Raw genomic sequence first — 57,671 nt, 5'->3', positions numbered from 1 at the left:
GTGCTGGGTTCGCTGGTCGTCATCGCCGCCAATATCACCGTCGACCTCATCTACATGTGGCTCGACCCACGCATCGAGATCCGCTGATGGCCAGCCTTGCCTCCCCGCGCTTCGAGTTCTTCGGTCGCTTCGCGCGCAATCGCGGCGCGCTGGCCGGCGCCTGCCTGATCCTGGTGGTCGCCCTCATGGCCATCTTTGCTTCGGTCCTCTTTCCCGGCGATCCGCTGCGCATCGTGGGCATGCCGGAACTATGGCCGGGCGAGGATCCCGAGTTTCCACTCGGCACCGACTCGCTCGGGCGCGACATCCTCGCCATGATCGTACATGGCGCCCGGGCGACCCTGCTGATCGGCCTGTTCGCCTCGGCCGTCGCCACCTTCATCGGCGTCGGCGTCGGCGCCACTGCCGGTTACTTCGGCGGCTGGATCGACGAAATCGTCATGCGCCTCGCCGAGCTGTTCCAGACCATTCCCAACCTGATCTTCGTGCTCACCATCGTGGTGATCCTGGGCTCGACGCTCGACAACATCGTCGTCGCCATCGGCGTGGTGACCTGGACGCCGATTGCACGCATGACGCGGGCGGAGTTTCTGGCGCTGCGCGACCGCGAATTCGTACAAGCCTGTCGGTCGATGGGCATGGGCGACTTCAAGATCATCGCCACCGAGATCCTGCCCAACGCCCTGCCGCCGGTCATCGTACTGTCTTCGCTGGTCGTGGCTGGCGCCATCCTGTTCGAATCGGCGGTGTCCTTCCTCGGCCTCGGCGACCCCAACATCGCGAGCTGGGGGCGGCTGGTCGGCGACGGCCGGCTGCTCATCCGCAGCTCCTGGTACATCTGCGCCATTCCCGGCGTGGCCATCATGCTCACCGTGCTCTGCCTCAACCTGGTCGGCGACGGGCTGAACGATGCGCTGAACCCCAAGCTCAGGGATCGCTGAGATGGCATCGCCTCTCGAAGTGCGCGATCTGCGCACCACGCTGTTCACGCGCCGCGGCGAGATGAAGGCCGTCGACGGACTGAGCCTCACCGTCGGCGCCGGCGAAACCGTGGCCCTGGTCGGCGAATCCGGCTGCGGCAAGTCGCTGTCGGCGCTGTCGATCATGCGTCTGCTGCCCGATCCGCCCGCGCGCATCATCGGTGGCGAAGTGCGGCTGAACGGACGCGACATCGTCGCCTTGTCCGAAGACGACATGCTCGATGTCAGGGGCAAGGAGATCGGCATGATCTTCCAGGACCCGATGAGTTCGCTGAACCCGGTCGCCACGATCGAAAAGCAGATCGTCGAGGTGCTGACGGCCCATGCCGACCTCAGCCGCAGGGCGGCGCGGGCGCGGGCTCTCGAACTGCTCGAACTGGTCGGCATGCCCGACGCCGCCCGCCGCCTCGACGCCTATCCACACCAACTCTCCGGCGGCATGTGCCAGCGGGTCGTGATCGCCATGGCGATCGCCTGCAGCCCGTCGGTGTTGATTGCCGACGAACCGACGACGGCGCTCGACGTCACGGTGCAGGCGCAGGTGCTGGCGCTGCTGAAGAAACTGCAGACCGACGCCGGGATGGCGATGATCTTCATCACCCACGATCTCGGCGTGGTAGCGGAGACCGCCGACAGGGTCGTGGTGATGTATGCCGGCCGCAAGGTCGAGGAGGCGAGCGTCGACGATCTCTTCGAGGCCCCCCTGCATCCCTATACGGTCGGACTGATCGGCGCGACGCCGACGCCGGGGGCGGAACGTGCCGAACGCCTGGCCGACATTCCGGGCATGGTGCCCCCGCTCAATGCCCTGCCGCAGGGCTGTGCCTTCGCCCCGCGCTGCAAGCGCGTGATGGAACGATGCCTCGGCGAACGGCCGACGCTGCGCGAAGCCGCGCCCGGCCGGCTGGTCGCCTGCTTCGCCGTCGAAGGAGGCTGAAAGTCATGTCACCTTCAACGTCAACGTCCCCCTCACCCTCGACATCGCTTCTGTCCTTGCGCGACGTCCATGTCCGCTTCAACACCGCCGCCGGCGTCGTACGCGCCGTAAGCGGCGTCAGCCTCGATCTCGCAGTCGGGGAGACCCTGGGGCTGGTGGGCGAGTCGGGCTGCGGCAAGTCCACCCTAGGCAAGGCGATCATGAAGCTCGTTCCCGCAGCGGCCGGAGAAATCCGCGTCGAGGGGATCGATATCGCACCGCTGGCACGCGCCGAGCTCACCGACATGCGCCGCAAGGTGCAGATGATCTTCCAGGACCCCTATGGCTCGCTCAATCCACGGTCGACCGTGGGCCGCTCCGTCGCCCAGCCCATGGTGCTGGCCGGCTGGAAGCCGGACGCCATCGCCGCACGGCTGGAGACGCTGCTCGGCTGGGTCGGCCTGCCGTCGGAAGCCAAGCAGCGTTTCCCGCATGAATTCTCCGGCGGCCAGCGGCAGCGGATCGGAATCGCCCGGGCGCTGGCACTCGGCCCCAAACTGATCATCTGCGACGAGCCGGTCTCCGCCCTCGACGTCTCGGTACGCGCCCAGGTGATCAACCTGCTCGAGGATCTGAAGACCGAGTTCGGTGTCTCCTATCTGTTCATCAGCCATGATCTCAGCGTGGTCGAGCATATCGCCGACCGCGTGGCCGTGATGTATCTCGGCACCCTGGTCGAAATCGGCGGCCGCGATCAAATCTGGCGCACCCCGCAGCATCCCTACACCAAGGCCCTGCTGGCAGCTGCGCCCATTGCCAATCCCAAGATCGCGCGGACGCGCCAGCGCACGGTCTTGCAAGGCGAGCTGCCGAGCCCGCTCAACCCACCGGCCGGCTGCCCGTTTCATTCGCGCTGTCCGATCGCTCAGGATCGCTGCCGGACCGAGCGGCCGGCACTCAGACCTGTGAGCAACGGTGCGCAGGCGGCGTGCCATTTCGTCTGACAGCTCTGTATGATCGGCGCATGAAACGATGCGCCTTGTCGGCTGGCCTTGCCGCGCTCCTGCTCTCGCCCCTCGTGGCGACGGCACAGACCATGGAGTTCGCTTGTCCCGAGCCGGGCACGACGTTCACCTACGACAGCGGCGTCAAAGTCGTGGCGCGGGGCCGCGAGGGCATGACCTGCACCATGGAACGGGTCGGCGGCGCGCCTTTCAAGCTCAGCGCCCTGCTGTTCGACAATCCTTCGCCGGACGGCGCGAACCTGTCTGCCTATATCGAGGCACTCCGCCCGGAACGGCTCTGGCCGCTCGAAGTTGGCAAGAAAGTCGAGGCGCAATACTCGGCGGGCGGCGCCACCTGGAACTATCTGTTCACGGTCGTGCGCTACGAGCGCCGTACCGGTCCGGCCGACAAGATGATCGACACCTTCCTGATCGAGATGACCGAACAGGGCAGCAAAGGGCAACGCTCGGTCTCGCGCTGGTGGATCTCGCCTGCCGACAAATTCGCAATCCGCTATGACTTCAGCGACGGTACCGGCAAAGCCAACCGAGCGGTGGTGACCGAAGTCACACGGTAACAGCGTCGAGCATCTCTACGAGGTTCTCCGGCCAGACCGTCGCCTTCGCCTCCAGAAGGTCCTGCCGCGACCACCAGCGATGCTCGACCATGACCTCGCGCTCGAAGTCGGTCCAGCTTTCCCATGACAGGGCGTCGGCGGCGACCCGAACCACGAAGTATCGCTCGTCCGATATCGCGTGCTCGCCGTCGGGCAACTGCAGGGCGACTTCGCGGCGAGCGATTTCCATTCCCAGATCGTTCCGCCGCAGGCCGGTTTCCTCCATCAGTTCGCGAACGGCGGCCTGCTCCAGGGTTTCGCCCTCCTCGACCCCGCCTCCTGGCGTCGCCCAGAAATCCTGGCCGGCCAGCGGGCCCTTCCTGTGCACGAATCGGAACAGCAGAACGTGCCCGGCCTCGTTCAGGATCAGGAACCGGGCCGACAAACGCCTGCGCATCACGCCTCTCCGATGGCGGCCTAGGTGACCGATGCCGGATCGGTGTTGGCGCCGCAGATCAGCGTCGCGACGCGCTCGCCCGCCGCCGGCCGATAGGCGCCGGATATCAGCGCCGCGAGGCCCGTGGCACCGGCAGGCTCCGCCACGAGGCGCAGGGCTTCCCACAAGGCCCGCTGTGTCGTGCGCACGGCATCGTCGCTCACGAGGACGGACTCGCGCACGAGCTTCTGGGCGATCTCGAAATTGGGCGTGCCGATGCGGCTCGCACCCAGCGCATCGGCCGCGATACCGGAGATGGCGACATCGACCGGTTTGCCGGCCTTCAGTGCCTCGTGCAGCGTGGGCGTGCCTTCCGTTTCGACGGCCACGATCTTGATCCGATCGCCGATCGCCGCCGCGCAACCTGCGATCAAACCGCCGCCGCCGACTGCCACCAGCAAAGTGTCGAACGTCGCCTGTTCGGCAAACTCCAGCGCCACGCTGCCGGCGCCGGCGAAGACTACGGGATCTTCATAGGCCGGCGCGATCAGGGCGCCCGTTTCCGCCGCACGCTTCTCCGATGCGGCCCGAGCTTCGGCATAGACGGCACCGATCTGGTGGACGACCGCGCCATAGCTTTGTAAGCGCGCCACCTTGGCCGGGGCGGCGATGGTGGGCACGAAAATCTCGGCCTTGTGGCCCAGCGCCCGCGCCGCATAGGCCGCCGCGGCACCGTGATTGCCGCCCGACGCCGCGACGATGCCGGCTGCCGGCACCGTCGAGGCGAGCAGCTTGTGGAACGCGCCTCGGCCTTTGAAAGAGCCGCTGACCTGCAAAGCCTCCAGCTTCAGCGCCAGCGGCGCGGCGACGCCGAACGAACCGGACTCCAGTTCAAGAACAGGCGTGCGGCGAACATGCGGCCGGATGAGACCCCAGGCGGCCTCGACCTCTTTGCGGGAAATCATGGGAACCTCAGGGGCGCCGACAGGCCGGTACGTGGCGCAGATAATGGTCGAAGTCCGGCGTGCAAGCGTGCGGGTCCTTCGCCTCTTCGTCGTAGCGGCGCAGCCGCACCGCCTCGGCGTGATGAGGGTTGGCGCGGAAAGCCTCGACTTCGTCCGGCGACATCAGGCCGCCCTGCAGCTTGAGGCTGCGCACCGAATCGGGGGCGAGCTTGCCGAAATAGTCGGACTCGACCGTGCAGAGATAGCGCTTGGCCGTGACGTGCAGGCGGACTGGCTCGCTGACGTCCGGTCCGAATCGCTTGGCCAGCCAATCGGCGCCCAGCGCTTCGTGCACGTCGTCGACGCCGCGCGACGCCGGGTCTTCGCCCAGCTCGTGGATCATGTGGCCGACATCGTGCAACAGCGCGGCCAACACCGTTGCCGGTGGTGCATTGTCGGCTTCGGCAAGTGCCGCCGACTGCAGCGCATGCTGGAGCTGGTTGATCTCGCTCAGGCCGTACCGGCGGGTCGCCCGACCGACGAAGATATCGAGAAGTTCCTGGCGCAGAGGATCGCTCATACGCCTCTCTTATCACGAACCGGGCCGTAGCCGGGAATCAGGGAGAGGGCCTGCTTCAGGGGATCGGCCTGCCAGGCGCGCGTAACAAAATCGCCATGCATGTCGAGGCCACCCGTGGCCACGAACGCCACAGTTCCCGCCGACAGGCTCCGGGGCATGCCGCGCGAGACCCGAATGCGGCGCTTGGCCAGCAACCCCTCAAGGGCAGCATTCTCGGACCGGGTGGATTCCGTATAGGCACTGAGCAGGAAGGCCTGGCGGCGGCGGGCGGCGAACCAGGCGGCGAACTTGTCCTCGTCGCCATAGAGTGCGTCCATCAGCAGCACGCCATGCACGCGATGATTGGCGCCGCCGCGTTCCAGCGCATAGGCGGCCGGCAGGTAGCCGCCGCTATAGGCGACGATCGTCACCGGCGCCGTGTTGAACGCGCGACCGGCCAGGCGCTTGCCGTAGAGCCGCATCAACCGTTCCGCCGCTTCGTCGAGATAGGTCGCGAAGTGCCCGCCGCGCCAGAAATTGCCGGCACTCGAATCGGCCGCATCGACAGCGAGCTGGGGCGCTACCAGCGCGATGTTCTGGCCCGACTCGGCGACCTGTCGCGGTACTCCCTGCCGGGCAATGACATCGCGCTCGAGGGTGGCACCGTTGCCGTGAAGATAGAGGACGATCATCACCGGCCGCGCCGGATCGAAACCTTGCGGCAGGTAGAGCAACGAGCGCCGGTCGCTGTAGACCGTTTCCTCCCAATAGACGTCGCCGCGGCCGGTCGTGTGGCCGCGCCGCTTGCCGTCGCGCGCATCGAGGAAGGGCTTGGTCGACCCCGGCATGAAGCCGCGATAGGGGAAGGCCGAGGCGTTGAAGGCGACGAGCTCGATCTTCGCTTCCTTGAGCGACGGCGTGGGCGATGGCGGCGGCGCTTTGGGTGCAGCCTTGGGAGCGGCCACCTTGGCGGCGGCCGGCTTCACCGCCTGCTTCTTGGCAGGCTTCTTCTTCTGGGCGTGCGCGGCGGTTGGCATCAGCAGTGCCCCCAGTACCAGCAGCGCCCGCCGCTTCACGCCGCGGCGGGCCGCCCGCTTTGGAGCGGCATCAGCACGGAGAAGAACGTCGGCAGCGCAATCAGATAGGCGACCGCCCCCACCAGCACGACAGCCGGCAGGCCGAAACTTGTCGCCACGATCGGCACCAGGGCGGCACCGATCACCGAGAAGCAGCCGTTGATGCCCCAGGCCCACAGGAACATGTGGTCCTTGCCCAGGCGGCCGAGCATCGTCATCGCCGTCGGCATGGGGAAGCCCATGAGGAATGCCGGCGGGAAGATGATCGCAAGGCACAGCACGATGCGCAGCGCATAGGGCAGCGTGCCGATCCAGTCGAGCGCGTAGTCGATCGTGAAGGCATAGACCGCCAGGATCACGAAGATCGCCAGGAAGACCTTCGGCATGAAAGTGCGCGTCCGGTCGAGGAAACGCTCGGCGTAGAAGCTGCCGATGCCGGAGAAGACCAGCATGCCGGTGATCAGCACCGACGCCGACACGGTCGCGTTGGAGAGCGCCAGGATGAAGTGGGAAATCATGCCCACCTCGACGATGATGTAGCCCAGCCCCAGGCAGAGGAAATAGATCATCGTGCCGAACTTGCCGGGATAGCGGCTGAAGATGGTGCGCCAGCCGAAGATCACCGGGAACAGGACCAGGGTGAGCGCAAAGACGGTCGCGATGCCGAGCGTCGCCCACACCAGCAAGTAGCCCCATTCGTCCTGCACTAGCTCGAGCCGGTCGGAGAACTTCAGCAGGTCCGGCACCTTGATATAGGCCGCGAAGTAAGGCTGGTGGTTGGTGAGCATGCGGGTGTCGAAGACGTATTCGTTGGCAACTTTCTGCCAGCCGCCGTCGATCAGGTAGTGCCAGGCCAGCCGGCCGAGCACCGTGGCGGGAATCTTGGGAACCGGCGGTGCGCCGTCGGCCTGTGTTTCCGCGGTGCCCGGAGCAGCCTCTGTCACTCCAGGCGGCGGCTTGTCGTTCGGCTCGCTCTCCGACGGCGCGGTCGGATCGGGCGGCTGGCCGGTGAAGAAGAACTGGTTGCGATAGTCGGCGAGGATCTGCGGCAGCGCGGCCGTATCGACCTTGATGCCGGGATAGTAGATCTCGTCGAAGGACAATGCCTTGGTCTGGGCGTTGAGCTTGGCGATCTCCTCGGGCGTGAAACCGTTGCGCTTGTAGAGCACGGTCGTTGTCGAGAGGTAGGCCGAGACGACGTAGAATTCGTTGGCGATGTCCTTGCCGCCATCGACGTCGCGCGCCGCCGCCACCATCGTGGCGTAGAGCTTCAGCACCGACTTCGGCGGCTCTTCCTTGTTCCACAAAGTGACCGACAGGACGCCGTCGGGCTTCAACGCGCGCATGTAGGCGCTCATTGCCTCGCGCGTGTAGGAGTATTTCTCGACGATCGAGAAGCCACCGGGGCTCGACAGGCCGGCCGAGTCGGCGAGCGACAGATCGACCACGTCGTAGCGATTCTTGGTGTGCGCGACATAGAGCCGGCCGTCATAGTCGATGACGTTGATCTTGGGATTGTTCAGGATGTCGCCGGTGAAGTCGCGCAGATGCTTGTCCTCGCGGAACGCCGACAGCACCGCGGGATTGCCCTCGGCGACCGTCACCTTCTCCGACCCGGACTTCAGCGCCACCGCCGTGGAGATGCCGCCGCCGAACTGGACCACGAACGTCGTGGGGTCCTTCTTCAGCAGGTACGGATAGTACATCGGCAGATACTTGAAATAGGCCGTCTCGTCCGCCGGCAGGTCCTTGATGATGCCGGAGGGACCTTCCGAATCGATGTAGAGGCCGAGATAGGCGTTCGACGGCATCTTGGGCAGGTTGAACGCGGCGTTGTCCGACAGGCCCGGCGCGAAATGCAGGTAGGAGCTCGAATAGACCTCAAGGTAGCCGAACGGCGAGGTCCGCTCGTAGGTGCGCTTGTTGTCGGGGAACTTGCGGACGTAGGAGACGCCCTTGTAGTCCGACACCGCGAGCTTGGGGATGCCGAGCACCTGCGGCGCGACGTAGTGTGCGCCAGCCGCCAGGATCGCCACGCCGACGATGGCGGCGATGCCGCGACGATCGCCCATGGCCACGAACCACAGGATGCCACCGGCCAACCAGAGCAGCAGCGGCGCCATGATGAGATCGCTGGGCCGCCACCAATACATCGCAAGCAGGACGGCGAGGCCGCACAGGCCCGAACCGACAAGATCGGCGAAGTAGACGCGGTTGAAGGTCTTCTGTGCCTTCAGGAAGACCACGCCGAGATAGAGTGCGCCCGCCAGGAACGGCAGGAAGTAGAGCACGAAGTTGGCGAACAGCCGCCACTTCTGCATCGGGTCGGAGATCAGAAAGATGGCGTTGAACGGCACCTGCTGGGCAGCGAGGTTGCACACCACCATCAGCGGACCGAAGGCCAGCAGCGCGCCCTTGATCGCGCCGACCCAGTGGCGCTCGAACCAGCTCTTGCCCACGCACATGACCGCGCTTGTAAGGCCGAAGCCGAACATGGCGAGGCTCACCACCAGTGAACCGAAATGCGCCCAGCTTCCCACCGAGAAGACGCGCATGATGCCGATCTGCAGCGCGATGATGCTGCCGGCGACCAGGCCTACAGACAGATAGAAGGCAAGCGAGGGGCGATGGTCGAGATCGACCGCGACGGTCAAGGGGGCTCTCCGTTGTTGTTGGATCGCTTTGTGCGATCTTCAGAGGGGGCTCGTTGGGGGCCCGAAGTCCATGTCACCCGGTGCAGACCGAAGCGAGGAACCTGTGTCGGTCCCTCGCTCCGTCCGGACGACAATATTGCCTGCTAGCGGTTGTGCGTACCGACGATCTTGTCGCCTTCGAGCTTGGTGAAGGGCACGAAGGGCACGATCTTGCCGCCGTAGATGTCTTCGCGGCTCGTGGTGATCGAACCGTCGGCACCCTGGGTCTTGGTCACCTTGAGCACGCGCTGTGCGCCCGGCGGACCGACCGGGATGACCATCACGCCGCCCGACTTGAGCTGCTTCAACAGCGGCGGCGGCACGTGGTCGATGCCGGTGGTCACGATGATCTTGTCGAACGGCGCAGCCTCTTCCCAGCCGTAGTAGCCGTCGGCGTGCTTGGTCTTGATGTGCTTGAACTCGGTGTAGCCCTTGTCGATCAACTTGTCGTAGAGGGCGCGCGTGCGCTGGGCGAGCGGCGCGATGATTTCAATCGTGTAGGTGTTCTCGGTCAGGTTGGCGAGGTAGGCCGACTGGACGCCCGAGCCGGTGCCGATCTCCAGCACCTTCTCGCCGCGATTCACGTCGATGACGTTGGTCATGCGGCCCTGGATGTGCGGGCCAGACATGGTGACGCCATAGCCGATGTCGAGAAAGTTGTGCTCGTAGGCCCGCTTGTGGATCGCCGGGTTGATCGAGGCGAACTCTTCGCGTGGCGTGAGCAGGAAGGCGCGGCTGGTCTTGGCGTCCCAGATGTCCTTGTTGCGCAGGAGGGCCTGGAAGCGGTCCCAGCGCTGACCGAGAAACACCGGATCTTCTCCGCGGGCCTTGCCCCAGGCGATGAAATTGTCGCGGGTGTCGGTCGGCGGGTTGAGATCCCAGCTATACGGCTTGATCGTTGCGGCAATGGCCGGGGCGGCCAGCACACTGGCGGCGGCAACGGCCACCGAACCGGAGACAAAAGTGCGCCTCTTCAAGATATCCTCCTTGGCACGGACCCCAGGCGTGAGGGGGACGAACCGCCGGAAGAGCCCGGCGAATCGGGGGCAGCCGCACAGCCGACTAGATACGGGAATTGTGGCAGATTTGCCAGCGCGGCCGCACCAGCGAACGGCCAACTCCCTGAAATCACAAGGAAGAATTCGGGAAGGTCAGGCGAGACGCTCCAGTTAACGACGCCGTCATCCACCGTGCCGCGGCCGTCAATCACCACACCGACTCCTTCGGCCACCGACTCACGCGCAATCGCAAAGCCGATGCGGCGACGTCACGTGTACTTTCTGACGTCGTCGATCACCTTGCCGTCGTTCGGCAGGCTGCCCGGCTTGGCGAACTCGACCTTGCCGCCGACCTTGCAGACGGTGCGAATGGTGCCTTCCAGCGCCTTCTCGAGATCGACCGAAGACTGGGCAGTTTCGACCTTGAGCGTCATGGTATCGGCTTGGTTGACCCAGTCGACCACCAGCCGCAGGCGGCCGAGACCGGGATGTTTCCTAGCGATCTCGGCGATCTGCTCGGGGTCGACGAACATGCCGCGCACCTTGGTGCGCTGGTCGGCGCGGCCCATCCAACCCTTGATGCGCATGTTGGTGCGCCCGCAGGGGCTCGTACCCGCCAGCACGGCAGACATGTCGCCAGTGCCGAAGCGGATCAGCGGATAGGCGCGGTTGAACGAGGTCACCACGACCTCGCCGACTTCACCCTCGGGCACGGGATCGCCGGTGCCGGGGCGCACGATCTCCACGATCACGCCTTCGTCGACGACCATCCCTTCGACCGCACCGCCGGGGCCGGCGGACTCGTAGGCGATGGTGCCGAGATCGGCCGTGCCGTAGCTCTGCAGGCAGGTCATGCTCTTGTCCCGGAACATCTGGCGCAGGGACGGCGGCAGCGCCTCGGCGCCGACGAAGGCGTGCTTCAGGGAGGAGATGTCCTTGCCCAGCTCAACTGCCTTCTCGATCAGGATCTTGAGGAACGACGGCGTGCCGACATAGCCGGTGGGCCGGATCGCCGCGATGGCGTCGAGTTGCAGCTCGGTATTGCCGACGCCGCCCGGTACGACGGCGCAGCCTAATGCCCGCGCCGCCGACTCCATCATCATGCCGGCCGGCGTCAGGTGATAGGCGAAGGTGTTGTAGACAATGTCGCCCGGCCGGAAGCCGCAGGCATACATCGCTCGCGCGCCGCGGAAATAGTCGGGCTCGTCGGTGTCGATCTCGAAGATCGGACCAGGTGACATGAAGACATGGCGCACCTTGCTCATGGGCACGGTGATCAGGCCGCCCATCGGCGGGGTCTTCTTCTGCACCTCACCCAGCATCGACTTGCGCAGGACGGGCAGCTTGGCGAGCGCGGCACGAGAGGTCACTGCTTCGGGATCGACGTCCTTCAGCCACTCCGCGAAGAAGGGGGCGTTGGCCTTGGCATGGGCAATCTGCTGCGGCAGGGCCTGCATCAATGCCTTCTCGCGTGCCTCGGGGGTCCTGGTCTCCAACGTGTCGTAGTGCGGCGACATGCGTTTCTCCCGTTGCCATGCTGGCTTGGAGCGAACGGTAGAGCCCCCCTCCCGACCTTGCAACGCCGGGCCCATCGCATAATATCAGAGCTCGAATATTATGGAGCCACCATGTCGTCCGTCCGCATCGCCTACGAGACCTTCCAGAAGACCGCACCGTCGGCCCAGGCCGCCCTGCTCGCCATGGGCAAGGCCGCCGACGAGGCAGGGCTCGACAAGACGATCGTCGAACTCGTGAAACTGCGCGTCTCGCAGATCAACAACTGCGCTTTCTGCCTGCAGATCCATCTCAACGTCTCGCGCCGGCTGGGCCTGCCGCAGGAGAAGCTCGACCTGGTCGCGACCTGGCACGAGGCCGGCATCTTCTCGGAGCGCGAGTGCGCGGCGCTGGCCTGGGCGGAAACCCTGACGCGGCTTTCCGACAAGACAGTATCCGACGGGGCCTACGATGCCGTGCGCCGCCACTTCAGCGAAAGCGAGACCATCTTCCTCAGCACGGCGGTCGCCACCATCAATGCCTGGAACCGGCTGGGTGCCGCTTTCCGCTTCGCCCCGCCGATCCTGAAGGCCTCGGCAGCGACCAAGGCAGCTTAAGTCTTCATCGCCCGCCGCCGAAGCGCGACAACGCCATTTCCCTTGGCATCGGCTATAGTGGACTAGGCGCACGTGTCGTCACGCCAGAACGCAAGAGGGGGAGAATCCATTGTCTACCGATACCGCTGCCGCTATCGCGCACCTCCGTCAGGCCTTCACGGAAAAGCCGGCAGCGGCCCGCAAGCCCAACGCCTTCGCCACGGCGACCTGGACAGGGGGCCTGCGCTGCGAGATTGCCGGCCCGGCAAGCGAGCGTACTGTTACGGACATGCCCCCGGCGCTCGGCGGCCAGGGCGAAGGCGCCAATCCAGGCTGGCTGATGCGTGCGTCGCTGGCGTCGTGCGCGGCAACGGTCATCGCCATGAAGTCGGCGATGCGCGGCATCACCTTGGACACGCTGCAAGTCCGCGTCGATAGCGAGAGCGATTCGCGTGGACTGGTCGGCATCGACGGCGTGTCGATGGCGATGGATAATCTGCGCATAAACGTGCGCATTGCCGCAAAAGGCGTCGACCCGGCGATCCTGCGAGAGCTGGCGACAGCGGCAGCGACCACCTCGCCGGTCAGCGCAACCCTCTGCGCTTCTCCCGCGATCGCGCTGGATGTGACGGTCGAATAACGGTCTCGGCCCTTACCGGCCAAGTAATTGCCGGCAGTAGCCGGAACCGGCGATGGTCGAAACATGTGGACCACCATCGCCGTTCCCCTGGCCTTTGCCGTCGTCGCCATCATTCACCTGCTGCCGATCGCGCCAGTCTTCGCGCCGGAGATGCTGTCGCGCCTCTATAGCGTCGCGCCGACCGACACCACGCTGGTGTTGCTGATGCGCCATCGCGCGCTTCTGCTGGCGCTGGTCGGCATCCTCTGCCTCTGGGCGAGTTGGTCGCCGTCAGTGCGGCCCGCCGCGCTTGTGGCAGCCGCGATCAATGTCGCAGGATTCTTGGGCTTCTACGCCCTCTACGGCATGCCGAGCGGCGCCTTGCGCACCATCGCCCTCGCCGATCTCGTGGCGATCCCGCCGCTCGTCTACGCCGCCTGGAAGACTTTCACGCGCGCCTAAAGCCAGCGCTTGCGGCGACGATAGTGTTTGACGTCGCGGAAGGAGCGACGCCCCTCGCCGCCGATGCCGAGGTAGAACTCCTTTACGTCCTCGTTCTCGCGCAAGGACGCGGCGTCGCCGTCGAGCACGACCCGGCCGTTTTCCAGGATGTAGCCATAATGGGCGAAGCGTAGGGCCACGTTCGTGTTCTGCTCGGCCAGCAGGATCGAGACCTTTTCCTTCTCGTTGAGGTTCTTCACGATCTCGAAGATCTCCTCCACGAGCTGCGGCGCCAGCCCCATCGACGGTTCATCGAGCAGGATGGTGTTGGGCCGGCTCATCAGGGCACGCCCAATGGCCGTCATCTGTTGCTCGCCGCCCGACGTGTAGCCGGCAAGGCTCGAGCGACGGACCTTCAATCGCGGGAAATAGTGGTAGACCTTTTCGAGGTCGTCGGCGATCTGCCGCCGCTTGCTGCCGTGAATGAACGCGCCGGTCAGCAGGTTCTCCTCGACGGTAAGGTGGCCGAAGCAATGACGGCCCTCCATCACCTGAATGACGCCACGACGCACCAGATCGTTGGGCGAGAGCCCGTCCACCCGCTCGCCGCGGCAACGAACCTGCCCCTTCGTGACCTCGCCACGCTCGGTCAACAGCAGGTTCGAGATCGCCTTGAGCGTTGTCGACTTGCCGGCGCCATTGCCGCCGAGCAGCGCCACGATGCCGCCTTCCGGCACCGACAGCGACACACCCTTCAGCACCAGGATCACGTGATTGTAGATGACCTCGATATTGGCCACGTCGATGACGTTGGCCGGCGCGACCATTGCCCCTTCCTCCCCCGCCGAGCGGGGGAGGGGGTTCGATGTGCCGGAAGAGGCCGACGTCGACAGCTCAGTTCTCCTTCGAGCAGTCGCGGATCGGCAGCTTCTTCTCTTCCGCGTACTTCTTCGCCGCCGCCTCGACCATCGGCTTGATAACCTTGTCGTCGGATTCGTACCACTCGCTCACCACGTTCCACTTGGTGCCGTCCCATTGCTGGATACGGCCCGCGCGTGTGCCCTCGTGATCCGAGCAGCTCACCTTTATGGGCTTCATCACCCCCTCGAAGCCCAGTTCCTTGACGCGATCGGCGGAGATTTCGAGATTCTCGATGCCCCAGCGGACCTGCTCGCCGGTGAGCGGCTTGTTGCCGAACTTGGTCTGCGCCTTGCGGATCGACTCGACGCCCAGCATGCCGTTCACGAGACCGCGGATGTAGAGCACCTCGCCGGTCTCGTCCCACTTCGCCGAGCCGAGGCCCTTGTCGTAGAGGTACTTCTTCAAGTCTTTGTGCACGGCGAACTGGCCGGCACCGTGCTGAAGCATGGCGGCATTGTAGCCCTTGGCGCCGCCTTCGGCCGGACGCACATCGGGTTCGGCGCCCGACCACCACACGCCGTACATCTTGTCGCGCGGGAAGCCGACGGCAGCCGCTTCCTTGATCGCCGTCGAGTTCATGACACCCCAGCCCCACAGCAGGACATAGTCCGGCCGGTTCTGGCGGATCTGCAGCCAGGTCGCCTTCTGTTCGACGCCAGGATGCGTGACCGGCATCGGCGTGAAGGAGAAGCCATGCATCTTGGCGCGCTCTTCGAGGAGCGCGATCGGCTCCTTGCCATAGGGCGAGTCGTGATAGACCAGCACGATCTTCTTGCCCTTGAGCTTGTCGAAGCCGCCTTCTTTCTTGGCGATGTGTTGCATGATGATGTCGGCGGCCGACCAGTAGGTGCCGAGCAGCGGGAAGTTCCACTGGAACACGCTGCCGTCGCGGCTTTCAGAGCGGCCGTAACCCATCGAGATGATCGGGATCTTGTCGATCGGCGCCTTCTCGGTGAGTGCGAAGGTGATGCCGGTGCTGAGCGGCGCGACGTAGGCCGTTCCGGTCGGGCCCTTGTTCTTCAGGCGCTCGTAGCACTCCACGCCGCGATCGGTGGCGTAGGCGGTATCGCATTCCTCGTAGTTCAGCTTGACGCCGTTGATGCCACCGTCACGTGCATTGATCAACGCGTAGTAGTCGGCGATGCCGTTTGCGAACGGAATGCCGTTCGGGGCATAGGCGCCCGTGCGGTAGATCAATCCGGCGAGATACTGTTCGTTCTGCGCCCATGCGGCGTTGGGGATGGACGCTGTTGCGACGAAACCTGCCGCAACCGCGACCGCACCCAGAAGCGCTGCCTTTCCTAGCCTCATCGTTTCCTCCTTTGATTGTTGGGTCGATCCTTCCCCGGGCAACCCTTGGTTTAAAGCCTAGTTGATCAGTGCGGAAACGGCCAGAGCCGCAGCTTCTCCTTGGCCACCGCCCAGAGCCGGGCCAGGCCGTGCGGTTCGACGATCAGGAAGAAGACGATCATCGCACCGAACACCATGAACTCCAGATGACCGATCAGGGCGACCGACATCTTGATGCCGAGCCAGCCCGGGAGCTGATTGAGCACGATCGGGACCAGAATGATGAAGGCCGCCCCCAGGAAACTGCCGAGCAGCGAGCCCAGACCACCGATGATGACCATGAACAGGAGCTGGAAGGAGCGGTTGATGTCGAACGCCAACGGCTCCCAGGCGCCGAGCCGCAGGAAGGCCCACATGGCGCCCGCAATGCCGATGAAGAACGAGCTGACCGCAAAGGCCGAGAGCTTGGTGCGCAGGGGCCGGAAGCCGATGATTTCGGCCGCAATATCCATGTCGCGGATCGCCATCCACGACCGGCCGATATGGCCGCGCACCAGGTTCTTGGCGACCAGGGTCGCCACGACCACGAAGGCCAGGACGAAGAGATAGCGTTCGACCGGCGTGTCGATCTTCCAGCCGAACACGCTGGTCTCGCCGACCGCCACCGAGCCGGACGGCGTGTAGTTGGTCAGCCACTTCACGCGCGCGAACAGCCAGTCGAGGAAGAACTGGGAGGCGAGAGTGGCTACCGCGAGATAGAAGCCCTTGATGCGAAGCGACGGGATGCCGAACAGGATGCCGACGGCCGCCGCCATCAGGCCGCCGAACAGAAAGACGACGATGAGATTGTTGGCCTCCGGCACGCGGAGCCAGAGGTTGTAGGCGGCATAGGCGCCGACGGCCATGAAGCCGCCCGTTCCCAGGGACACCTGGCCACAATAACCGACCAGGATGTTCAGGCCGACTGCCGCCAGCGACAGGATCAGGAACGGGATCAGGATTTCGGTGTAGAGGTACTGGCTCGCAAACAGCGGCACGACCAGGAAAGCCGCCAGCACGACGGCAATCACGAAAATCCGATCCTGCACGATCGGGAAGATCTGCTGATCGGCGTCGTAGCTGGTTTTGAACTGGCCGGCCTCGCGGTAAAGCATCTCGGACCTGCTCTCCTAAACGCGCTCGATGATGCGCTCGCCGAACAGGCCCTGGGGCCGGAACAGCAGGAAGACCAGGGCGAGCACGTAAGCGAACCAGTTCTCGATGCCGCCGCCGGCAAGGTCGAAGGTCCTCACCAGGATCGGCGCCAGGAAGACTTCCGAGAGCTTTTCCCCGGCCCCGATGATCAGGCCGCCGACAATGGCGCCCGGCACCGAGGTGAAGCCACCCAGGATCAACACGGGCAACGCCTTGAGCGCGATCAGCGAGATCGAGAACTGCACGCCGAGCTTGGCTCCCCAGATCAGGCCGGCGGCAAGCGCCACCAGACCCGATACCGTCCAGACAATCAGCCAGATCGTGTTCAACGGGATGCCGACCGACTGAGCGGCGGCATGGTCGTCGGCGACGGCACGCAGAGCGCGGCCGACGCGCGTCTTCTGGAAGAAGATCGCCAGCACGAGGACCAGGGCCGCGGCTATGCCGGCCGCCACGAGGTCGCCGGGATCGATCAGCAGGCCACCCTCGAAGATGCCCTCGAACAGGAAGATGGGATCCTTCGGCAGGCCGAGATGGATGGAATAGACATCACTGCCCCATAGCGTCTGGCCGAACCCATCCAGAAAGTAGGTAATGCCGAGCGTCGCCATGAACAGGATGATGCCTTCCTGGTTCACCAGATGGCGCAGCACCAGCCGCTCGATGGCATAGGCCAGCAAGCCCATGATCGCCGCCGTCGCGGCGATGGCCAGCCACAGCGGCCAGGCGCCCTGGCCATAGACATAGGCCGCGCCACCGCCGACCAGCGCGCCGAACAACGCCAGAAGCTGCAGCTTGCGCCGCTCGGTTGGCCCACTGCCTCGTGCGACGTATTCACGCCAGGCCCACCAGCCGATCAGAGCCAGCGCGACACCCAGGACGGCCGCAGCGGCCACGAACTGACCGAGGAAGACTTCCTTGTTGTCGATGGCGCCGGCCAGCCGTGCGATGGTCAGCGCCGCGAACAGCACCATGGCGCCCTGGGCGAAGTTGAAGACGCCGGAAGCCTTGAAGATCAGCACGAAGCCCAACGCGACCAGCGAATAGAGCACGCCGGTCAGGAGGCCGCCGATCAGGGTTTCGAGGAAGGGGCCCAGCATGCTCGCTCCGCTCAGTGGCTGACGCCGAGATAGGCGTCGACGACGGCCTGGTCGTTCTTCACCGCGTCGGGCACGCCGTCGCCGATCTTCTTGCCGTAGTCGAGCACGACGACACGGTCCGAAATGTCCATGACCACACCCATGTCGTGCTCGATCAGGCAGATCGTCGTGCCGAACTCGTCGTTCACGTCGAGGATGAAGCGGCACATGTCCTGCTTCTCCTCGATGTTCATGCCGGCCATCGGCTCGTCGAGCAGCAGCAGCTCGGGCTGGGCGGCAAGCGCCCGGCCGAGTTCGACGCGCTTCTGCAGGCCATAGGGCAACCGGCCGACCGGCACCTTGCGGATATGCTGGATCTCGAGGAAGTCGATGATTTCCTCGACGGCCTTGCGGTGCTCGATCTCTTCGCGCCGCGCCGGACCGAAGTGAAGCGCCTGCCAGAACAGGCCGGTCTTCATGCGCAGGTTGCGGCCGGTCATGATGTTGTCGAGCGTCGACATGCCCTTGAACAGAGCGATGTTCTGGAAGGTTCGCGCGATACCCTGCTCCGCCGCCTCGTGTGGCCGCATCCGGCTGCGCCGCACGCCCTTGTAGGTGATGGCGCCCTGCTGCGGATGATAGAAGCCGTTGATGCAGTTCAGCATCGACGACTTGCCGGCACCGTTGGGGCCGATGATGGCGCGTATCTCGCCCTTCCTGATGTCGAAGCTGATGTCGGTCAGCGCCTTCACGCCACCGAACGACAGGCTGATATTCTCGACCGACAGCAGCACCTCGGTGAAGGAACGCATGCGCTCGGCCATCGGCGTCAGCCTGCCTTCCTGAGTGCCGGATGCGGGGCGAGGTCGCGGATCGCGACATCGCCTTCGATCCTGCCCTTGCGGCCGTCCTCGAAGGTGACGTCGACGGCGATATGGGCGGAGCTGGCCGTGCCGTAGAGGGCATCGACCAGCGTCCTGTAGCGTTCGCCGATGAAGCCGCGCCGCACCTTGTTGGTGCGCGTCAGTTCCCCGTCGTCGGCTTCGAGCGCCTTGTGCAGGATCAGGAAGCGGCGGATCTGCGCGCCGGCCATCCGCGGATCGGCGGCGAGGTCGCGGTTCACCTGTTCGATTTCGCCCTGGATCAGGTCGTAGACCTCGGGCCTTGCCGCCAGCTCCTGGTAGCTCGCATAGGCGATATTGCGCCGCTCCGCCCAGTCGCCGACGGCGATCATGTCGATATTGACGAAGGCGGCGACAAAGTCGCGGCCGTCGCCGAACGCCACCGCCTCGTTGATGTGCGCAAAGAACTTCAGCTTGTTCTCGATGTATTTCGGCGCGAACAGCGTGCCGTCGTTGAGCTTCCCGACGTCCTTGGCACGATCGATGATGCGCAGATGGCCGCGTTCGTCGAGGTAACCGGCATCGCCGGTATGCACCCAGCCGTCTGCGGTCTTGGTGTCGTTGGTCGCCTCGGGATTCTTGAAATATTCCTTGAACACACCGGGGCTGCGGTAGAGCACCTCGCCCGACTCGGCGATCCTGAGCTCGACCTTGGAAACCGGCTTGCCGACCGTTTCGGGGAAGACCTCGCCGTTGGGGTGGATGGTGACGAACACCGAGGCTTCGGTCTGGCCGTAGAGCTGCTTCATGTTCACGCCGAGCGCGCGATAGAAGTTGAAGATCTCCGGTCCGACGGCTTCGCCCGCGGTATAGGCCACGCGTACGCGGCTCATGCCCAGCGTATTCTTGAGCGGACCGTAGATCAGCAGGTTGCCCAGCCCATAGAGCAGCCGGTCGCCGATCGAGACCGACCGGCCATCGAGCAACGCCGGACCGACGCGGCGTGCCACGCCCATGAAGAACTGGAACAGGCGGCGCTTGATCAAGCCCGCATCTTCCATGCGGATCGTGACCTGGGTGATCAGGTTCTCCAGCACGCGGGGCGGGGCAAAGTAATAGGTCGGCCCGATCTCCCGCAGGTCGGTCATCACCGTCGAGGCCGATTCGGGGCAATTCACGACCAGCCCGACCACATAGCCCTGCGCATAGGAGAAGATGTGATCGCCGACCCAGGCCATCGGCAGATAGGAGAGCAGCTCGTCGCCGGCCTTGAGACCGTCGAAGGCAGCCCCCGCCTCGGCTGCCCAGACGAGATTGTCGTAGCTCAGCACCGCGCCCTTCGGCCGGCCCGTGGTGCCCGAGGTGTAGAGCATGATGGCATCGTCGCTGCCCTTGCCCTGGGCAACCTCGGCCGAAACCGTGTCGGGGGTAGCCGCCAACCGCTTCTCGCCGCGCGCCTGCACGTCGGCATAGGACAGCAGCCCCTCGTAGTGCCGCATGCCGCGCGGATCGTTGTAGAGAATGGTCTGTAACGACGGCACTTTCTTCTGGATCTCCAGAAGCTTGTCGACCTGCTCCTGGTTCTCGGCCAGGGCATAACGGGCACCGGCATGCTCGACGACGTAGGCCAGTTCGTCGGCGACCGAGTCCTGGTAGACCGGCACCGGCACGCCGCCCAGCGACTGCGCCGCGCACATCGACCAGTAGAGGCTCGGCCGGTTGTCGCCGGCCACGATCAGCCGATCCCCCCGCCGGAAGCCCAGGTCGGCGAGGCCGGCGGCCAGCAGGCGCACCTGGGCTGCGACATGGGCCCAGTCATAGGTCTGCCAGATGCCGTATTCCTTTTCCCGGTAGGCGGGCCGGTTGCCGCGCGTCTTTGCAAGCTCCGCCAGCAGTTTGGGGAACGTGTCTCGAGGCTCGGTCCGGGCAATGGCCCTTTCGGCGGTCATTCCCTGCAGCACTCCCACACGGCCTGCCGTTCGTCTCGTTGTGCGGCAGTTCCGTCAGGCAGATAGCCACAGGCAATTCGTGCTGGTCAAGCCAGCCTGAGCTTCAAGGTGAAGACGGCGCCCCCGCCGGGCCGGTCGTCCACCGAGATGCTGCCTTCGTGGGCCGCCGCCACGCGCGCGACGATGGCGAGGCCCAGCCCGCGGCTGTCGGCCTTGGCGCGATCGCGGCGCCAGAAACGTGCAAAGATCGACTGCCGCTCCGCCTGCGGCACGCCCGGGCCAGTGTCCAGCACGCGCACCGTGCCATCGGCGGCCACATCGACCTCGATCGAGCCGCCGCGCGGCGTATGGCGGATGGCATTTTCGACAAGGTTGCGCACGGCCCGGAACAAGGCCTCGGCGTGGCCGCGCACCCAAACCGGCTCCTCGATGCCGGTCAGCGCGATCGTCTTGTCGCTGCCGACCGCGAGCGGTGCCATGAAGCCCACGGCATCGGCACAAACGGCGTGAATGTCCGCCGTCGAGTCGGCGCGTACGACGAAGCTTTCGAGTTCGGCGATGTCGAGAACCTGGTTCACGGTGCGCGTCATGTTGACGATATCGGTCTGCAACGACTGCCGCAGCGGTCCTTCGTCCATGGAGTCGACCCGGGCGCGCATGATGGCAAGCGGCGTTCTGAGCTCGTGCGCCATATCGGCGGTGAACTCCCGCTGTGCGCGGAAGCCCGCTTCCAGCCGCTCCAGCGCCTGATTGACGGCATGGACCAGCGGCACGATCTCGGCCGGCATGGAAGCTTCCGACAAGCGGACATCTGTGCTGGTCGGTCCGATCGCCGCTGCTGTCGTCGAGGCTTGACGCACCGGCTCGAGCGCCCGCCGAAAGATCAGAATGTCGATCAAGAGAAGCAGCAGCAGGATCGGAAAGGTAATCCAGGCGACGCGCGGAATGAACGAGTGGACGATGTCGTCGATGATGACATCGCGATGCGTGAGGTCCTGGCCGACTTGAATCCAGTAGAGTCGCTCGCCGACCGCGCGAGGAACGCTGACGCCGAACAGTACGGCGCCGCTGCTGCGCCGCCGGCTGAACCATTCGCTCGACGAAGGATCGATCGAGGCGAATAGCGGCTGGTCGTCGCCCCTGGAGGAAAAGAGCACCTTTCCGTCGGCATCGAGCACTGCGTAGGAATAGAGCGCATACTCGCCGGAATAGAGCGGCATCGCCTCGGCCGGGATTTCGAGCTGCGTGGCGCCGCTCGGCGTCGGCCGCAGGAAACTGCCGATGGTGAGTGCCTGGCTGCGCAGCGCGTCGCGGTGAAGGTTGTTGGCGGCCTGGTTCAGAAGCCAGTAGAGCGCCAGCGGCATCAGGATCGAGGTCAAGCCGACCGTGACGACATGCAGCGCGACGACACGGGAGATGATCGAGCGGAAGCGATTCACCCGGTCTTGTCCTCGGTGAGCAGGTAGCCGACGCCTCTTACCGTATGGACCCGCACGTTGGCGCCGCAATCCGCCAGCATCTTGCGCAGCCGATGGACATAGACCTCGACGGCATTGGACCCGACATCGCCCGACAGGCCAAAGAGCTGATCCTCGAACAGGCGCTTGGGCGCCACGTTGCCGCCCCGCCGCAGCAGGATCTCCAGCACTGCCGTCTCTCGCGCCGGAAAGGATCGCACGGTGCCGTCGACCAGGATCTGCCGCCCTTCGGTATCGAGGGAGACATTGCCGAAGGTGAGTCTGCGCCCCAGCATGTTGCCGGGGCGGCGCAACAGCGCCTGCAGCCGGGCTACAAGCTCCTCCATGGCAAAGGGCTTTACGAGATAGTCGTCTGCCCCAGCCCTCAGTCCGTTGACCCGGTCGGAAACGCCGTCGCGTGCCGTCAGCACAAGGACTGGTGTCGAATCGCCGCGGCCACGCATGCCGCGCAACAGAGAGAGCCCGTCTTCGTCCGGCAGGCCGAGGTCGAGTACGACCGCCGCGTAGCGCATGGCAGCGAGTGCATGCGCCGCATCGCCGGCATTATCTACGGTATCGGCCGAGAAACCGTTGCGCGCCAGCCCCTTGACCAGCAGCGCAACCAGTTCGGCATTGTCCTCGACAAGAAGGACTCTCACGGCAACGCCCTCCCGGAGCGGGGATTACATTAGTTTGACTTTAGCACGACGGCTGCCGGTGGCGCTTCGACCTTGTCGACAACCGTCAGGTGCACGTAATGCGCACTGGTTAGGGTCGCTCATCATGACCGCTCCGACCGACCTTTCCCTGATCGCCCGTCTGCGCCGCAACCGTCTCTGGTTTGCCGGTGCCGGTGCCGGTATCGCCGGGCTGACGTTGGCCGCAGTCGGGACATTCGACACGCAGCCGAGCAATGCCCTGGCACGCCCCGCAACGGTCGTCGAGGCCGATGGCGCGTTCCGCCCGAGCGAGACACAGTGGTCCGGCCTCCGCTTCGAGACGGTAAAGCAGGTGGCCTTCCGAGAGGAGCGTGCGACCGACGGCAAGATCGGCATCAATGAGGACACCACGACGCCGGTCTTCTCGCCCTACTCCGGTCGCGTCACGCGCCTGATCGCCAAGCCCGGCGACCACGTCGAACGTGGCGCTCCGCTGTTCGCCATCGAGGCGAGCGAGTTCGTACAAGGCCAGAACGATCTCGTGACCGCCGTCGCCGGCGTCGAAAAGGCGCGTTCGAAGCTCGCTCTCGCCCAGATGGCCGAAAAGCGCCAGAAGGAACTCCTGTCGATCCGCGGCGGCGCGCTGAAGGACCTCGAACAGGCCCAGTCCGACCTCGTCGCCGCACAGGGCGATCTCAGGTCGGCCGATATCGCGCTCGCCGCCGTGCGCAACCGTCTGCGCATCCTCGGCCGCTCCGACGCCGAGATCGAGCAGCTCGAAAAGGTCGACCGCATCGGCGCCGAGACCATCGTGTCCGCCCCGATCGACGGCACCGTGATCCAGCGCAAGATCGGCCTCGGCCAGTACATCAATGCCGGCGCGACCGATCCTGTGTTCAACATCGGCGACCTCTCGAAAGTCTGGCTAATCGCCAATGTCCGCGAATCCGACGCGCCGCGGATGAAGGTCGGCGCGCCGGTCGAGGTATCCGTGCTGGCTTATCCAGGCCGGACCTTCAATGCGAAGCTGAGCTACGTCGCGCCGGCGCTCGACCCCAACACGCGCCGCCTTCCGGTACGCGCCGAGATCGCCAATGCGGATCGCGAGCTGATGCCCGAGATGTTCGCCAGCTTCCGCATCGTCACCGGCGTGCCGCAGACCATGCCGGCGGTGCGGCAGGAAGCCATCGTCTACGAAGGGGCCGATGCCCGCGTCTGGGTCGCTCGCCCCGAAGACAAATCCATCGTCTCCCGTCCCATCGAGGTCGGTACGACCGCCAACGGCTTCGTCGAAGTGCGCAAGGGGGTGCAGACCGGCGAAACCGTGGTGACGAGCGGTACACTATTCATCGATCGCGCGGCCAAGCGCGACTGACGGCCTGCCGGGCGCCGCCAGCCCCGGCACTTTCTCCAGCACGGCGATCATCCCATGCAATCCCTCATCGCCGCCGCCCTCAGGCAACGCATCCTGGTTGTCATCCTGAGCGGAGTGCTCCTAGTCGCCGGCCTGTTCGCCTATGCGCGGCTAAACATCGAGGCCTATCCCGACCCGGTGCCGCCGCTGGTGGACATCATCACGCAGAATCCCGGCCAGTCGTCGGAAGAGATCGAGCGCTACATCACGATCCCCATCGAGATCCAGATGGCGGGCCTTCCGTATATCCAGGCAATCCGCACCGTCTCCCTCTTTGGCCTCAGCGACGTCAAGGTGCAGTTCACCTACGATGTGACCTACCAGCAGGCCTCGCAGATGGTGATCAACCGTCTGTCGCAGCTCGGCCCATTGCCCAACGGCGCACAGCCTGTTCTCTCGCCGACCAGCCCGATCGGTGAAGTCTTCCGCTACCGTGTGGCCGGTCCGCCCGGCTATTCGTCGGCCGACCTCAAGACCGTACAGGACTGGATCCTGCAGCGCCGCTTCAAGGCGATCCCCGGCGTCATCGACGTTACCGGCTGGGGCGGCAGGACCAAGACCTACGACATCACCGTCGATCTCGACCGGCTGATGGCCTACGGCCTCACGCTGAAGCAGGTGCTCGACGGGCTGAACAACGCCAACATCAATGTCGGCGCGAACACCGTGAATATCGGTTCGCAGTCGGCGATCGTGCGCAGCGTCGGCCAGATCCGCTCGATGGACGATATCCGCAACACCATGTTGACGGTGCGCGATGGCGCGCCCGTGCTGGTTTCCGATGTCGCCACCGTCACGGTGGGCAACCAGCCACGGCTCGGCATCGCCGGCCAGAACGACGACAACGACATCATCCAGGGCATCGTGCTGATGCGGCGCGGCGCGGAAACCATGCCGACGCTGACCGGCGTGCTGGACGAGGTCGACAAGATCAACAACGGCAACATCCTGCCGCCAGGCGTCCGCATCGAACGCATCTACGACCGCAGCGCCCTGGTCGAGGTCACCACCCATACCGTGCTGCACAACATGGTGATGGGCGTTGTGCTCATCTTCCTGATCCAGTGGTTGTTCCTCGGCGACCTGCGCAGCGCCCTGATCGTCTCGGCCACCATTCCCTTCGCCCTGCTGTTCGCCGTGGTCATCCTCGTGCTGAGTGGCGAATCGGCCAACCTGCTGTCCATGGGCGCGATCGACTTCGGCATCATCGTCGATGCCACCGTGATCATGGTCGAGAACATCTTCCGCCACCTCGCCCAGGCAAGCCATGGCCCGGCGGTAAGTTACCGGCGCCCGACACCGGAAGGCCTCACCGGCAAGCTCGCAACGATCTTCCACGCCTCGAGCGAGGTAACGCAGGCGATCTTCTTCTCGGCTACGATCATCATCGCGGGCTTCCTGCCGCTGTTCACTCTGTCCGGCGTCGAGGGCCACATCTTTGGACCGATGGCACGCACCTATGCCTACGCGCTGCTGGGCGGTTTGATCGCCACCTTCACGGTCTCGCCCGCCCTTGCAGCACTCTTGCTGCCGGACAAGGTCGCTCACGCCGAGACGCGCGCCGTGCGTATGCTCAGCCATGGATATGCGAGACTGCGCGACGTCGCGCTGGCCAGCCGCCGCGTCACGCTGGCGGCCGGCCTCGGCGCCGGCGCGCTGGCCGTGCTGGCCGGCAGCACCATCGGGCTCGAATTCCTGCCCAAGCTCGAAGAAGGCAACATGTGGATTCGCGCCGTCATGCCGGCGTCGATCTCGCTCGAAGCCGGCAACGACTACGCCAACCGCATGCGCAAGCTGATCAAGAGCTTCCCCGAGGCGGAAACCGTCATCTCCCAGCACGGTCGCCCCGACGACGGCACCGACTCGACCGGCTTCTTCAATGCCGAGTTCTTCGTGCCGCTGAAGCCTCTCGACCGCTGGCGCAAGGGTGTCGACAAGGATGCCCTGATCGCCGAGATCAACGACGCCTTGCAGAAGGCCTTCCCCGGCGTGGAATTCACCTTTTCCCAGTACATCCAGGACAATGTCCAGGAAGCCGCGTCCGGCGTGAAGGGCGAGAACTCGGTCAAGATTTCCGGCAATGATCTCGAAACGCTGGCTAAGCTCGGAACCGAGATCAAGAACGTGCTGGCAACGGTGCCGGGCATCACCGACCTCGCCGTGTCGGCCTCGCTCGGCCAGCCAACGATCCGCATCGACATCGACCGCACCCGGGCCGCGCGCTACGGCCTCGCGCCCGGCGACATCAACGCAACCGTCCAGGCCGCCATCGGAGGCCAGACGGCCGGCGATGTCTACGAAGGCGGCAGCGACCGGCACTTCCCCATGGTCGTCCGCCTGGCGCCGAAATACCGGCAAAACCTCGAAGCGATCAAAAGCATCCAGATCGGCGTCCAGATCGGTAACGGCGTGACCCAGGTGCCGCTCAGCGAAGTTGCCAAAGTCGAGCTCGTTTCCGGCGCCTACTACATCTACCGCGAGCAGCAGGAACGCTACGTCCCGGTGAAGTTCAGCGTGCGCGGCCGCGACCTCGGCAGCGCGATCCTCGAGGCCCAGCAGAAGGTGGCCGAGCAGGTGAAGATCCTCGGCGGCTATCGCATCGAGTGGGTCGGCGAGTTCGGCAACCTCAAGAACGCACTGCAGCGACTGGCCGTCGCCGTGCCGATCGCCATCGGCCTGATCGGCCTGCTGCTCTATATGAGCTTCGGCTCGTTCCGCGACACGCTGCTGGCGGCCAGCGCGATCCCCATGGCGCTGATCGGCGGGGTTCTCGGCCTCTTCGTGGTCGGCATGCCCTTCAGTATCTCCGCGGCCATCGGCTTCGTCGCGCTGTTCGGCATCGCCGCCATGAACGGCATCATGGTGCTGTCCTGCTTCAACCGCCTGATCGACGCGGGCCGCGACCGCGAGGCCGCGCTGCGCGAGACCTGCAGCGTGCAGCTGCGGCCGGTGCTGATGACGTGCGCCGCGGCGGCGGTCGGCTTGCTGCCCGCCGCCTTCTCGACGGCGATCGGCAGCCAGGTCCAGCGCCCGCTGGCGACCGTCGTCGTCGGCGGCACGCTGCTGGCGCCTCTGCTCTTCCTCACTGTCCTGCCGGCAGCCATCGGCCTCTTCTCGCGCCGACACCTGCCCGCCCCCAGCGAGGCCCCCCAAGCATCGGCCGCGGAGGCATCATGATGCGACGTCTCTTTCTCAAGGCATTTCCGGCCCTGGCCGTAACAACGGCGCTGGTCGCCTGCTCGGTCGGGCCCGATTTCATGACGCCCGAAGGCCCGGGAACCCGCACCTATCTGCCCGACCAGAAGGCGGACCTGATCGCCGCCGGCATTCCGGGCGGCGAGGCGCAGCGCATCGTGCAGGGCATGGACATTCCCGGCCAGTGGTGGGGCGTGTTCCAGTCGCCACAGCTCAACAGCCTGATCGAACGTTCGCTGAGGGCAAATCCCGACATCCGGGCCGCCGCCGCATCGCTCAAGGTGGCGCAGTCGAATGCGCGGGCACAGCGGGCGACGCTGTTTCCGACGATCTCGGCGGGCTTCACCGGGTCACAAAATCAGACGGCGACCACTCTGCAATCGCCGCTCTCGGACCAGTCGTTGAATATTTTCGGTCTCTTCACGGCCGGACTGCAGATCACCTATGCCCTCGATATCTGGGGCGGCAACCGTCGCCAGATCGAGTCGCTCGATGCGCTTGCCGAAGCGCAGTGCTTCCAGCTCGAAGGCGCCTATCTGTCGCTCGCGTCCAATGTTGTTGCGGGTGCCATCCTCGAAGCCTCGTTGCGCGCCCAGGTCGAGGCGACCAAACGGATCATCGCCGCCCAACGCGAAACGCTGGGCATCCTGACGCAGCAATCCGGGCTCGGTGCCATTCCCGGCGCGGACGTCGCGACACAGCAGGCCGCCATGGCGCAATCGGAGGCCATCCTGCCGCCGCTACAGAAGGCGTTGGCGCAGCAGCGCAACCTGATGGCCAATCTCACCGGCCGGCTGCCCAGCAATCCAGTCGCGGAACGCTTCGAGCTCGGCGATCTCAAGCTGCCCGGCGAGTTGCCTCTCAGTCTACCGTCCAAACTGGTGGAGCAGCGTCCCGACGTGCGCGCCGCCGAAGCCAACCTGCACTCTGCCAGCGCACTGGTCGGCGTGGCGATCGCCAACCAGTTGCCGCAGGTCACGTTGAGCGCAGGCATCACCGCCAACTCCGTCAGCCTCGACACGCTGTTCGGGGCGGGCATCCCCGGAACGATAGCCGGGTTCAACATCGCGCAGACCGTGCTCGACGGCGGCGCGCTCTACGCCAAGAAGAAGGGCGCCAAGGCCGCACTGGAGCAGGCCGATGCGCAATACCAGTCGACCGTGCTGGCCGCCTTTCGCAACGTCGCCGACACGCTGAACGCGCTCGAATATGACGCCACAACGTTGAAGGCCGCCGTCGAGGCCGAACGCGCCGCCGCCACCAGCCTCAACATCGCCCGCAAGCGCCTGGAACTCGGCGATACGACCTACATCTTCGTGCTGATCGCCGAACTCACCTATCAGCAGGCCATCCTGACACGCATCCAGGCGCAGGCGGCGCGGCTCACCAACACGGCTGCCCTGTTCCAGGCACTGGGCGGCGGCTGGTGGAACCGCGATACGGCCCTCGCCAACGAGCGCTCGAAGTGCCGCCCGCCGTCGGCGATACCGGCCAAGGCTCCATTGCAGGCTGCGCGCTAACCCGGCGCCTTCTCTCGGCGCCGCGTCCCGGCTACATCTGAGGTGTGAACCTCGACGACGAACTGATCGACCTTGGCGACCGCCGCCTGCGCGTGCGCCGCCTCTCGCCCGCCCAGGATGACGGGTTGGAACGCACCACGCTCGTCTTTCTGCACGAAGGCTTGGGCTGCATCGAGATGTGGCGCGACTTTCCGCAGAAACTCTGCGACGCCACGCGTTGCCGGGGCATCGTCTACGACCGCACCAGCTACGGCCGGTCGAGTCCCTGGCCGTCCGATCCGGGCGTCCGCTACATGGAGATCGAGGCCGACGACATTCTGCCGCGCCTGCTCGCGGCCCTGGCCGTCGACGACTGCGTGCTGGTCGGCCACAGCGACGGCGGCACGATTGCCTTGAACTACGCCGCCCGCGATCCCGAGCCGCTGCGCGCCGTCGTGACCCTGGCCGCACATGCGATCAACGAGCCGGTCTGCGTCGCGGCAATCCGGAAGGCGCGCGAGGCCTTTGCCGCAGGCGACCTGCGTCAGCGGCTTTCCAAGTATCATGGAGACAACGTCGACCGCGCCTTCCATCTGTGGTCCGACGCCTGGGTGGCGCCGGGCTTCGAGCCGATGGACGCCAACGGCAGGCTGCCCGGCGTGCTGGTGCCCCTGCAGGCGGTCCAGGGCGAAGACGACGAGTATGGCAGCGAGCTGCAGCTCGGCATCATTGCCGGCAAGGTCGGCGGCTATTGCGAAACCAGGCTGGTCGCCGATTGCGGCCACAGCCCGCACCTGCAGCAGCCCAGCTACGTTCTTTCCGAAGTCGCCCGCTTCATCGCGCCCCTGGCGCTGGCGGGCTGATCCTCACAGTCGCTTCAGCTCGCTGGAGGCGGCCCAGTTCATCTCCGAGGTCGTGGGACAACGCGCCTGGGCAAGCTGGAACTGTTCGCGCGCCCTCTGCTTGTCGCCGCGACGCACCGCATCCATGCCGATGAAGAAGGCTGACGGACATTTGCCATTGCTGCGCTTGGCGGTTTCGTCGGACTCGGCGGCAACCTCGAGTTCGCCCGATGAGCCCTTGCCCAACAGGAAGCGCACGATCTGGCCGGGCCATTCGTTCAGGCTCTCGGCACCGACATCCCTCGCCAGCGCCGCCCGTGCGTCGCGCCGCGCGCGCACCTGCGCGGCGTAGCGCCAGAGAAGCGGCGAAATCTTCGACTTGAGGGTCGGACGGCCCTCCAGCGAGCCGTTGAAGTCGTCGGCAGCCTGCGCGTAGTTGCCGAGATTGAAGTTGGCATGGCCGCGGAAAAACAAGGCAGCGCGTCGCTCGCTGTCGCTCTTCGCATTGGCCAGGGCGGAGTCGAGCAGCCCCAAAGCGCGCGGAAAATCGGCGATCTGCATATAGACCTGGGCCTGGGCGACCATCAGCGAGGGATCGCCGGGCTTACGCGCCAGGGCACTGTCGAGCGTGCGCAGTGCCGCTGCACGGTCGCCGCCGCCTGCGAGACTCGGCATGGCCAGCGACATTACGACCTGCCAGTCCGAGGGCAGGACCCGGCCCATCTCGGCAATGTCCTTCTGGCTGTCCGCGTCGCGTCCGAGCCGGCTGAGCTGAAAGGCACGGATGCTCAGATACATCGAACGATCCAGGGCCGAGAGCTGCGAGGCCGACAGGATCTTGTTCAGCGAATCGAGCGTCGCATTCCGGCCCGCCGCAGCTGCCCCCGAACCCGACGAGCTGTCCGAAGGACCGCTGGAGGGAAACTCCCGCGACGACGGATCCCACGATTCAGTGGCATTGCGCTGCGCCACGGCCTCGCCAGATAGAGCGAGGACGATGGCGACGAGCCCGAACAGCTGCACCATTCGACGTTGCATGGCACCAATCTGGCACAAGGACCACCAGGCTGCATCCGCCGATTGCCTGTGCCGTTCCGTGCCCCTATTTTGCCATCCGTCCGCATAAAAACCGACCTCGCAGGAGTACGATATGGCCGCCGCCCATCCCAACAGCTTCAAGGCCCGCAAGACGCTGAAGGTCGGTAGTCGCAGCTACACCTATTTCAGCCTCAAGGCGGTCGAGAAGGAGGTCGGCGACCTCTCCCGCCTGCCCTTCTCGCTCCGCGTCCTGATGGAAAACCTGCTGCGCCATGAGGACGGCACGACGGTCAAGAAGGCCGACATCGCGGCATTCGCAGGCTGGCTGAAGAATGGTGGCAAGTCGACGAAGGAGATCAACTTCCGCCCCGCCCGCGTCCTGATGCAGGACTTCACCGGCGTGCCGGCCGTCGTCGATCTCGCAGCCATGCGCGATGCCATGGGCAAGCTGGGCGGCGATCCGACCAAGATCAACCCGCTGGTGCCGGTCGACCTCGTGATCGACCACTCGGTGATCGTCGACAATTTCGGCAACAGCTCGGCCTTCGGCGCCAACGTGAAGCTGGAATACGAACGTAACCTGGAGCGCTACCAGTTCCTGCGCTGGGGTGCGATGGCGTTCGACAACTTCCGCGTCGTGCCGCCGGGCACCGGCATCTGCCATCAGGTGAACCTGGAGTATCTGGCGCAGGTCGTGTGGACCAAGAAGGAAGGCAAGGAAACGATCGCCTATCCCGACACGCTGGTCGGCACCGACAGCCACACCACGATGGTGAACGGCCTCGCCGTGCTGGGATGGGGCGTCGGCGGCATCGAGGCCGAAGCCGCCATGCTCGGCCAGGCGCAGCCGATGGTCATCCCCGACGTCGTGGGCTTCAAGCTCACCGGCAAGCTGAAGGAAGGCGCGACCGCGACCGATCTCGTGCTGACCGTCACGCAGATGCTGCGCAAGAAGGGCGTGGTCAACAAGTTCGTCGAATTCTACGGCGAGGGCCTCGAAGACCTTCCGCTCGCCAACCGCGCGACCATCGCCAACATGGCGCCGGAGTACGGCGCGACCTGCGGCTTCTTCCCGGTCGACGAGATCACGCTCGGCTACCTCCGGACGACCAACCGCGGCCAGGCTGCCAAGCTCGTCGAGGCCTATGCCAAGAAGCAGGGCCTGTGGCGTTCCAAGAAGTCGCCCGAGCCGATCTTCACCGACACGCTGTCGCTCGACCTCGGCGACGTGGTGCCGAGCCTCGCCGGCCCGAAGCGCCCGCAGGACCGCGTGGCGCTGACCGATGCCGCCTCGCAGTTCGTCGCGAACATGGAGAAGGAATTCGACCGCAAGGACGACGGCAAGCGCGTCAAGTGCAAGGGTACCGACTACGACCTCGGCCACGGCGACGTGGTGATCGCGGCCATCACCTCCTGCACCAACACGTCGAACCCTTACGTCATGCTGGGTGCCGGCCTGATCGCGCGCAACGCGGTCAAGCTCGGCCTCAAGGTCAAGCCGTGGGTCAAGACCTCGCTGGCGCCGGGCTCGCAGGTCGTCACCGAATATCTCGATGCGTCGGGCCTGACGAAGGATCTGAACAAGATCGGCTTCAACCTGGTGGGCTACGGCTGCACGAGCTGCATCGGCAACTCCGGTCCGCTGCCCGATCCGGTCACCAAGGCGATCGGCGACGGCGATCTCGTGGTCAGCTCGGTGCTGTCGGGTAACCGCAACTTCGAGGGCCGCGTCAATCCGCTGACCCGCGCCAACTATCTCGCCTCGCCGATGCTGGTGGTGGTCTACGCGCTCGCCGGCTCGATGAAGATCGACATCACCAAGGATCCGATCGGCGTCGGCAAGGGCGGCAAGCCGGTCTACCTCCGGGACATCTGGCCCTCGAACATGGAAGTCTCCAAGACCGTCGACAAGTTCGTCACGGCCAAGGCTTTCAAGAAGCGCTATGCCGACGTCTTCAAGGGCGACAAGTTCTGGCGCAGCATCAAGACCAAGCCGAGCCTGACCTATTCGTGGGACGACAAGTCGACCTACGTGCGCAACCCGCCCTATTTCGACGGCATGGGCAAGACGCCGCCGGCGCTCGCCAACATCACGGGCGCGCGCCCGCTTGGCCAGTTCGGCGACTCGATCACGACCGACCACATCTCGCCCGCCGGTTCGATCAAGAAGGACAGCCCGGCCGGCAAGTACCTGATGGAGCACAAAGTCGCTCCGAAGGACTTCAACCAGTACGGCACGCGCCGCGGCAACCACGAGGTGATGATGCGCGGCACCTTCGCCAACATCCGCCTCAAGAACGAGATGGTGCCGGGCATCGAGGGCGGCTTCACGCACCACTTCACGACCGACCAGCCCGAACCGATCTACGACGTGGCGATGCGCTACAAGAAGGAGCACACGCCGCAGGTCCTGATCGCCGGCAAGGAATACGGCACCGGAAGCTCGCGCGACTGGGCGGCCAAGGGCGTCAATCTGCTCGGCGTGAAGGCGGTGGTCTGCGAGACCTTCGAGCGTATCCATCGCTCGAACCTGGTCGGCATGGGCGTGCTGCCGCTGCAGTTCAAGGACGGCATGACGCGCAAGACGCTGAACCTGACCGGCCGCGAGACCTTCGACGTCGCCGGCATCGACGGCGAGCTGAAGCCCGGCATGGACATGTCGCTCACCATCCATCGGCCCGACGGCGCCAAGGAGACGGTGAAGGTGACCTGCCGCATCGATACCGCCGAAGAGGTCGGCTACTTCAAGAACGGCGGTGTGCTGCACTACGTGCTGCGCAACCTGGCCCAAGCAGCCTGACGCCGGCAGAAACGGGAGCCATGGCACCAGCTTCTCAACGCGGGGGGCTGGGTGACCACACCGTCGCCATGGCTCGCAACAACATCTGGGCGAACCACCGCCTGCTCAGCGCCTGCAAGGCACTGTCGCCGGCGGAGTTCGCTGCCCCGCGCACGAGCTTCTTTCCCACGCTGCGCGCCACGCTGAACCACATTCTGTGGGTCGATACCTATTACATCGACGCCCTAGAGCGCGATCCGACAGTGCTGCAGCGCTACAACGATCCGCCGCCCGACTTTCCCGACGCGGCCTCACTCCACACGGCCCAGATCGCGAGCGACCGTCGGCTGCTCGCCTTCTGCGAACGCCAGACCGAAGCGAGCCTCCTCGAAGGTCTGGTGTTGCCGCGGCCCAACCGCACGCCGCCGCCGTCGAGCGTACTGTCGATCCTCGAACATCTTTTCCAACACCAGACCCATCATCGCGGGCAGGCCCACGCCATGCTGGCCGGTACTGCCGTGAAGCCACCGCAACTCGACGAGTTCTTTCTCGCCGGCGAGCAGCATCTTCGCCGCGACGAGCTGCTGGCGCTCGGGCTCGAACCGAGTTGATGCGCCCTCGTCCCTCCTTCGCCGGTGCCGCGATCGAGGTGAGCGACCTCGGGCGCTCCGTGGCCTTCCATCGCCTGTGGTTGCCGATGCTGGGCTTCCGCCGTGTCTGGGCACATCCCGATCGCGTGATGTGGTCGCGCGGCTACGACCACTTCGTCATGCGCCAGGCCAAGGACGGCGTGTCCTACGGGCCGGGCGCGCTGTGGCTTGCCGTCTCGGCCGAGAGCCGCGCCCAGGTCGATCAGGTGTTCGCCGAGCTGCGCGACGCCGGCGCGGAGATCCTGCAGCCGCCCAAGGAACTCGAATACTTCGCCCCCGGCTACTACTCGGTGGGCTTTCGCGATCCCGACGGCGTGCCGATCGAGGTCGTGCACCGTTGGGATGAGCTGCCCGACCTCGCCGACGCCGAGCAGGTGCGCGTGCCCGGTCATGGCGTCACCTTGGGCGGTTACTTCTTCAAGCCCCAGGCGGGACAGCCGCCCTATCCGGCATTGATCCTGCTGCACGGCTTCGCCGGCCATGCCCACAATCTCGTCGGCCTGGCGCGGCGGGCTTCCGCCAACGGCTACGCCACGCTCGCGCTGTCGCTGCGCGGCTGGCTGGGCTCGGAGGGCGAAAGCGATCAGGGGCTGCGCCAGCCGCTCGACGTTCTGGCGGCCATCGACTGGCTGACCAAGCGGCCATCGGTCGATCGCGACCGTATCGGCCTGGTCGGCGCTTCGATGGGCGGCCAGGTAGCGCTGCTGACGGCAGCGCACAAGCCGCCGATCAAGGCGGTCGCCTCCTATTTTGCGCCGACCGATCTCGCACGCTGGCGCGCGGCAAATCCGTTCATTCGCGATTATCTCGACGATCTCTGCGGCCCCGAAGGGTTGCCTGTTCGCTCTCCGATATTCCGCGTTGCGCAGATCGACATTCCGGTGCTGCTGATCCATGGCGATAGCGACGAGAACGTGCCGGTCGATCAGACGACGACCATGGCGGAGGCGTTGCGAAATCACGGAAAGGACGTCGAAGCCTTTATCATTCCCGGCGCGACGCACTATTTTAACGACAAGGAGTATGGCATTGCCCTGCGCACCTTGTTCGACTTCATGCGTCGCCACCTGACTCGGAGCTAACTGTCCATGCGCGTGTCCGAAGCCATCAATTCCCGCCGCTCGATGCGGGTCTTCAAGTCCGAGCCCGTGGCCAAGGCCGACATCGAATGGATCATCACCAATGCCAACCGCGCAGCATCGAACGGTAATCTTCAGCCCTGGAAGCTCTACGTCACCATGGGCAAGGCCCGGCAACGCCTGTCGGCCGCAATCCTGAAGGCGATGGACGAGGGCGATCACGGGCCGGGCGGCGAATACGACGTCTATCCCAAGGAATTCACGCCGGTCTACGACACGCGCCGCAAGCTTGTCGGCAAGCAGCTCTACACGCTCCTTGGCGTGCCGCGCGGCGACGCCGCCGGCATGATGAAGCAGTTCCGCAAGAACTACGAATTTTTCGATGCCCCGGTCGGAATGATTCTCTGCGTCGAAAAGCGCATGGGTAACGGCCAGTGGATCGACTGTGGCATCTTTCTCGATCAGCTTATGCTGCTGGCCCGCGAGAAGGGACTGCACACCTGTCCGCAGGCGGCGTTCAGCCGCTATCAGCATGTCGTGCGGCGCGAGCTCAAGATTCCCGAGGACCAGGTCGTCATCTGCGGCCTGGCGCTGGGTCATGCCGATCCTGATGTGGTCCCTAACAGCCTGATCACCGAACGTGCGCCGATCCAGGACTTCACGACCTGGTTCACCGAGTGAAACTGCTGCCGCAGGGCGCGGCCAAAGTCGAATTGCCGAGCGCGATCACGGCGCGCTAGAACGCAGCTAATTGCCGGCTTAAGCCTAGCGATACGGGAGGAATGCCATGGCCGATGAGGTGATCGCCGTCAGCTCCGATTGGGCGAAGCGCGCCTATGTCGACGAAGCGAAGTACAAGGCGATGTATGACGCGTCGGTCAAGGATCCTGCCGGATTCTGGGGCGAGCACGGCAAGCGTATCGACTGGATCAAGCCGTACAGCCCCGGTGCCGTGCGCGACGTCGATTACACCGGCAATGTCAGTATCCGCTGGTATCACGACGGCGTGCTGAACGTGTCGGCCAACTGCGTCGATCGTCACCTCGCCAAGCGCGCCGACCAGACGGCGATCATCTGGGAAGGCGACGATCCCGCGAAGTCGAAGAAGATCACCTATCGCGAGCTGCACGCCGAAGTGTGCCGCATGGCCAACGTGCTGAAGGAGCTTGGCGTCAAGAAGGGCGACAGGGTCACGATCTACCTGCCGATGATCCCCGAAGCGGCCTACGCCATGCTCGCCTGCACGCGCATCGGCGCCATCCATTCGGTCGTGTTCGGCGGCTTCTCACCCGACAGTCTCGCCAACCGCATCATCGATTGCGAAAGCGACGTCGTCATCACCGCCGACGAAGGCCTGCGCGGCGGCAAGCCGGTGCCGCTCAAGGCCAACACCGACGAAGCGCTGACGAAGTGCCCGGGCGTGAAGAAGGTGCTGGTCGTGAAGCACACCGGCGGCAAGATCGGCTGGGATGCCGGCCGCGACGTGTGGTGGCACGAGATCGCCGCCAAGGTGCCGGCCGAGTGCGCGCCCGAGCCGATGAACGCCGAGGATCCGCTGTTCATCCTCTACACCTCGGGTTCGACGGGCAAGCCCAAGGGCGTGCTGCACACGACCGGCGGCTACATCGTCTTCACCGCGATGACGCACCAGTACGTGTTCGACTATCACGACGGCGACATCTACTGGTGCACCGCCGACGTGGGCTGGGTCACCGGCCACAGCTACATCGTCTACGGGCCGCTCGCCAACGGCGCCACGACCCTGATGTTCGAGGGTGTGCCCAACTATCCCGACTCCAGCCGCTTCTGGCAGGTGATCGACAAGCATCAGGTCAACATCTTCTACACCGCGCCCACCGCGATCCGCGCCCTGATGCGCGAAGGCGAGGCGCCGGTGAAGAAGGCGACGCGCAAGAGCCTGCGCCTGCTCGGTTCGGTCGGCGAGCCGATCAATCCGGAAGCCTGGCTGTGGTACCACCGCGTGGTCGGCGATGGCCGTTGCCCGATCGTCGATACCTGGTGGCAGACCGAGACCGGCGGCATCCTGATCACCCCGTTGCCGGGCGCGACGGCGCTCAAGCCGGGCTCCGCCACCAAGCCGTTCTTCGGCGTGCAGCCGGTGATGGTCGATGCCGACGGCAAGGAGCTGCAGGGCGCCGCGACCGGCAATCTCTGCCTGATCAATTCCTGGCCCGGCCAGATGCGCACGGTCTACGGCGACCATCAGCGCTTCATCGACACCTACTTCAAGACCTACCCCGGCAAATACTTCACCGGCGACGGCGCCCGCCGCGACGAGGACGGCTACTACTGGATCACCGGCCGCGTCGACGACGTGATCAACGTCTCGGGCCACCGCATCGGCACGGCCGAGGTCGAGAGCGCGCTGGTCGGCAACACCAAGGTGGCCGAGGCCGCCGTGGTCGGCTTCCCGCACGACATCAAGGGCCAGGGCATCTACGCCTACGTCACCCTGAAAGCCGGCGAGCACTCTTCCGAGGAGTTGCGCAAGGAGCTGGTCGCCTGGGTGCGCAAGGAAATCGGTCCAATCGCCACGCCCGACGTGATCCAATGGGCGCCGGGCTTGCCCAAGACGCGTTCGGGCAAGATCATGCGCCGCATCCTGCGCAAGATCGCCGAGAACGATTTCAGCAATCTCGGCGATACGTCGACTCTGGCCGATCCGATGGTCGTCGACGATCTGGTGAAGAATCGAGGAAGGTAAGGAGTCCGATGGCCAACCCGACGCAGAATCCCACTATAGGGCAGCTCGCCGCGGATCTGGCCGCCGGCCGTACCACTTCCCGCCAGCTCGCCGAAGAGGCGCTGGCGCGCATCGAGGATCCCAAGGGCGAAGGCAAGCGCGCTTTCGTCAAAGTGTGGAGATCACAGGCCCTCGCCACCGCCGAGGCCAGCGACATCCAGCGCAAGGCGGGGCTCGTTCCTTCGCCGCTCGCCGGCATTCCCGTTTCGATCAAGAACCTCTGCGACGTCGCAGGTGAGACGACGCTCGCTGGCTCGATTGCCCTCGACGATGCCAAGCCGGCTGCTGCAGACGCGCCTGTCGTTGCGCGCCTGCGGGCCGCCGGCGCGGTGATCGTCGGCAGTACCAACATGAGCGAGTTTGCCTTCTCGGGCGTCGGCTTCAACCCGCATTACGGCACGCCCGGCAATCCTGCCGACCGCAAGCGCGTGCCGGGCGGCTCCTCCTCCGGCGCTGCCGTCTCGGTCGCGGACCGCATGGCCGTAGCCGCACTGGGCACCGATACCGGCGGCTCCGTCCGCATCCCCGCCGCGGTCTGCGGCCTCACGGGCTTCAAGCCGACGGCGCGGCGCGTGCCGATCGACGGTGTCGTGCCGCTGTCGACTTCGCTCGACTCGATCGGCCCCCTCGCCAACTCGGTTGAAGACTGTGCCATCGTCGATGCCGTGTTCGCCGGCGAGCCGATCTCGGTGCCGGCCGCCGCCCCGCTTTCCGGCCTCCGCTTCGCGATCCCCAAACAGTTCGTGATGGACGAACTCGACCCTGTCGTCGCCACGGCCTTCGAGCGTGCCTGCAAGGCGCTCTCGGCCAAGGGCGTGAAGATCGAGCAGATCGATCTCGTCGAGCTGAACGAGCTGCCGGCCATCAATGCCAAGGGCGGATTTGCCGCCTCCGAAGCCTATGCCTGGCACAGGGACCTGATCGCCCGCCGGCACAACGACTACGACCAGCTCGTGGCCCCGCGCATCCTGCGGGGCAAGGAGATGAACGCGGCCGACTATATCGAGCTGCTCGGCAAGCGGGCCGACCTGCAGCGCCGCGTTGCGGCGATCACGGCGAACTACGACGCGGTGATCATGCCGACCTGCGCTATCGTGGCGCCGACCCTCGACGAGGTCTCGACGGCCGACGGCTTCACCAGGAAGAACATGCTGCTGCTGCGTAACACCACAGTCGGTAATTTCCTCGACCGTTGCGGCATCAGCCTACCCTGCCATGCCGCCGGCGAACTGCCGGTCGGCTTCATGCTGATGGGCGAGGCGATGGCCGACAGGCGCGTGCTGGCGATGGCGCGCAGCGTGGCGCCAGTCGTTTCAGCTCACTGATATCGGGGATCGTCGGGACGGCGCATCCGCCAGACGTTCTCAGTGGTGGTGTATTCGCTGTAGCCCAGCCGCGCGACCGGCTTGAAGGCCATGATATCGACCCGTCCATCCTTCAGGATGGAGTCGTCGATGTGCACGCCGACCACATGGCCCAGCACGATGGAGCCACGCTTTTCCTCGTGGCCCTTCTCGACCGGCAGCTCGATCGTCTTCCAGTACTTGCACTCCAGCGCCACAGGTGACTCCTTGACCCGCGGCGGCTTCACGAAGCGGCAGGGTTCCGGCGTCAGCCCGGCGAGCTTCATCTCATCGACACCATAGGCCACCATCGCGGTGGTGATGTTCATCTTCTCGCTCAACGTGCCCGCCACCATGTTGACGACGAACTCGCCGGTCTCCTCGGCGTTCATGCGGCTGTGCTTGGTTGGCGTATCGCCGTAGGTGCCGGTGATGGCGAAGTAGACCATCGGCGGAAACTCGCCGACACCGTTGTAGAAGCTGTAGGGTGCCAGATTTACTCGGCCTTGCTTGTCGACCGTCGAAATCCAGCCGATCGGCCGCGGCACGATCACCGCCTTCAACGGGTCCTGCGGCAATCCATGATCGCGCTTGGCGGTATCGTAGAACATCGTTCCCCCTCACTCGTAACGAACTGGTGGTGTCTGCACCGTCGGTGCCGCCGCATCAAGGATCGCCTGCCGGCCGCCGGTCCGCGGCGGATAGATGCGTTCGCGGTTGATCGTTTCCTTGGTGCGCTTGGCCGTCTGGCCCTGCGACATGACCTTGCGGTTCCACCCCTCGGTATAGAGCGCGCCCCAGGGCCCGAGATCGAGGATGGTCGTGTACCAGTCGATCCGCAGCGGCAGCATCGGTTGGCCCAGCAGATCGCAGACGGCATTGTGACCGGCAAAGCGGCCCATCGGCCGGCCATGCTGGCAGGACATCACGCAGGAATGCGTGCCGTCGATCAGGAACGACGCGACGTCGCCCGCGGCGAACTCCGCCGCCAGCCCCTCGATCTTCAGGAACGAATCGACCGGCAGCCGGCCCAATCGATCGCGCGTGACCGGAAAGGCCGCGGTCAGCGGATGAGCCCGCATGCCGGCACACCAGACGACAGTCTCCGCCTCGATACGTTCGCCGCTCGCCAGGGTCGCACCGGCGACATCGATCGACGCCACCGAAACGCCGCCGCGCCTCTCGACACCGAGCGCAGCCAGCGCCTCTTCGATCACCGGCACGGCGCCCTCGCCCATGTCCGAACCGATGCGCGGCGCATGGTCGGCGAGGATGACGCGCGGCGCAGCGACGCCTGCCGCCCGCAGCTTGCCCGGCATCTCCGCGGCAGCCTCGATGCCGGTCAGGCCGCCGCCCACCACCAGCACCGTCGACGCGGTCCGAGGACCCAAGCCGGCAATATGCTTGTTGAGCCGCATTGCGGCGCCGTAGGTATCCACGTCGAAGCCATGTTCCGCCAATCCGGGCAAGTTGGGCCGCGAAAGCTGGCTGCCCAGAGCGAATACCAGCCGGTCGTAACCGAGGGTCTGCGGTCCCCTGGCCTCGTAGGTCACGGTCTTCGTGGCGACGTCGATGCCCGTCACCCTGCCTTCGAGGCGTCGCACGCCGACGGGCATCAACACCTCGTCGAGCGCCACCCGCGTCTGCGAAAGATCGGCCTCGTAGTTGCGCACGCGGATCGAATGCCAGGGCGTGTCGTTCAGCAGCACGACCTCGATCTGCTGCGCACCAAGCGCTTCGCGCGCTCGGGCTGCAGCAAGTGCGCTCCAGAGGCCGGCAAAGCCACCGCCGAGGACGAGGATGCGTCGGGCTGAGGTCACATCCTGTTGTGCGACGAGGCGTCCGGCTTGTCGAGCGACCCGGCTCGGACCATCTTCGGGTCCATGTCAGCCACGATGAAGACGCTGCTGGGCGTGTGGATCGCAGCTCTTGCCGCCGCCGCCGGCTGGATTGCCTGGGACGTCGTCAAGGGCGACGAGCGGCAGACCATCGGCGGCCCCTTCACGCTCACCGACCAGGACGGCCGCACGGTCACCAGCGACAGCCTCAAGGGCAAGCCGACGCTGATCTATTTCGGCTTCACCTTCTGCCCGGACGTCTGCCCGACCTCGCTGCTGCTGATGGAAACGGCCGTCGAGAAGCTCGGCCCCGATGCCGCCAAGAAGGTGAATCTGGTCTTCATTACCGTCGATCCGGAACGCGATACGCCGGAGCTGCTCAAGGGGTATGTCCCCAATTTCGGGCCGACCTTCATCGGCCTTACCGGCACGCCCCAGCAGGTCGCCGACGTGGCGCGCGCCTACCGCGTCTACTATCAGAAGGTCCCGGGCAAGGATGGCGGGCCCTATCTGATGGACCATTCGTCCATCGTCTATCTGCTCGACCGCAATGGCCGGTTCGTCACCCACTTCACGCACGATGCCAAAGCCGAGCAGATCGCCAATACTGTGGGTCGTTTGCTGTAAATTCGACCTAAGTCGTTGAATCTGCCTTATTTGTGCAGTGCACTATTAAAGTGACAAGCCTTCGGCCAGGCGTACAATCCCGGCCGGATGCTCTATCAAGCCTATGAATTCCAGCGGCAGCTCGCGACGCCGGTCCGCCTTTGGGCGAACGTGCTCGAGCAGGCCTATTCAAGCCCCTACAATCCGTGGGCTGATACATGGTTCGGCAAGTCTGTCGCGGCCGGCGCCGAGATTGTGGCCCGCCTCACCCAGACCTATGCCAAGCCTGCCTTCGGGCTGAACACGACGCAGGTCGGCGAGGAAACCGTCGCGGTCAACGAAGAGATCCTGCTGCGCAAGCCGTTCGGGCAGCTCCTGCATTTCCGCCGGGACACGACGCGGCGCGACCCCAAGGTTTTGGTCGTGGCGCCCTTGAGCGGCCATTTCGCCACCCTGCTCCGCGGCACGGTCGAGGCGCTGCTGCCCGACCACGACGTGCACATCACCGACTGGATCGACGCGCGCGAGGTGCCGCTGGCCCAGGGCAATTTCGACCTCGACGACTATATCGACTACGTCATCGAATTCTGCCGCTATCTCGGCCCGGACGTTCACGTGATTGCCGTCTGCCAGCCTTCGGTGCCGGTAATGGGAGCGGCGGCGCTGATGGCCGAGGCGAAGGATCCGCGTCAGCCCAAATCCATCACCCTGATGGGTGGCCCGATCGATACACGCATCAGCCCGACGGTCCCCAACGACCTCGCCATGCGTAATTCGATGATGTGGTTCCGCCAGAACGTCATCTCGACAGTGCCGCTCAACTATCCCGGCGCGCTGCGCCGGGTCTATCCCGGCTTCCTGCAGCTCACCAGCTTCATCAGCATGAACCTCGACCGGCATGTGAACGCCCACATGCGCCAGTTCGAGCATCTGATCAAAGGCGACGGCGATTCATCGGCTGGCCATCGCGCCTTCTACGACGAATATCTCGCGGTGATGGATCTCACCGCCGAGTTCTACCTGCAGACCATTCAGGTCGTGTTCAAGGAGCATCTGCTTCCGCGCGGCGCCTGGGTGAGCCGCGGCCGCAAGATCGACCCGTCGTTCATGGAAACCGCGCTGATGACGGTCGAGGGCGAGCTCGACGACATCTCCGGCGTCGGCCAGACCAAGGCCGCGCATGCGCTGACTCCCAACATTCCCGGCGCCCGCCATGCGCACTGGGAACAGCCGCGGGTCGGCCACTACGGCATCTTCAACGGCCGCAAGTGGCGCGAGCAGATCATGCCGCGCGTACGCACCTTCATCCGCGAGAACGACTCTCGCTAGGCCGGGTTCGCCTCAAAGCAGTCCTCACGCTTTCGCCAGCCCTGCTTTCACCAATGTCGGCTTGATGTCGACATAGTACTTCTCGGCGAAGGTGCGATAACCGGCGGGATCGCGATACCAGGGTTCCTGGATGTACTTGTCCAGAAGCGGCTGATGGCCGGGATCGGCCATCGCTTCCTTGATCGCATCGTGCAGGGCCTGGATGATCTGCGGCGGTAGGTCCCTGGGTCCGACCAGGCCGTAGGGGCTGACGGCCACGGCATTGATACCGCTTTCGATCAGAGTCGGTTTGTCGGGATAGAGGCCGAAGCGCTTCTCCGTCGCCATCGCCAGCACACGCACCTTTCCGCTTTCGACGAAAGGTGCCCATGCCGCGCCGTCGGGCACGAACTGGATATGACCACCCAGCAGCGCCGGCATCCATTCCGCGCCGCCCTTGTAGGGAATATGGGTGAAGCGCGCGCCGGTGGCCTGCTCGGTTTCGAGCATCAGCAAATGGCCCGTACCTCCGACGCCGCTGGTGCCGTAGTTCAGCTTCTCGGGGTCGCGCTTGCCGGCGTCGATCAGTTCACCGATCGTCTTCCAGGGTGCATCGGCGCGGACGACGACGCCGAAGGTGAATTCGGACAGGCCGATGATGTAGGAGAAGTCTCGCAGCGGATGCCAGTTCGCCGCCTGGTAATGCGGGTAGCGCAGGCTGTTGATGGTCATGCAGGCGATCGTGTAGCCGTCCGGCTTGGTGTTCACCATCTGCGCCGCCGCGAGTGTCGCGCCGGCACCCGCCTTCACATCGACGATGATCTGCTGGCCCCACTTGCGGCTCACCCGCTCACCGAGGAAACGCAAGTGCACGTCGCACACGCCGCCGGCCGCCAGCGGGTTGTAGATCGTAATAGGTTTGTCGGGTTTCCAGGATCCTTGGGCGCGGACCAACGCCGGTGCAGCAAGCGCACCCCCCACCACGGACGCCAGAACGCGACGGCGGTTCAAGCCTGTCATCGTCATCCTCCCAGTGCTTCCGATCTGCGTCGGATGCCCCAGCATAGCACGGGATTTGGGTCGGGAATGGAGCTAGCATTCCGGACATGTCCGTCCCTGTTTCCATCTCCGACTGGAAATCCGCCCCGTTCGACGTCAAGGGCGAGACGGTGTTCGCCATTGGCGACGTCCATGGCTGCGCCGATGAGCTGGCGGGGTTGCTGGGCGCAATTGCCGGGCTGGCGCGCGACGCTACTGGAAGGCGGCGCCTGATCTACCTCGGCGACATGATCAATCGCGGGCCGGACAGCATCCGCGTCCTCGAGCTGTGGGCCCAAAATGGTGAGGCGCACGACGTCGACCATGTCGACCGGCTGATGGGCAATCACGAAATCATGATGATGCTCGCGGTCACCGGCGGACCGCACGCCCACAAGGCAGAGACCATGTGGCTGTCCAAGCGCATGGGCGGCCATGTCCTGCTGGACCAAATGGCGGCCAAGGCGGGCCATCCTGCAACGCACGCGAGCCAAGAGCTGCTGGCCGAGGCGCTGGGCGACGCCGTCGTACATCGCCTGCAGGGCATGCGGTCGCACGTCCGGCTGGGCAATACGCTGTTCGTCCATGGCGGCCTCGACCCGCATGCCGACCCGGACGAGTTCCTGACCAGGCCCTGGACCCTCTTCACGGAGGCGCGCTGGGCCTGGATCAACCATGGCTTCCTCGACTGGAAGGGTGGATTTGGGGGTACTCTGGTGGTGCATGGCCACACCCCGCCCGATAAGCACCGCGCGATCAGCGGCCTCGAAGACCCGCACCTGTTCGAGGGCGACCGGCTCGGTCTCGACGGCGGCAGCGCCCGCACCGGCATCGTGACGGCAGCGGAAATCCAGGACGGCCGTTATCGGCTTCTCAAGGCGGGTACGCCTTTCGCGAGTCCCCTCCCCTCCGAGGGATGAATTATTTGTGCCGAACTGTCGGCAGAGCCCCTATCTCTTCGTCCTGGGTAACAAGAGGGCCTTTCTGCATGCTCTACGCCATCCTTTGCTACAATTCCGAGGACGCCGTCGGCTCCTGGTCCAAGGAGTATCACGATCAGACGATGGCCCGGCTGCTCACGGTCCATGACAAGCTGGCCAAACAGGGCCGGATCGGCCCCGTCGCCCGATTGTTGCCGACCACGGCCGCGACCACCCTGCGCAAGGGCCGCGAGGAAATGGTGATCGACGGTCCCTTCGCCGAAACCAAGGAACAGCTTCTCGGCTTCTACATCGTCGACTGCGAGTCGCTGGAGGGCGCCATCGACGTCGCCAGGGATCTCGCCAAGGCCAACCCGGGCACCGGCAGCTACGAAATCCGGCCGGTGGCGCAGATGCATGAAAGCCGCCTGCCCGTAGAAAAGAAGCCAGCGGCATGAGCGATCTCGGCTGGATCGATGCGGTTGTCGGTGCGGCGCGCCCCCAGGTCATGGGGGCCTTGCTGCGCTACTTCCGCAACCTCGATACGGCCGAGGAAGCCTTCCAGGAAGCCTGCCTGCGGGCGCTGAAGACCTGGCCGCAGAACGGTCCGCCCCGCGACGCCGCCGCGTGGCTGATCCTGGTCGGACGCAACGCGGCGATGGACGATGTCCGCAAACGCGCGAAGCAGACCGAACTGCCCGACGAGGCGGAACTCTCCGACCTCGACGACGCCGAAGCCTCGATGGCCGAACGGCTCGACGGCGACCACTACCGCGACGATATCCTGCGGCTGCTTTTCATCTGCTGCCATCCCGGGCTGCCATCGACCCAGCAGATTGCGCTGGCCTTACGCGTCGTCTGCGGCCTCTCCGTGACGCAGATCGCGCGCGCCTTCCTGGTCAGCGAAGCGGCGATGGAGCAGCGCATCACGCGCGCCAAGGCCCGCGTCGGCAACGCCAAGATAGCCTTCGAGACGCCCGGCGCGCCGGAACGGGCCGAACGGCTCGCGACCGTCGCAGCCATGGTTTACCTCACCTTCAACGAAGGCTATTCGGCGAACCAGGCCGAAGCCGACGCGCGCGCACCGCTGGCGCAAGAGGCGATCCGATTGGTGCGCCTCCTCTTGCGCCTCTTTCCGACCGAGCCCGAGATCATGGGCCTGACGGCGTTGATGCAGTTGCAGCAGTCACGCGCGCTAGCGCGTTTCGACAAGGACGGCAACATCGTCCTGCTCGAGGATCAGGACCGCAGCTTGTGGAGCCAGGGCCACATCGCCGAAGGCCTGGCCTTGATCGACAAGGCCATGCGCCATCGCCAACCCGGCCCCTATCAAATCCAGGCCGCGATTGCCGCACTCCATGCCCGGGCCCGCCGCGCCGAAGACACGGACTGGAAACAGATCGACCTGCTCTACGCCAATCTGGAACGCCTGCAGCCCTCGCCCGTGGTGACGCTCAATCGCGCCGTCGCCGTGTCCAAGGTCAGCGGCCCGCAGGCTGCTCTGGAGATGATCGAACCTCTGGGCTCCCGGCTGCAGAGCTATTTCTATTTCCACGGCGTCAAAGGGGCCTTGCTACAGCAGCTCGAACGGGCCGACGAAGCGCGCGAAGCCTTCGGCCGCGCGATCGCATTGGCCAACACGCCGGCCGAAGCAGCGCACATCCGCCAACACCTGGACCGACTTTCCTCGTAGCCGCCCTCGCTGCGCAGCAATTTCTTCTCCGTCGCTACCGCGCAGAGGATTGAGAAAACTTCTTCCGATCACGATGTCGGATTGCGCCAGGCTCGTTCGTCCTTGGCGTATGACAACAGCCAAGGAGACTGTCATGACCAACGCCCATCCTCCGGTTCTCGGTGGCCCCTGCCCGTACCTGTCGGTGAGCAACGCCGCCAAGGCCGCCGAGTTCTACGTCAAGGCGCTCGGCGCCAAGGAAGTCATGCGCATGCCGCCCGACGACAAGGGTCGCTACATGCACATTCATCTCGTGATCAATGGCGGCTCGCTGATGCTGGCCGACGTCTTCCCTGAGCATGGTCATCCGCTGGAGAAGCCGGCGGGCTTCACCCTGCATCTCGCAGTCGACGACGTCGATGCCGCGTTCAATCACGCGGTCAAGGCCGGCGGAGAAGTCGTGTTGCCGGTGCAGGACATGTTCTGGGGCGACCGCTACGGCCAGTTCCGTGACCCGTTTGGCGTCCTGTGGTCAATGGGTGCGCCGATCAAGAAGGCCTGAAATCGGCCTGTAGCCGCACCGCCAACGGATACACCGGATCCTACCGCTTCTGCGGCCAGGCCGAGGCGCTAGCCGAGCAGAGCCTCGATCTGCTCGGCCAGCTCCGTCTGCTGATAGGGCTTGTTGAGTCGCGGCAGGTCGAGGTTGGCGCGTGCCGGCAGGTCGGCATAGCCGGTCGCCAGCAGGATCGGCAATTCGGGCCGCAAGGAGCGTGCCTGCTCGGCAAGCTGCAGGCCGGTCATTCCCGGCATCACATAGTCCGTGATCATCATGTCGATCGGCTTGCCCGTTCGCAGAACATCGAGCGCTTCCCCGCCGGACGACGCCGTCACCACCGTATGGCCGAGGTCCTCCAGAAGCGCCGTCGTCGACAGGCTGATCAGAAAGTCGTCGTCGACGAAGAGCAGGGTCGCATGCTTCTTCGCCGCAGGCGTCACCGATTCCGACCGGGCGACAGCCGCCGCCGGAGCGCCATCCGCAACAGGCAGCCACAGTTCCGCACACGTGCCGCGGCCGGGTGTGCTGAACAGGCGCAGGGCCCCTTTGAGCTGTTGGGCGAGGCCATGGATCATGGACAGGCCAAGGCCGGTGCCTTTGCCCACCTCCTTCGTGGAGAAGAAGGGCTCGATCGCTTTCTGCAGGGTCTGCCCATCCATGCCGACACCTGTGTCCGATACCGTAAGGCGGAGATACCGACCTGCATCCAGGTCTCTCGTGTCTGCGCTCTCGACTTCATCGAGGACGATCGTGAGACTTCCTCCGGCGGGCATGGCGTCGCGGCTGTTCACGGCGAGATTGAGAAGCGCAAGTTCGACCTGGTTGGCGTCGACATAGGCTGCCGAAAGTCCTAGCGGCAGGTCGAACCGTATCTCCACCGAAGGACCGATGGATCGCCGCAGCAGATCTTCCATTCCCCGGACGAGGTCGGCCAGATCGACGGGCATCGGTTCCAGCGACTGGTGGCGCGCGAAGGCCAGGAGCCGTTGTGTCAACGCAGCGCCGCGCTGGGCACCCTGCATGGCGCCGTCGATGAGCTGGTCGCTCGCCGGGTTGGCCGGCAAACGCCTGCGGAGAAGCTCCAGGTTGCCGATCACTGCCGTCAGCAGGTTGTTGAAATCATGCGCCACGCCGCCGGTGAGCTGGCCGATGGCTTCCATCTTCTGCACCTGGCGGAGCTTCGCCTCGGTGTGCTCGCGTTCTGCGATCTGCGACAGGAGTTCGTCGTGGGCATGCTGAAGCTGCGCCGTCCGCTCGGCAACCCGCCGTTCGAGGATGTCGTTGGCCTGCTGCAGCCGGACCTCGCCTTCGCGCAAATCTTCCAGCAGCGACCGCGTCTCGTGTTGCCGGCGACGGCCCTTCACGGCAGCACGTGCGACGCTGACGAGCGTGGTGGGATGGAAGGGCCGCTCGAGGAACGAGACGTTGCCCAGCGTATCCAACCAGTGCGATGCAATCGGATTGCGCTCCGGGCCGCCCCCATGATCCGTCACGAGCAGCACCGGCAGGTCCGACCACGCCGGCTGGCTGGCGAACCAGGCCGCGAGATGCTTCAGGTCGGCGCCGCGGATTGCCTCCTCGGTAATGAGGAAGAAAGCCACGTCGTCGTCGAGAGACTCGACCAGGACACTGAGAGTTGGGCAGACGACACACGACACATGCGTCTGCTCGATGAGCGAACAGGCTACCGCTGCGTCGCGACCGCGGGGGGCCAACACCAGCGCGCGCAGCGATCGTTCGGCGGGCGCAGTCACTCGCCCTTCTCGGCTCGTCGCTGCGGAGCGCTGCTCGGCAACACAGGCGTGCCGCGCAGCACACCATGGAACTGCGTGAGAGGCTCGCCGATATGCAGGCCGCGTTCGATCCAGAATTCCCGAATCGTGTCCTCGTGCTCGCCGCCTCGCTTCTTGATGACCGAGAGAGCGCGTCGGACGGCCCCTTCGGCTTCGAAGTAGCGCAGCAGAATTACCGCATCGGCTAGATACGTAATGTCGACGGGCGATTTCATCTCGCCGACCAGCCCATGCTGCGCCACGGTCAGGAATGTCGAGACTCCGATGCGGTTCAGGTACTGGATAAGCTCGTGTATGTGCAGGATCAGAGAGTTCTCCTGCGGCATCGACGTCTGGTATCCATTGAGACTGTCGATGACGACCGTCTTCACACCCTGGTCGGCTGCTGCCGAACGGACAGCGTGAGCGAATTCACCGGGCGAGAGTTCGGCGGCGTCGAGCTGCGTGATACGCAACCTTCCACTGGCGATCATCGCCTCGAAATCAAAGCCGAGCGGCTTGGCGCGATCGAACAGGAGGCCAAGCTCCTCGTCGAAAATGAACATCGCGGCCTTGTCGCCCTGTCGCACCGCCTCGGCTACGAACTGCCAGGCAAGCGTCGTCTTGCCGGACCCCGAAGGACCCAGGATGAGCGTGCTCGAGCCCTGCTCGATGCCGCCGCCGAGCAACAGGTCGAGGGACTTGATACCGCAGGTGACGCGGCCTCGCTCGAAGTTCAGCCGGTGCTCGCTGGCAACAAGGCGCGGAAAAACCTGCGCACCGCCCCGACGGATGATGAAGTCGTGGTAGCCGCCCCGAAACCCCTGGGCGCGATACTTGACCACGCGCAGGCGGCGACGCTCCGCGCCGTAGTCCGGAGTGAGCTCTTCCAGCCGGATCACGCCATGGGCAACCGAATGGACCGTCTTGTCGAGAGTGTCGGTCGTAAGGTCGTCGAGCATCAGCACCGTTGCGCCATGCCGGGCGAAGTAGTGTTTGAGCGCCAGGATCTGCCGGCGATAGCGCAACGAACTCTGCGCCAGGAGGCGAATCTCCGACAGCGAGTCGAGGACGATGCGCCGAGCGTTGCTCTTTTCAACCGCCTGAAAGATGAGCTTTGTCGTTTCGCCCAACTCGAGGTCGGAGGAGTAGAGGAGGCTCTGTTGTTGATCGGAGTCGAGCAGGCTTTCCGGCGGCACGACCTCGAAGATGTCGATCTTCTCATCGAGCTCCCAGCCATGGGCCGTGGCCGCACCGCGCAGCTCCTGCTCCGTCTCGGATAGCGTGACATAGAGGCCGCGTTCGCCCTCCCGGGCGCCCTCGACCAGGAACCGCAGGGCCATCGTCGTCTTGCCGGTGCCCGGGCTGCCTTCGAGGAGAAAGACCCTTCCGACGGCAAGACCACCCAAGAGAATATCGTCCAGTCCCGGCACCCCGGTCCGGGCTTTTGGCCTTTCCTTCTGGCAGTCCATCGTCCCTCTCCACCTCGCCTATGCTCTCGATGAGCAGCGAAAGGGTCGCAGCGAGGAGAGCGACTGGTTTAACGATGCCGGGAGGCGGAAGTTCCGAAAACCGGCCTTTCTGCTAGGCCTCGGCGCCCTGGATGACCTCCAGAAAGGCGGCGCCGTAGCGCTCCAGCTTGGCGTCGCCGACCCCGTGAATCTCCCGCATGGCTCGCTCGCTGGCCGGTCGATGGGTCGCCAGTTCCGCCAAAGTCCGATCCGAGAACACGACATAGGCTGGAACATTTTGCGCACGCGCGAGTTTGGTACGCAGCGCCTTCAGCGCATCGAGCAGCACCGTGTCGCCGTCTCCGACGATCGTCGCTGCAGCGGCGCGCCGGTCACGGCGCGAGCTCTTGCCGGCCGCGCCGGACGTCAGGTCCTTGCGCAGCTCGATCTTCTGCTCGCCCTTCAGCACGCGCCAGCCGTCGTCTGTCACCCACCACCGGCCGTGCTCCAGCAGGTCCTGCGCAATCAGGCCGACCGCCGAGAGCTGACGGAAGATCGAGCGCCACTCGGCAGCCTTGCGATCCTTGCCGACGCCGAAGGTCGGCAGCTTCTCGTGATTGAACTTCTGAACGTTGTCGGTGAGGTCGCCGATCAGGATGGCGACCAGATGTTCCATGCCGAATCGCTCGCCGGTGCGCACGATGGCCGACATCGCCTTCTGCGCGTCGATCGTGCCGTCGAAGAGCTCGACGCCCTCCTGGCAGAGATCGCAGTTGCCGCACGTCTCCGACGGCTCGCCGAAATAGGCAAGCAGGGTCTGGCGACGGCAGCGCGGCGCTTCGGCGAGAGACAGCAGCGCCCCCAACCGCTGGCGCTCGATACGCTTGCGCTCGTCAGATGATTCACCCTGTTCGATTTGCAGGCGGCGAAGCTGCATGTCGCCCAGGCCATAGAGCGTGAGCGTGTCGGCCGGCAGACCGTCGCGGCCGGCGCGGCCGATCTCCTGATAGTAGGCCTCGACATTGGCCGGCAGGTCGGCATGGCAGACGAAACGCACATCGGGCTTGTCGATGCCCATGCCGAAGGCCACGGTCGCCGTCATCACCACGCCATCGTCCTGCTGGAACGCGTCCTGGTTGGCGTCGCGCACCGCCTTGTCGAGGCCGGCATGATAGGGCAGCGCGCGCACGCCTGCCGCCACCAGGGCGGCCGCCAACTCCTCGACCTTGCGGCGCGAGGCGCAATAGATGATGCCGCTCTCGCCCTGATGGGCCTGCACGAAGGACAGGACTTGCCGCGTCGAACGCTCCTTCGGCTTGAAGGCCAGCTTGAGGTTGGGCCGGTCGAAGCTCCGAACGAAGATACGCGGCGACGTGGCAAACAGCTTTTCGACGATGTCGCCGCGCGTCGGCGCATCGGCCGTCGCGGTGAAGGCCAGCGTCTGCAGGCGACCGCCGATCTGGCGCGCCAGATTGCCCAAGCTCAGATACTCCGGGCGAAAATCGTGGCCCCATTGCGAGACGCAATGCGCTTCGTCGATCGCCATCATCGAGACGTGGGCTTCGGCCAGCATTTCCACCGTATCCGGCCGCGCCAGCCTTTCCGGCGCGACGTAGAGCAGCCGCAGCTCGCCGCGACGCAGCAGCCCCATGACGCGCGCATTCTCTGCAGGTTCGTTGCTCGAATTGAGACTGCCCGCCGCCACACCGGCCGCCGTCAGCGCGCGAACCTGGTCGCGCATCAGCGCGATCAGCGGCGAGATCACCAAGGTGAGGCCGGGCCGTGTGATCGCCGGAAGCTGGTAGCAGAGCGACTTGCCGCTGCCGGTGGGCATGACCGCCAGCACATTCTCGCCCGCCAGCACGGCACGCACGATCTCTTCCTGTCCGGGCCGAAACTCGTTGAACCCGAAAACGGAATGCAGCAGCGCGCACGCGTGAGAGAGGGGATCGTTCATCTTTGTTGGCGGCACTATTGCGCCAGCACCCCGCGCCGTCATGTGGAAGAACGACGCCGCGCGGAAAGGCCGCCGCAGCCTAGTGTCGGGCCGCTTGGCCGCCGTCGAGGGTCATCACCACGCCGCTGATGTAGCTCGCGCGATCGGACGCCAGGAACACCGCGAGGTCGGCCACTTCGTCGGGCTCGGCAGCGCGCCCGAACGGCATATGCTTGGTGAGTTCGGGCCAGCGCTCGGGATCGCCCCACTTCTGCTCGGCCTGGCCGCGCAGCAGGGTCAACATCCGATCCGTACGCGTGGCCGGCGGGTTGATCGCCACGACCCGAACACCCTGGTCGACACTGCGCGAGCCAACGGCGCGGGTGAACGCCATGAGACCGGCATTGCCCATCGTGCCAGCCACATAGTCGTAGTTGTAGCTTTCGCCCGCGAGGCCGATCACGTTCACCACCACGCCCTTCTTGCGGGTATACATCTTCTCCAGCATGGCGCGCGTGGCATTCACGTAGCCGAACACCTTGAGTTCCCAGGCCTCGCGCCACTTCGGTTCGGTCATACCGAAGATGTCGCCGCGCGGGATGGCACCGGCATTGTTCACCAGAATGTCGGCGTGCCCCACGGCCTCGACGACGCCCCGCGCCGTATCGCCCTGGGAAAAATCGGCAGGATGGATCTCCACCGGCACATTGTGCCGAGCCCGGATCTTCTCGCGCGCCGCTTCCAGGGACTCCTTCGACCGCGAGGCGATGTGCACGGTGCAGCCTTCGGCGGCGAATCCCATCGCGCAGGCAAAGCCGATGCCACGGCTGCCGCCGGTGATCAGGACGGTCTTGCCGTTCAACTTCAGGTCCATGGAATCGACTTCCTAGAGTCTGTAGGCCGAGTCGATGTTGGCGCGGCCATCCTCGGTCTTCACGCGGCCGTCCTTCACCATCTGAACGAGATGCGCCAGCATCGACCGGCCGGCTGCCTTATGCAGATGCACGGGCGTATCGGCGTAGTTCTTGGCGACCATCTGGGGAATCGTCTGCGGCCCATCCTTCAGGCGCGCCAAAATCTGCGCCTCGCGGCCCAGGCGATGTTCGATATAGGCCTGCACGAACGGATTGGGATCGCGGATCTCCGCCCCGTGCGTCGGGATATAGAGCGTCTCGTCGCGCGGCAGGAGCTTGCGCAGGCTGGCGAAGTAGTCGGCCATGTTGCCGTCGGGTGGCGAGATCACGGCCGTCGACCAGCCCATGACATGGTCGCCGGAGAGCAGCGCCTTGTCTTCCTTCACGGCGAAACAGAGATGGTTCGAGATATGGCCGGGCGTATAGACGGCCTCGACGTTCCAGCCATCGCCCTGAATCACGTCGCCGTCGTTCAGCTTGACGTCGGGCGCGAAGGAAAGGTCGCCGGGTTCCTCGGCGTGATCGCCTTCCGGCGGCTTGGGATGCGGACCGTAGCTGTAGACCTTGGCGCCCGTCGCCTTGGCAAGCGCCGGCGTTGCCGGCACATGGTCGATGTGGGTGTGGGTGACCAGGATATGCGTCACCGTCTCGCCGCGCAGCGCGCGCAGCACGGCGTCGATATGGTCCTGCTGGTCGGGACCGGGATCGACCACGGCGACCTTGCCATGGCCGATGATGTAGGTGCCCGTGCCCTTGAAGGTGAACGGATTGGGATTGTTGGCGACGACGCGGCGGATCAGCGGCGTCACCTCCATGGCCGTGCCGTAGTCGAACTTGAAATCCTTGATGAAGGGAATGCCGGGCATCGCGTACTCGCTTATGGGCTGGGCGGTGTCAGTTTGTAGAGGGCATTGCGGATGTCGGCGCTGACATAGACCGCACCGGAGCGGCTCACCGCCACGCCGGTCGGCATCAGGGCCGGCGGCCCGCCGGGGAACGGCGCCAAGCCGATATCGAGGTTGGATGCGATCACGACCTTCTGGCCGTTAGCCGGATCGATGGCGACGACTCGCTTCTGGCCGACTTCGGCAACGTAGAGCTTGCCGTCCGGTCCGACGTCGATGCCTTCCGGGCCGGCGAGATTGTCGGCCACGACCTTGCGCGCACCCGACGCCACGTCGATCTGGGTCACGGCACCAGCCGCGATCTCGGTGACGTAGATCTGCGTGCCGGCTCCCTGCGCAAGGGCCACCGGGCCGCGCAGCTCCTTCACGATATTCGTGCGCGTCTTGCCGTCGGGGCTCACCTTCACGAGGTTGCCCGTGGCGAGTTCGGCGACGTAGATCGTGCCGTCGGCGGCCTCCAGTGCATCGACGGGCGCCGCAAACTCGCCGAGCGTGGCCACCAGCTTGCCGGTCTTTCGGTCGATCTTCTGCACGGTGTTCGAGAACCAGCTCGAAAGCAGCGTGTGCTTGGGGCCGACCGAGACGCCCGTCGGATAGGAATGCGTCTCGCCATGCACGCGCAGCATGTCGGTCACCGCCCCGGTCGTGCCGTCGACATTGCGATAGCTGAACACGTCGGCGACATGCACCGTCTCCTTCGCCCCTTCCGTCGTCACGGCGAGGTCGGCCGGAATGGCGAGCTTGCCTTCGACGATGGTGCGCCACGACCCGGTCTGCTTGTCGACCAGATAGATGCCGTTGTCGGTCATCGAGGTCACGAACAGACGGCCGCGCGAATCGAAGGCCAAATTATCAAGGCCAGGCTTCATCGATGCCACCAGCCTCTTCGCCTTGCTGGTCAGGCTGACGCTCCAGATGCCGCCGGTCCCCGTGTCGACGACGTAGATGTTGTCGCGGTTCTGCGGGTCGATGTTGGCCGCCGCCGGGATCTTGAACCCGGAAGCGATCACCTCGGATGCGCCGGTCTCCAGGTTCACCTTGACGATCTCGCCCTTGAACCAGATCGGCCCGTAGAGGAAGCCATCGTCCTTGTGGATCTCGAAACCGTTCAAGCCACCCATCTTCTCGGCGATGCGGCGCAGTTCGTTGCGGGCAAACGGCTTGAAGTCCGGCTTGTCGACGTTCTTGAGATCGATCTCGTAGAGCGCGTCGCCCAGGAAAACTTCGGTGACGAAGAGGCGGCCGTCCTTGCCGAAGGCAAGCGAGTTCGGGCCGCTGAGACCTTGCGCGACTTCGATGGTCTTGCCGTTTGGCTTGCGGATATAGACCTTGCCCAGGAGGAAGGCCGTCCATGCCATCGTGCCGTCGTCGGCGAAAGCGATGTCGTCGGCCATGCCCGTCGGCGGATCGATGACGCGATCGACTTCGCCGGAATCCACCTGCACGCGGTAAATAGTCTGGCCCACCACCGAGCCGGCAAAGAGCTGGTCGTCCTTGTTGAAGGCGAGACCATGCACGCCATGGAACCACGAGCCCGGCACCAGGAACTGCTGATTGTATTCCTTGGCCACTGGGGCTGGCTTCGCCGACGGTGCAGCCTGCTGGGCCAGCGCCGATCCCGCCAGGCCAAATACCAGCGCTGCCGTCGTGACAATGCGGCCCAACTCCATCCCGTATTCCTCCGACCGTCTTTATCGCGGCGCGAACTTTAGACTGGAGGACAGGTTTTGTAACGCCGAACCCTTCGGCTACCATTGGCGCATCAAGAATGGCGCATTCTGCAGGAGGGAATCATGGCGGGGCCGCTTTCGGGACTGACGATCGTCGAGCTGGCCGGCATCGGACCGGGCCCGATGTGCTCGATGATGCTGGGCGACATGGGCGCCGACGTGATCCGCGTCGATCGCACCAAGGCGCATGTGATGGACCGCCTCGCCGATCCCAAGTTCGCGGTGCATAACAGAAGTCGCCGTTCGGTCTCGGTCGATCTGCAGAAGAAAGAAGGCATCGAAGTCGTGCTGCGGCTGATCGAGAAGGCCGACGGCCTGACGGAGCCGTTCCGTCCCGGTGTCGCCGAGCGGCTCGGCCTCGGGCCGGACGTCTGCCTGAAGCGCAATCCGAAACTGGTCTATGGCCGCATGACCGGCTGGGGTCAGGAAGGCCCGCTCGCCAAGGCGGCCGGCCACGACATCAACTACATCGCCCTCACAGGCGCGCTGCATGCAATCGGCGGCAAGGACCGGCCGATGCCGCCGCTCAACCTGGTCGGCGATTTCGGCGGCGGCGGCATGCTGCTGGCCTTCGGCATGGTGTGCGGCCTCCTCGAAGCACAACGTTCGGGCAAGGGGCAGGTGGTCGATGCCGCCATGGTCGACGGCGCGGCCCTTCTGCTGGGCGGCATCTACGGCATGGCCGGTGCCGGTCTCTGGAACGACGCCGAGCGCGAGACCAACATGCTCGACGGCGGCGCGCATTTCTACGGCACCTACGCGACCAAGGACGGCAAGCATGTCTGCATCGGCTCGATCGAGCCGCAGTTCTACGAGCTGCTCCTCGAGAAAACCGGGCTGAAGGGCGAATCGCTGCCGGCGCAGATGGACCGCAAGTCCTGGGGCCAGTTCAGGACCCGCCTCGAAGGCATCTTCAAGACCAAGACGCGCGACGAATGGTGCGCGATCATGGAAGGAACCGACATCTGCTTCGCGCCGGTGCTGACCATGAAGGAAGCACCCAGCCACCCGCACGCCAAGGCCCGCAATGCCTATGTCGACGTCCAGGGCTTCCAGCAGCCCGCGGCAGCGCCGCGCTTCTCGCGCACCAAGGAAGGCGTGCGGGGACCTGCGGCCAAGCGCGGCCAGCACACCGACGAGATCCTGGGCGAACGCGGTTTCTCGGCCAAGGAGATCAGCGAGCTGAAGGCCGCGGGCGTCGTCGGCGCACAGGCCTAACGAAGGCGCATGATCCGCGCCTTCGAACTCGCGGTCCGGCAGCTCAGCGACCCCCGGCTGCGCAGCATCATCTGGCAGTCACTGGCCTTGTCGCTGGTGCTGCAGGTGGGCATCGGCGTCCTGGCCTGGTGGGCGCTGCAGTCCTTCGCGACCTTCCAGTGGAGCTGGCTCAACGAGGGCATCCGTTGGCTGGGCGGCGGCGCGGTGATCGTGCTGGCGCTGATGCTCTTCCCCGCAAGCTTCGGCATCGTGATCTCGATCTTCATGGAGAAGATCGCCGACATCGTGGAGAGCGAGCACTATCCGAAGCTCGGGCCGGCGCGGGGCATCCCGGTCTGGACCGGCATCTGGTCGGGCATCCTGTTCCTGGTGACCCTGATCGTCCTGAACCTGCTGATGCTGCCCTTCTACCTCGTCGCGCTGTTCGTGGCCGGACTGGGCGCCGCCCTGTTCTACGGCGTCAACGGCTGGCTGGCCGGCCGCGAATACTACGAGCA

The 57,671-nt window shown here is 65.2% G+C and carries 51 protein-coding genes (2 of these 51 running past the window's edge); 26 read left to right on the top strand and 25 right to left on the bottom strand.

The genetic code is table 11. The features are described from left to right. The 5 genes in view from BN60_RS25445 to BN60_RS25425 are tightly spaced (at most 20 nt apart) and all read left to right on the top strand, a layout consistent with a single transcriptional unit that may run on beyond the window. Positions 1–87 carry the 3' end of an ABC transporter permease gene (locus BN60_RS25445; RefSeq protein WP_020699007.1) on the top strand. 876 nt of this gene lie to the left of the window's left edge, so only the last 87 of its 963 coding nucleotides appear in the window; the start codon falls outside the window, past its left edge; it ends in the stop codon at positions 85–87. Continuing rightward, positions 87–941 carry an ABC transporter permease gene (locus BN60_RS25440; protein ID WP_020699006.1) on the top strand — a complete coding sequence of 285 codons (855 nt, stop codon included), beginning with the start codon at positions 87–89 and terminating at the stop codon, positions 939–941. The genes BN60_RS25445 and BN60_RS25440 overlap by 1 nt, the downstream gene beginning before the upstream one ends. Position 942: 1 nt before the next feature. Next, positions 943–1,917 (top strand): ABC transporter ATP-binding protein, encoded by a 975-nt coding sequence (locus BN60_RS25435; RefSeq protein ID WP_020699005.1) that lies wholly within the window; start codon positions 943–945, stop codon positions 1,915–1,917. Between the two features lie 5 nt (positions 1,918–1,922). After that, positions 1,923–2,900: an ABC transporter ATP-binding protein gene (locus BN60_RS25430; RefSeq protein WP_043284336.1), complete on the top strand. Its 978-nt coding sequence runs from the start codon at positions 1,923–1,925 to the stop codon at positions 2,898–2,900. Positions 2,901–2,920: 20 nt separating this feature from the next. Beyond that, positions 2,921–3,478 carry a hypothetical protein gene (locus tag BN60_RS25425; protein WP_148283523.1) on the top strand — a complete coding sequence of 186 codons (558 nt, stop codon included), beginning with the start codon at positions 2,921–2,923 and terminating at the stop codon, positions 3,476–3,478. On the opposite strand, the gene BN60_RS25420 is transcribed toward BN60_RS25425, so the two are convergent. From BN60_RS25420 to BN60_RS25390, 7 genes are all read right to left on the bottom strand, one after another. Continuing rightward, a complete protein-coding gene (locus tag BN60_RS25420) occupies positions 3,468–3,914 on the bottom strand; it encodes an NUDIX hydrolase (RefSeq protein ID WP_020699002.1) in 447 nt (148 codons plus the stop codon). The genes BN60_RS25425 and BN60_RS25420 overlap by 11 nt on opposite strands. A 20-nt stretch (positions 3,915–3,934) precedes the next feature. Beyond that, positions 3,935–4,858: a threonine/serine dehydratase gene (locus BN60_RS25415; protein WP_020699001.1), complete on the bottom strand. Its 924-nt coding sequence runs from the start codon at positions 4,856–4,858 to the stop codon at positions 3,935–3,937. A gap of 7 nt (positions 4,859–4,865) precedes the next feature. After that, a complete protein-coding gene (locus BN60_RS25410; protein ID WP_020699000.1) occupies positions 4,866–5,417 on the bottom strand; it encodes an HD domain-containing protein in 552 nt (183 codons plus the stop codon). Continuing rightward, complete coding sequence (locus BN60_RS25405; RefSeq protein WP_020698999.1) at positions 5,414–6,472, bottom strand: alpha/beta hydrolase family protein; 1,059 nt, start codon at positions 6,470–6,472, stop codon at positions 5,414–5,416. Before BN60_RS25405 ends, BN60_RS25410 begins: the two co-directional genes overlap by 4 nt. After that, positions 6,469–9,126 carry a hypothetical protein gene (locus BN60_RS25400; protein WP_020698998.1) on the bottom strand — a complete coding sequence of 886 codons (2,658 nt, stop codon included), beginning with the start codon at positions 9,124–9,126 and terminating at the stop codon, positions 6,469–6,471. The genes BN60_RS25405 and BN60_RS25400 overlap by 4 nt, the downstream gene beginning before the upstream one ends. A gap of 143 nt (positions 9,127–9,269) precedes the next feature. Continuing rightward, positions 9,270–10,142: a protein-L-isoaspartate O-methyltransferase family protein gene (locus BN60_RS25395; RefSeq protein WP_020698997.1), complete on the bottom strand. Its 873-nt coding sequence runs from the start codon at positions 10,140–10,142 to the stop codon at positions 9,270–9,272. A 290-nt stretch (positions 10,143–10,432) separates the two neighbouring features. Beyond that, on the bottom strand, positions 10,433–11,680 hold the full coding sequence (locus BN60_RS25390; RefSeq protein WP_020698996.1) for a phenylacetate--CoA ligase family protein: 1,248 nt from the start codon (positions 11,678–11,680) through the stop codon (positions 10,433–10,435). Positions 11,681–11,791: 111 nt separating this feature from the next. Here BN60_RS25390 and BN60_RS25385 point away from each other — a divergent pair, with 111 nt between their 5' ends. From BN60_RS25385 to BN60_RS25375, 3 genes are all read left to right on the top strand, one after another. Then, positions 11,792–12,274: a carboxymuconolactone decarboxylase family protein gene (locus tag BN60_RS25385; RefSeq protein ID WP_020698995.1), complete on the top strand. Its 483-nt coding sequence runs from the start codon at positions 11,792–11,794 to the stop codon at positions 12,272–12,274. Positions 12,275–12,383: 109 nt separating this feature from the next. After that, the gene (locus BN60_RS25380; protein ID WP_020698994.1) at positions 12,384–12,893 is read left to right on the top strand and encodes an OsmC family protein; all 510 of its coding nucleotides are present in this window, start codon (positions 12,384–12,386) and stop codon (positions 12,891–12,893) included. Positions 12,894–12,956: 63 nt separating this feature from the next. Then, positions 12,957–13,334 (top strand): hypothetical protein, encoded by a 378-nt coding sequence (locus tag BN60_RS25375; RefSeq protein WP_020698993.1) that lies wholly within the window; start codon positions 12,957–12,959, stop codon positions 13,332–13,334. Here BN60_RS25375 and BN60_RS25370 read toward each other — a convergent pair. From BN60_RS25370 to BN60_RS25335, 8 genes are all read right to left on the bottom strand, one after another. Then, positions 13,331–14,140: an ABC transporter ATP-binding protein gene (locus tag BN60_RS25370; protein WP_020698992.1), complete on the bottom strand. Its 810-nt coding sequence runs from the start codon at positions 14,138–14,140 to the stop codon at positions 13,331–13,333. The two genes, BN60_RS25375 and BN60_RS25370, sit on opposite strands and share 4 nt — an antisense overlap. Before the next feature lie 67 nt (positions 14,141–14,207). Next, positions 14,208–15,545: an ABC transporter substrate-binding protein gene (locus BN60_RS25365; RefSeq protein WP_020698991.1), complete on the bottom strand. Its 1,338-nt coding sequence runs from the start codon at positions 15,543–15,545 to the stop codon at positions 14,208–14,210. A gap of 65 nt (positions 15,546–15,610) precedes the next feature. Then, positions 15,611–16,678, bottom strand: coding sequence for a branched-chain amino acid ABC transporter permease (locus BN60_RS25360; RefSeq protein ID WP_020698990.1), 1,068 nt, complete (start codon positions 16,676–16,678; stop codon positions 15,611–15,613). A gap of 15 nt (positions 16,679–16,693) precedes the next feature. Next, entirely contained in the window at positions 16,694–17,818 is a 1,125-nt protein-coding gene (locus tag BN60_RS31130) for a branched-chain amino acid ABC transporter permease (RefSeq protein ID WP_020698989.1), read from the bottom strand. An 11-nt stretch (positions 17,819–17,829) separates the two neighbouring features. Next, the gene (locus BN60_RS25350) at positions 17,830–18,621 is read right to left on the bottom strand and encodes an ABC transporter ATP-binding protein (protein WP_020698988.1); all 792 of its coding nucleotides are present in this window, start codon (positions 18,619–18,621) and stop codon (positions 17,830–17,832) included. A 5-nt stretch (positions 18,622–18,626) separates the two neighbouring features. Further along, positions 18,627–20,588, bottom strand: coding sequence for an AMP-binding protein (locus tag BN60_RS25345; protein ID WP_020698987.1), 1,962 nt, complete (start codon positions 20,586–20,588; stop codon positions 18,627–18,629). An 86-nt stretch (positions 20,589–20,674) separates the two neighbouring features. Further along, the gene (locus tag BN60_RS25340; protein WP_020698986.1) at positions 20,675–22,027 is read right to left on the bottom strand and encodes a sensor histidine kinase; all 1,353 of its coding nucleotides are present in this window, start codon (positions 22,025–22,027) and stop codon (positions 20,675–20,677) included. Continuing rightward, positions 22,024–22,704, bottom strand: a complete 681-nt coding sequence (locus BN60_RS25335; RefSeq protein ID WP_020698985.1) for a response regulator — start codon at positions 22,702–22,704, stop codon at positions 22,024–22,026. Before BN60_RS25335 ends, BN60_RS25340 begins: the two co-directional genes overlap by 4 nt. Before the next feature lie 124 nt (positions 22,705–22,828). On the opposite strand from BN60_RS25335, the gene BN60_RS25330 reads away from it, so the two are divergent. From BN60_RS25330 to BN60_RS25315, 4 genes are read left to right on the top strand one after another with little or no spacing between them, the layout of a single operon-like run. Then, entirely contained in the window at positions 22,829–24,079 is a 1,251-nt protein-coding gene (locus tag BN60_RS25330) for an efflux RND transporter periplasmic adaptor subunit (RefSeq protein WP_020698984.1), read from the top strand. Positions 24,080–24,133: 54 nt separating this feature from the next. Beyond that, positions 24,134–27,295, top strand: a complete 3,162-nt coding sequence (locus BN60_RS25325; RefSeq protein ID WP_020698983.1) for an efflux RND transporter permease subunit — start codon at positions 24,134–24,136, stop codon at positions 27,293–27,295. Further along, complete coding sequence (locus BN60_RS25320; protein WP_020698982.1) at positions 27,292–28,833, top strand: efflux transporter outer membrane subunit; 1,542 nt, start codon at positions 27,292–27,294, stop codon at positions 28,831–28,833. Before BN60_RS25325 ends, BN60_RS25320 begins: the two co-directional genes overlap by 4 nt. Positions 28,834–28,877: 44 nt before the next feature. Next, positions 28,878–29,675 carry an alpha/beta fold hydrolase gene (locus BN60_RS25315; RefSeq protein ID WP_020698981.1) on the top strand — a complete coding sequence of 266 codons (798 nt, stop codon included), beginning with the start codon at positions 28,878–28,880 and terminating at the stop codon, positions 29,673–29,675. Between the two features lie 3 nt (positions 29,676–29,678). Here BN60_RS25315 and BN60_RS25310 read toward each other — a convergent pair whose 3' ends face one another. After that, complete coding sequence (locus BN60_RS25310) at positions 29,679–30,692, bottom strand: tetratricopeptide repeat protein (RefSeq protein WP_083856281.1); 1,014 nt, start codon at positions 30,690–30,692, stop codon at positions 29,679–29,681. Between the two features lie 112 nt (positions 30,693–30,804). Here BN60_RS25310 and acnA point away from each other — a divergent pair, with 112 nt between their 5' ends. The 6 genes from acnA to BN60_RS25280 all read left to right on the top strand — a co-directional run bounded on the left by acnA (position 30,805) and on the right by BN60_RS25280 (position 39,289). Next, complete coding sequence (gene acnA / locus BN60_RS25305) at positions 30,805–33,492, top strand: aconitate hydratase AcnA (protein ID WP_020698979.1); 2,688 nt, start codon at positions 30,805–30,807, stop codon at positions 33,490–33,492. Positions 33,493–33,512: 20 nt separating this feature from the next. Then, entirely contained in the window at positions 33,513–34,082 is a 570-nt protein-coding gene (locus tag BN60_RS25300; protein ID WP_051150191.1) for a DinB family protein, read from the top strand. Beyond that, positions 34,082–35,203 (top strand): alpha/beta fold hydrolase, encoded by a 1,122-nt coding sequence (locus tag BN60_RS29260; RefSeq protein ID WP_020698977.1) that lies wholly within the window; start codon positions 34,082–34,084, stop codon positions 35,201–35,203. The genes BN60_RS25300 and BN60_RS29260 overlap by 1 nt, the downstream gene beginning before the upstream one ends. Before the next feature lie 6 nt (positions 35,204–35,209). Continuing rightward, positions 35,210–35,881, top strand: a complete 672-nt coding sequence (locus tag BN60_RS25290; RefSeq protein WP_020698976.1) for a nitroreductase — start codon at positions 35,210–35,212, stop codon at positions 35,879–35,881. Positions 35,882–35,987: 106 nt separating this feature from the next. Beyond that, positions 35,988–37,925 carry an acetate--CoA ligase gene (acs, locus tag BN60_RS25285; RefSeq protein ID WP_020698975.1) on the top strand — a complete coding sequence of 646 codons (1,938 nt, stop codon included), beginning with the start codon at positions 35,988–35,990 and terminating at the stop codon, positions 37,923–37,925. Between the two features lie 8 nt (positions 37,926–37,933). Then, positions 37,934–39,289: an amidase gene (locus BN60_RS25280; protein ID WP_020698974.1), complete on the top strand. Its 1,356-nt coding sequence runs from the start codon at positions 37,934–37,936 to the stop codon at positions 39,287–39,289. On the opposite strand, the gene BN60_RS25275 is transcribed toward BN60_RS25280, so the two are convergent. After that, positions 39,283–39,918, bottom strand: coding sequence for a flavin reductase family protein (locus BN60_RS25275; RefSeq protein WP_020698973.1), 636 nt, complete (start codon positions 39,916–39,918; stop codon positions 39,283–39,285). The two genes, BN60_RS25280 and BN60_RS25275, sit on opposite strands and share 7 nt — an antisense overlap. 9 nt (positions 39,919–39,927) lie before the next feature. Then, complete coding sequence (locus tag BN60_RS25270) at positions 39,928–41,127, bottom strand: NAD(P)/FAD-dependent oxidoreductase (protein ID WP_020698972.1); 1,200 nt, start codon at positions 41,125–41,127, stop codon at positions 39,928–39,930. 75 nt (positions 41,128–41,202) lie between these two features. Between BN60_RS25270 and BN60_RS25265 the strand changes: the two genes are divergently transcribed. Both BN60_RS25265 and BN60_RS25260 read left to right on the top strand, forming a co-directional pair. After that, positions 41,203–41,772 (top strand): SCO family protein, encoded by a 570-nt coding sequence (locus tag BN60_RS25265; protein ID WP_245539841.1) that lies wholly within the window; start codon positions 41,203–41,205, stop codon positions 41,770–41,772. An 87-nt stretch (positions 41,773–41,859) separates the two neighbouring features. Next, the gene (locus tag BN60_RS25260) at positions 41,860–43,080 is read left to right on the top strand and encodes a polyhydroxyalkanoate depolymerase (RefSeq protein WP_020698970.1); all 1,221 of its coding nucleotides are present in this window, start codon (positions 41,860–41,862) and stop codon (positions 43,078–43,080) included. Between the two features lie 24 nt (positions 43,081–43,104). Here the strand turns inward: BN60_RS25260 and BN60_RS25255 are convergent, their stop codons facing one another. Further along, complete coding sequence (locus BN60_RS25255) at positions 43,105–44,079, bottom strand: Bug family tripartite tricarboxylate transporter substrate binding protein (RefSeq protein ID WP_051150190.1); 975 nt, start codon at positions 44,077–44,079, stop codon at positions 43,105–43,107. Positions 44,080–44,165: 86 nt separating this feature from the next. Here BN60_RS25255 and BN60_RS25250 point away from each other — a divergent pair, with 86 nt between their 5' ends. From BN60_RS25250 to BN60_RS25235, 4 genes are all read left to right on the top strand, one after another. Then, positions 44,166–45,017, top strand: a complete 852-nt coding sequence (locus BN60_RS25250) for a metallophosphoesterase (RefSeq protein ID WP_020698968.1) — start codon at positions 44,166–44,168, stop codon at positions 45,015–45,017. A 68-nt stretch (positions 45,018–45,085) separates the two neighbouring features. Beyond that, a complete protein-coding gene (locus tag BN60_RS25245) occupies positions 45,086–45,475 on the top strand; it encodes a YciI family protein (RefSeq protein ID WP_020698967.1) in 390 nt (129 codons plus the stop codon). Next, positions 45,472–46,710, top strand: coding sequence for an RNA polymerase sigma factor (locus BN60_RS25240; protein WP_020698966.1), 1,239 nt, complete (start codon positions 45,472–45,474; stop codon positions 46,708–46,710). The genes BN60_RS25245 and BN60_RS25240 overlap by 4 nt, the downstream gene beginning before the upstream one ends. A gap of 133 nt (positions 46,711–46,843) precedes the next feature. Further along, the gene (locus tag BN60_RS25235; RefSeq protein WP_020698965.1) at positions 46,844–47,251 is read left to right on the top strand and encodes a VOC family protein; all 408 of its coding nucleotides are present in this window, start codon (positions 46,844–46,846) and stop codon (positions 47,249–47,251) included. Positions 47,252–47,319: 68 nt separating this feature from the next. Here BN60_RS25235 and BN60_RS25230 read toward each other — a convergent pair whose 3' ends face one another. The 6 genes from BN60_RS25230 to BN60_RS25205 all read right to left on the bottom strand — a co-directional run bounded on the left by BN60_RS25230 (position 47,320) and on the right by BN60_RS25205 (position 55,896). Continuing rightward, positions 47,320–49,002 carry an ATP-binding protein gene (locus BN60_RS25230; RefSeq protein ID WP_020698964.1) on the bottom strand — a complete coding sequence of 561 codons (1,683 nt, stop codon included), beginning with the start codon at positions 49,000–49,002 and terminating at the stop codon, positions 47,320–47,322. Continuing rightward, complete coding sequence (locus BN60_RS25225) at positions 48,999–50,492, bottom strand: ATPase domain-containing protein (protein ID WP_020698963.1); 1,494 nt, start codon at positions 50,490–50,492, stop codon at positions 48,999–49,001. Before BN60_RS25225 ends, BN60_RS25230 begins: the two co-directional genes overlap by 4 nt. A 112-nt stretch (positions 50,493–50,604) precedes the next feature. Further along, positions 50,605–52,428: a DNA helicase RecQ gene (gene recQ / locus BN60_RS25220; RefSeq protein ID WP_020698962.1), complete on the bottom strand. Its 1,824-nt coding sequence runs from the start codon at positions 52,426–52,428 to the stop codon at positions 50,605–50,607. Between the two features lie 79 nt (positions 52,429–52,507). Continuing rightward, positions 52,508–53,281: a short-chain dehydrogenase/reductase gene (locus tag BN60_RS25215; protein ID WP_020698961.1), complete on the bottom strand. Its 774-nt coding sequence runs from the start codon at positions 53,279–53,281 to the stop codon at positions 52,508–52,510. Between the two features lie 12 nt (positions 53,282–53,293). Then, positions 53,294–54,187 carry an MBL fold metallo-hydrolase gene (locus BN60_RS25210; RefSeq protein ID WP_020698960.1) on the bottom strand — a complete coding sequence of 298 codons (894 nt, stop codon included), beginning with the start codon at positions 54,185–54,187 and terminating at the stop codon, positions 53,294–53,296. An 11-nt stretch (positions 54,188–54,198) separates the two neighbouring features. Beyond that, on the bottom strand, positions 54,199–55,896 hold the full coding sequence (locus BN60_RS25205) for an outer membrane protein assembly factor BamB family protein (RefSeq protein WP_020698959.1): 1,698 nt from the start codon (positions 55,894–55,896) through the stop codon (positions 54,199–54,201). Positions 55,897–56,019: 123 nt separating this feature from the next. Here BN60_RS25205 and BN60_RS25200 point away from each other — a divergent pair, with 123 nt between their 5' ends. Both BN60_RS25200 and BN60_RS25195 read left to right on the top strand, forming a co-directional pair. Then, positions 56,020–57,174 (top strand): CaiB/BaiF CoA transferase family protein, encoded by a 1,155-nt coding sequence (locus BN60_RS25200; RefSeq protein WP_020698958.1) that lies wholly within the window; start codon positions 56,020–56,022, stop codon positions 57,172–57,174. Positions 57,175–57,183: 9 nt separating this feature from the next. Further along, positions 57,184–57,671, top strand: the 5' portion of a protein-coding gene (locus BN60_RS25195) for an EI24 domain-containing protein (RefSeq protein ID WP_020698957.1). The gene runs 208 nt beyond the window's last position; only the first 488 of its 696 coding nucleotides appear in the window; it begins with the start codon at positions 57,184–57,186; its stop codon lies off the right edge, out of view.

Origin of the sequence: Reyranella massiliensis 521 (assembly GCF_000312425.1) — a bacterium.
In the GTDB taxonomy this organism is placed as follows: Bacteria; Pseudomonadota; Alphaproteobacteria; order Reyranellales; family Reyranellaceae; genus Reyranella; species Reyranella massiliensis.
The sequence above is the reverse complement of the archived record's forward strand: the minus strand, read 5'-3'. Positions and strand labels throughout refer to the sequence as shown.

Coding starts and splice junctions, on each gene's coding strand:
- BN60_RS25255 (WP_051150190.1), bottom strand. CDS start 44,079: ATGACAGGCTTGAACCGCCGTCGCGTTCTGGCGTCCGTGGTGGGGGGT.
- acnA (WP_020698979.1), top strand. CDS start 30,805: ATGGCCGCCGCCCATCCCAACAGCTTCAAGGCCCGCAAGACGCTGAAG.
- BN60_RS25210 (WP_020698960.1), bottom strand. CDS start 54,187: ATGCCCGGCATTCCCTTCATCAAGGATTTCAAGTTCGACTACGGCACG.
- BN60_RS25385 (WP_020698995.1), top strand. CDS start 11,792: ATGTCGTCCGTCCGCATCGCCTACGAGACCTTCCAGAAGACCGCACCG.
- BN60_RS25440 (WP_020699006.1), top strand. CDS start 87: ATGGCCAGCCTTGCCTCCCCGCGCTTCGAGTTCTTCGGTCGCTTCGCG.
- BN60_RS25330 (WP_020698984.1), top strand. CDS start 22,829: ATGACCGCTCCGACCGACCTTTCCCTGATCGCCCGTCTGCGCCGCAAC.
- BN60_RS25370 (WP_020698992.1), bottom strand. CDS start 14,140: ATGGTCGCGCCGGCCAACGTCATCGACGTGGCCAATATCGAGGTCATC.
- BN60_RS25430 (WP_043284336.1), top strand. CDS start 1,923: ATGTCACCTTCAACGTCAACGTCCCCCTCACCCTCGACATCGCTTCTG.
- BN60_RS25215 (WP_020698961.1), bottom strand. CDS start 53,281: ATGGACCTGAAGTTGAACGGCAAGACCGTCCTGATCACCGGCGGCAGC.
- recQ (WP_020698962.1), bottom strand. CDS start 52,428: ATGAACGATCCCCTCTCTCACGCGTGCGCGCTGCTGCATTCCGTTTTC.
- BN60_RS25245 (WP_020698967.1), top strand. CDS start 45,086: ATGCTCTACGCCATCCTTTGCTACAATTCCGAGGACGCCGTCGGCTCC.
- acs (WP_020698975.1), top strand. CDS start 35,988: ATGGCCGATGAGGTGATCGCCGTCAGCTCCGATTGGGCGAAGCGCGCC.
- BN60_RS25415 (WP_020699001.1), bottom strand. CDS start 4,858: ATGATTTCCCGCAAAGAGGTCGAGGCCGCCTGGGGTCTCATCCGGCCG.
- BN60_RS25310 (WP_083856281.1), bottom strand. CDS start 30,692: ATGCAACGTCGAATGGTGCAGCTGTTCGGGCTCGTCGCCATCGTCCTC.
- BN60_RS25435 (WP_020699005.1), top strand. CDS start 943: ATGGCATCGCCTCTCGAAGTGCGCGATCTGCGCACCACGCTGTTCACG.
- BN60_RS25290 (WP_020698976.1), top strand. CDS start 35,210: ATGCGCGTGTCCGAAGCCATCAATTCCCGCCGCTCGATGCGGGTCTTC.
- BN60_RS25365 (WP_020698991.1), bottom strand. CDS start 15,545: ATGAGGCTAGGAAAGGCAGCGCTTCTGGGTGCGGTCGCGGTTGCGGCA.
- BN60_RS25360 (WP_020698990.1), bottom strand. CDS start 16,678: ATGCTTTACCGCGAGGCCGGCCAGTTCAAAACCAGCTACGACGCCGAT.
- BN60_RS25200 (WP_020698958.1), top strand. CDS start 56,020: ATGGCGGGGCCGCTTTCGGGACTGACGATCGTCGAGCTGGCCGGCATC.
- BN60_RS25280 (WP_020698974.1), top strand. CDS start 37,934: ATGGCCAACCCGACGCAGAATCCCACTATAGGGCAGCTCGCCGCGGAT.
- BN60_RS25275 (WP_020698973.1), bottom strand. CDS start 39,918: ATGTTCTACGATACCGCCAAGCGCGATCATGGATTGCCGCAGGACCCG.
- BN60_RS25425 (WP_148283523.1), top strand. CDS start 2,921: ATGAAACGATGCGCCTTGTCGGCTGGCCTTGCCGCGCTCCTGCTCTCG.
- BN60_RS25420 (WP_020699002.1), bottom strand. CDS start 3,914: ATGCGCAGGCGTTTGTCGGCCCGGTTCCTGATCCTGAACGAGGCCGGG.
- BN60_RS25240 (WP_020698966.1), top strand. CDS start 45,472: ATGAGCGATCTCGGCTGGATCGATGCGGTTGTCGGTGCGGCGCGCCCC.
- BN60_RS25225 (WP_020698963.1), bottom strand. CDS start 50,492: ATGGACTGCCAGAAGGAAAGGCCAAAAGCCCGGACCGGGGTGCCGGGA.
- BN60_RS29260 (WP_020698977.1), top strand. CDS start 34,082: ATGCGCCCTCGTCCCTCCTTCGCCGGTGCCGCGATCGAGGTGAGCGAC.
- BN60_RS25260 (WP_020698970.1), top strand. CDS start 41,860: ATGCTCTATCAAGCCTATGAATTCCAGCGGCAGCTCGCGACGCCGGTC.
- BN60_RS25250 (WP_020698968.1), top strand. CDS start 44,166: ATGTCCGTCCCTGTTTCCATCTCCGACTGGAAATCCGCCCCGTTCGAC.
- BN60_RS25205 (WP_020698959.1), bottom strand. CDS start 55,896: ATGGAGTTGGGCCGCATTGTCACGACGGCAGCGCTGGTATTTGGCCTG.
- BN60_RS31130 (WP_020698989.1), bottom strand. CDS start 17,818: ATGCTGGGCCCCTTCCTCGAAACCCTGATCGGCGGCCTCCTGACCGGC.
- BN60_RS25300 (WP_051150191.1), top strand. CDS start 33,513: ATGGCACCAGCTTCTCAACGCGGGGGGCTGGGTGACCACACCGTCGCC.
- BN60_RS25375 (WP_020698993.1), top strand. CDS start 12,957: ATGTGGACCACCATCGCCGTTCCCCTGGCCTTTGCCGTCGTCGCCATC.
- BN60_RS25235 (WP_020698965.1), top strand. CDS start 46,844: ATGACCAACGCCCATCCTCCGGTTCTCGGTGGCCCCTGCCCGTACCTG.
- BN60_RS25320 (WP_020698982.1), top strand. CDS start 27,292: ATGATGCGACGTCTCTTTCTCAAGGCATTTCCGGCCCTGGCCGTAACA.
- BN60_RS25345 (WP_020698987.1), bottom strand. CDS start 20,588: ATGACCGCCGAAAGGGCCATTGCCCGGACCGAGCCTCGAGACACGTTC.
- BN60_RS25390 (WP_020698996.1), bottom strand. CDS start 11,680: ATGTCGCCGCACTACGACACGTTGGAGACCAGGACCCCCGAGGCACGC.
- BN60_RS25265 (WP_245539841.1), top strand. CDS start 41,203: ATGAAGACGCTGCTGGGCGTGTGGATCGCAGCTCTTGCCGCCGCCGCC.
- BN60_RS25410 (WP_020699000.1), bottom strand. CDS start 5,417: ATGAGCGATCCTCTGCGCCAGGAACTTCTCGATATCTTCGTCGGTCGG.
- BN60_RS25325 (WP_020698983.1), top strand. CDS start 24,134: ATGCAATCCCTCATCGCCGCCGCCCTCAGGCAACGCATCCTGGTTGTC.
- BN60_RS25350 (WP_020698988.1), bottom strand. CDS start 18,621: ATGGCCGAGCGCATGCGTTCCTTCACCGAGGTGCTGCTGTCGGTCGAG.